Source organism: Geodermatophilus sp. SYSU D00698, from assembly GCF_054050335.1.
In genome coordinates this window covers 226,189-279,674 of record NZ_JBJGZD010000001.1, presented here as the reverse complement: position 1 = coordinate 279,674, position 53,486 = coordinate 226,189, and the positions used below count along the sequence as shown (strand labels likewise).

General features: G+C 76.3%; 63 protein-coding genes and 1 tRNA gene (1 of these 64 running past the window's edge). 41 read left to right on the top strand and 23 right to left on the bottom strand.

Translation table 11 applies throughout. The features are described 5' to 3' along the window. On the bottom strand, window positions 1-223 hold the beginning of the coding sequence (locus ACI8AB_RS01445; RefSeq protein ID WP_387985892.1) for a formate/nitrite transporter family protein. Its footprint begins 623 nt before the window's first position; only the first 223 of its 846 coding nucleotides appear in the window; it begins with the start codon at window positions 221-223; its stop codon lies beyond the left edge, outside the window. A gap of 126 nt (window positions 224-349) precedes the next feature. On the opposite strand from ACI8AB_RS01445, the gene ACI8AB_RS01440 reads away from it, so the two are divergent. Further along, window positions 350-730 carry a hypothetical protein gene (locus ACI8AB_RS01440; RefSeq protein ID WP_387985890.1) on the top strand — a complete coding sequence of 127 codons (381 nt, stop codon included), beginning with the start codon at window positions 350-352 and terminating at the stop codon, window positions 728-730. Further along, on the top strand, window positions 731-1,954 hold the full coding sequence (locus ACI8AB_RS01435; protein WP_456948668.1) for a glutathionylspermidine synthase family protein: 1,224 nt from the start codon (window positions 731-733) through the stop codon (window positions 1,952-1,954). Window positions 1,955-1,957: 3 nt separating this feature from the next. On the opposite strand, the gene ACI8AB_RS01430 is transcribed toward ACI8AB_RS01435, so the two are convergent. After that, window positions 1,958-2,512, bottom strand: coding sequence for a dihydrofolate reductase family protein (locus ACI8AB_RS01430; RefSeq protein WP_456948667.1), 555 nt, complete (start codon window positions 2,510-2,512; stop codon window positions 1,958-1,960). Window positions 2,513-2,589: 77 nt separating this feature from the next. Here ACI8AB_RS01430 and ACI8AB_RS01425 point away from each other — a divergent pair, with 77 nt between their 5' ends. Further along, window positions 2,590-3,036: a nitroreductase family deazaflavin-dependent oxidoreductase gene (locus ACI8AB_RS01425; protein WP_456948666.1), complete on the top strand. Its 447-nt coding sequence runs from the start codon at window positions 2,590-2,592 to the stop codon at window positions 3,034-3,036. Window positions 3,037-3,115: 79 nt separating this feature from the next. After that, entirely contained in the window at window positions 3,116-4,087 is a 972-nt protein-coding gene (locus ACI8AB_RS01420; protein ID WP_456948665.1) for an ABC transporter substrate-binding protein, read from the top strand. Here the strand turns inward: ACI8AB_RS01420 and ACI8AB_RS01415 are convergent. Beyond that, window positions 4,084-5,562, bottom strand: a complete 1,479-nt coding sequence (locus ACI8AB_RS01415; protein ID WP_456948664.1) for an FUSC family protein — start codon at window positions 5,560-5,562, stop codon at window positions 4,084-4,086. The genes ACI8AB_RS01420 and ACI8AB_RS01415 overlap by 4 nt on opposite strands. An 89-nt stretch (window positions 5,563-5,651) precedes the next feature. On the opposite strand from ACI8AB_RS01415, the gene ACI8AB_RS01410 reads away from it, so the two are divergent. Continuing rightward, entirely contained in the window at window positions 5,652-6,167 is a 516-nt protein-coding gene (locus ACI8AB_RS01410) for a DUF2127 domain-containing protein (protein WP_456948663.1), read from the top strand. On the opposite strand, the gene ACI8AB_RS01405 is transcribed toward ACI8AB_RS01410, so the two are convergent. From ACI8AB_RS01405 to ACI8AB_RS01390, 4 genes are read right to left on the bottom strand one after another with little or no spacing between them, the layout of a single operon-like run. Beyond that, window positions 6,103-7,074: an aldo/keto reductase gene (locus tag ACI8AB_RS01405; protein WP_456948662.1), complete on the bottom strand. Its 972-nt coding sequence runs from the start codon at window positions 7,072-7,074 to the stop codon at window positions 6,103-6,105. The two genes, ACI8AB_RS01410 and ACI8AB_RS01405, sit on opposite strands and share 65 nt — an antisense overlap. Before the next feature lie 42 nt (window positions 7,075-7,116). Beyond that, a complete protein-coding gene (locus ACI8AB_RS01400; RefSeq protein ID WP_456948661.1) occupies window positions 7,117-8,184 on the bottom strand; it encodes a winged helix DNA-binding domain-containing protein in 1,068 nt (355 codons plus the stop codon). Window positions 8,185-8,213: 29 nt separating this feature from the next. Continuing rightward, a complete protein-coding gene (locus tag ACI8AB_RS01395; RefSeq protein ID WP_456948660.1) occupies window positions 8,214-8,852 on the bottom strand; it encodes a hypothetical protein in 639 nt (212 codons plus the stop codon). A gap of 32 nt (window positions 8,853-8,884) precedes the next feature. After that, window positions 8,885-9,415, bottom strand: a complete 531-nt coding sequence (locus tag ACI8AB_RS01390) for a GNAT family N-acetyltransferase (RefSeq protein WP_456948659.1) — start codon at window positions 9,413-9,415, stop codon at window positions 8,885-8,887. Window positions 9,416-9,474: 59 nt separating this feature from the next. Between ACI8AB_RS01390 and ACI8AB_RS01385 the strand changes: the two genes are divergently transcribed. From ACI8AB_RS01385 to ACI8AB_RS01370, 4 genes are all read left to right on the top strand, one after another. Next, a complete protein-coding gene (locus tag ACI8AB_RS01385) occupies window positions 9,475-10,053 on the top strand; it encodes a class I SAM-dependent methyltransferase (RefSeq protein WP_456948658.1) in 579 nt (192 codons plus the stop codon). A gap of 83 nt (window positions 10,054-10,136) precedes the next feature. Further along, the gene (locus ACI8AB_RS01380) at window positions 10,137-10,562 is read left to right on the top strand and encodes a DUF1801 domain-containing protein (RefSeq protein WP_456948657.1); all 426 of its coding nucleotides are present in this window, start codon (window positions 10,137-10,139) and stop codon (window positions 10,560-10,562) included. Window positions 10,563-10,678: 116 nt separating this feature from the next. Next, window positions 10,679-10,885: a three-helix bundle dimerization domain-containing protein gene (locus tag ACI8AB_RS01375; protein WP_387985830.1), complete on the top strand. Its 207-nt coding sequence runs from the start codon at window positions 10,679-10,681 to the stop codon at window positions 10,883-10,885. A gap of 46 nt (window positions 10,886-10,931) precedes the next feature. Then, window positions 10,932-12,551: an ABC-F family ATP-binding cassette domain-containing protein gene (locus ACI8AB_RS01370; protein ID WP_456948656.1), complete on the top strand. Its 1,620-nt coding sequence runs from the start codon at window positions 10,932-10,934 to the stop codon at window positions 12,549-12,551. Between the two features lie 58 nt (window positions 12,552-12,609). Here ACI8AB_RS01370 and ACI8AB_RS01365 read toward each other — a convergent pair whose 3' ends face one another. After that, window positions 12,610-13,467 (bottom strand): DUF4190 domain-containing protein, encoded by an 858-nt coding sequence (locus ACI8AB_RS01365; RefSeq protein WP_456948655.1) that lies wholly within the window; start codon window positions 13,465-13,467, stop codon window positions 12,610-12,612. Between the two features lie 187 nt (window positions 13,468-13,654). Between ACI8AB_RS01365 and ACI8AB_RS01360 the strand changes: the two genes are divergently transcribed. Then, window positions 13,655-14,044: a hypothetical protein gene (locus tag ACI8AB_RS01360; RefSeq protein WP_456948654.1), complete on the top strand. Its 390-nt coding sequence runs from the start codon at window positions 13,655-13,657 to the stop codon at window positions 14,042-14,044. Window positions 14,045-14,151: 107 nt separating this feature from the next. Here ACI8AB_RS01360 and ACI8AB_RS01355 read toward each other — a convergent pair whose 3' ends face one another. After that, on the bottom strand, window positions 14,152-15,357 hold the full coding sequence (locus tag ACI8AB_RS01355) for an alanine racemase (RefSeq protein WP_456948653.1): 1,206 nt from the start codon (window positions 15,355-15,357) through the stop codon (window positions 14,152-14,154). Between the two features lie 104 nt (window positions 15,358-15,461). Between ACI8AB_RS01355 and ACI8AB_RS01350 the strand changes: the two genes are divergently transcribed. Further along, complete coding sequence (locus tag ACI8AB_RS01350; RefSeq protein WP_456948652.1) at window positions 15,462-16,781, top strand: D-arabinono-1,4-lactone oxidase; 1,320 nt, start codon at window positions 15,462-15,464, stop codon at window positions 16,779-16,781. Between the two features lies 1 nt (window position 16,782). Continuing rightward, window positions 16,783-17,373 (top strand): TetR/AcrR family transcriptional regulator, encoded by a 591-nt coding sequence (locus ACI8AB_RS01345; protein ID WP_387985814.1) that lies wholly within the window; start codon window positions 16,783-16,785, stop codon window positions 17,371-17,373. A gap of 1 nt (window position 17,374) precedes the next feature. Here ACI8AB_RS01345 and ACI8AB_RS01340 read toward each other — a convergent pair whose 3' ends face one another. The 3 genes from ACI8AB_RS01340 to ACI8AB_RS01330 form a co-directional block, all read right to left on the bottom strand. After that, complete coding sequence (locus tag ACI8AB_RS01340; protein WP_387985812.1) at window positions 17,375-18,265, bottom strand: aldo/keto reductase family oxidoreductase; 891 nt, start codon at window positions 18,263-18,265, stop codon at window positions 17,375-17,377. 35 nt (window positions 18,266-18,300) lie between these two features. Continuing rightward, a complete protein-coding gene (locus tag ACI8AB_RS01335; RefSeq protein WP_456948651.1) occupies window positions 18,301-19,509 on the bottom strand; it encodes an MFS transporter in 1,209 nt (402 codons plus the stop codon). 198 nt (window positions 19,510-19,707) lie between these two features. Beyond that, entirely contained in the window at window positions 19,708-20,889 is a 1,182-nt protein-coding gene (locus tag ACI8AB_RS01330) for an alcohol dehydrogenase catalytic domain-containing protein (protein ID WP_456948650.1), read from the bottom strand. Window positions 20,890-21,475: 586 nt separating this feature from the next. On the opposite strand from ACI8AB_RS01330, the gene ACI8AB_RS01325 reads away from it, so the two are divergent. The 6 genes from ACI8AB_RS01325 to ACI8AB_RS01300 all read left to right on the top strand — a co-directional run bounded on the left by ACI8AB_RS01325 (window position 21,476) and on the right by ACI8AB_RS01300 (window position 27,266). After that, window positions 21,476-22,489: a M23 family metallopeptidase gene (locus tag ACI8AB_RS01325; RefSeq protein ID WP_456948649.1), complete on the top strand. Its 1,014-nt coding sequence runs from the start codon at window positions 21,476-21,478 to the stop codon at window positions 22,487-22,489. Between the two features lie 138 nt (window positions 22,490-22,627). Beyond that, window positions 22,628-23,551: a cation diffusion facilitator family transporter gene (locus ACI8AB_RS01320; protein ID WP_456948648.1), complete on the top strand. Its 924-nt coding sequence runs from the start codon at window positions 22,628-22,630 to the stop codon at window positions 23,549-23,551. Between the two features lie 66 nt (window positions 23,552-23,617). Further along, a complete protein-coding gene (locus ACI8AB_RS01315) occupies window positions 23,618-24,580 on the top strand; it encodes a cytochrome c oxidase assembly protein (protein ID WP_456948647.1) in 963 nt (320 codons plus the stop codon). A gap of 78 nt (window positions 24,581-24,658) precedes the next feature. After that, complete coding sequence (locus ACI8AB_RS01310; protein ID WP_456948646.1) at window positions 24,659-25,162, top strand: metallophosphoesterase family protein; 504 nt, start codon at window positions 24,659-24,661, stop codon at window positions 25,160-25,162. Further along, window positions 25,159-26,385 (top strand): MFS transporter, encoded by a 1,227-nt coding sequence (locus ACI8AB_RS01305; protein ID WP_456948645.1) that lies wholly within the window; start codon window positions 25,159-25,161, stop codon window positions 26,383-26,385. The genes ACI8AB_RS01310 and ACI8AB_RS01305 overlap by 4 nt, the downstream gene beginning before the upstream one ends. Window positions 26,386-26,414: 29 nt before the next feature. After that, window positions 26,415-27,266 (top strand): putative RNA methyltransferase, encoded by an 852-nt coding sequence (locus ACI8AB_RS01300; protein WP_456902878.1) that lies wholly within the window; start codon window positions 26,415-26,417, stop codon window positions 27,264-27,266. 72 nt (window positions 27,267-27,338) lie between these two features. Here ACI8AB_RS01300 and ACI8AB_RS01295 read toward each other — a convergent pair whose 3' ends face one another. Continuing rightward, entirely contained in the window at window positions 27,339-27,617 is a 279-nt protein-coding gene (locus ACI8AB_RS01295) for a GlsB/YeaQ/YmgE family stress response membrane protein (protein ID WP_387985792.1), read from the bottom strand. 202 nt (window positions 27,618-27,819) lie between these two features. Between ACI8AB_RS01295 and ctaD the strand changes: the two genes are divergently transcribed. Then, window positions 27,820-29,577, top strand: coding sequence for an aa3-type cytochrome oxidase subunit I (gene ctaD, locus ACI8AB_RS01290; RefSeq protein WP_456948644.1), 1,758 nt, complete (start codon window positions 27,820-27,822; stop codon window positions 29,575-29,577). Between the two features lie 119 nt (window positions 29,578-29,696). Continuing rightward, on the top strand, window positions 29,697-30,965 hold the full coding sequence (gene serB / locus ACI8AB_RS01285; protein ID WP_456948643.1) for a phosphoserine phosphatase SerB: 1,269 nt from the start codon (window positions 29,697-29,699) through the stop codon (window positions 30,963-30,965). 187 nt (window positions 30,966-31,152) lie between these two features. Here serB and ACI8AB_RS01280 read toward each other — a convergent pair whose 3' ends face one another. Both ACI8AB_RS01280 and ACI8AB_RS01275 read right to left on the bottom strand, forming a co-directional pair. Next, window positions 31,153-31,719 (bottom strand): isochorismatase family protein, encoded by a 567-nt coding sequence (locus ACI8AB_RS01280; protein WP_456948642.1) that lies wholly within the window; start codon window positions 31,717-31,719, stop codon window positions 31,153-31,155. A 14-nt stretch (window positions 31,720-31,733) separates the two neighbouring features. Then, window positions 31,734-33,017, bottom strand: coding sequence for a nicotinate phosphoribosyltransferase (locus ACI8AB_RS01275; RefSeq protein WP_456902836.1), 1,284 nt, complete (start codon window positions 33,015-33,017; stop codon window positions 31,734-31,736). A 72-nt stretch (window positions 33,018-33,089) separates the two neighbouring features. Between ACI8AB_RS01275 and clpS the strand changes: the two genes are divergently transcribed. After that, window positions 33,090-33,386, top strand: coding sequence for an ATP-dependent Clp protease adapter ClpS (gene clpS, locus ACI8AB_RS01270; protein WP_387985781.1), 297 nt, complete (start codon window positions 33,090-33,092; stop codon window positions 33,384-33,386). Further along, window positions 33,383-33,880 (top strand): DUF2017 family protein, encoded by a 498-nt coding sequence (locus ACI8AB_RS01265; RefSeq protein ID WP_456902835.1) that lies wholly within the window; start codon window positions 33,383-33,385, stop codon window positions 33,878-33,880. Before clpS ends, ACI8AB_RS01265 begins: the two co-directional genes overlap by 4 nt. Here the strand turns inward: ACI8AB_RS01265 and ACI8AB_RS01260 are convergent. Beyond that, window positions 33,819-34,175, bottom strand: coding sequence for a hypothetical protein (locus ACI8AB_RS01260; protein ID WP_387985778.1), 357 nt, complete (start codon window positions 34,173-34,175; stop codon window positions 33,819-33,821). The genes ACI8AB_RS01265 and ACI8AB_RS01260 overlap by 62 nt on opposite strands. A 107-nt stretch (window positions 34,176-34,282) precedes the next feature. Here ACI8AB_RS01260 and ACI8AB_RS01255 point away from each other — a divergent pair, with 107 nt between their 5' ends. From ACI8AB_RS01255 to ACI8AB_RS01215, 9 genes are all read left to right on the top strand, one after another. Further along, complete coding sequence (locus ACI8AB_RS01255) at window positions 34,283-34,756, top strand: Mov34/MPN/PAD-1 family protein (protein ID WP_456948641.1); 474 nt, start codon at window positions 34,283-34,285, stop codon at window positions 34,754-34,756. 159 nt (window positions 34,757-34,915) lie between these two features. Further along, window positions 34,916-35,194 (top strand): ubiquitin-like small modifier protein 1, encoded by a 279-nt coding sequence (locus ACI8AB_RS01250; RefSeq protein WP_387985774.1) that lies wholly within the window; start codon window positions 34,916-34,918, stop codon window positions 35,192-35,194. A gap of 47 nt (window positions 35,195-35,241) precedes the next feature. After that, a complete protein-coding gene (locus ACI8AB_RS01245) occupies window positions 35,242-36,192 on the top strand; it encodes a PLP-dependent cysteine synthase family protein (protein ID WP_387985771.1) in 951 nt (316 codons plus the stop codon). Then, window positions 36,183-36,845 (top strand): HAD-IA family hydrolase, encoded by a 663-nt coding sequence (locus ACI8AB_RS01240; protein WP_456902833.1) that lies wholly within the window; start codon window positions 36,183-36,185, stop codon window positions 36,843-36,845. Before ACI8AB_RS01245 ends, ACI8AB_RS01240 begins: the two co-directional genes overlap by 10 nt. A gap of 54 nt (window positions 36,846-36,899) precedes the next feature. Further along, the gene (locus ACI8AB_RS01235; RefSeq protein ID WP_456902832.1) at window positions 36,900-37,637 is read left to right on the top strand and encodes an MBL fold metallo-hydrolase; all 738 of its coding nucleotides are present in this window, start codon (window positions 36,900-36,902) and stop codon (window positions 37,635-37,637) included. Window positions 37,638-37,746: 109 nt separating this feature from the next. After that, complete coding sequence (locus ACI8AB_RS01230; protein ID WP_456948640.1) at window positions 37,747-38,700, top strand: DNA polymerase domain-containing protein; 954 nt, start codon at window positions 37,747-37,749, stop codon at window positions 38,698-38,700. A 114-nt stretch (window positions 38,701-38,814) separates the two neighbouring features. After that, window positions 38,815-39,294 carry a DUF4262 domain-containing protein gene (locus tag ACI8AB_RS01225; RefSeq protein WP_456948639.1) on the top strand — a complete coding sequence of 160 codons (480 nt, stop codon included), beginning with the start codon at window positions 38,815-38,817 and terminating at the stop codon, window positions 39,292-39,294. A gap of 100 nt (window positions 39,295-39,394) precedes the next feature. Continuing rightward, the gene (locus tag ACI8AB_RS01220; RefSeq protein ID WP_456948638.1) at window positions 39,395-40,636 is read left to right on the top strand and encodes a low temperature requirement protein A; all 1,242 of its coding nucleotides are present in this window, start codon (window positions 39,395-39,397) and stop codon (window positions 40,634-40,636) included. A gap of 199 nt (window positions 40,637-40,835) precedes the next feature. Further along, the gene (locus ACI8AB_RS01215; protein ID WP_387985759.1) at window positions 40,836-41,426 is read left to right on the top strand and encodes a QsdR family transcriptional regulator; all 591 of its coding nucleotides are present in this window, start codon (window positions 40,836-40,838) and stop codon (window positions 41,424-41,426) included. A 4-nt stretch (window positions 41,427-41,430) separates the two neighbouring features. On the opposite strand, the gene bcp is transcribed toward ACI8AB_RS01215, so the two are convergent. Then, window positions 41,431-41,913 (bottom strand): thioredoxin-dependent thiol peroxidase, encoded by a 483-nt coding sequence (gene bcp / locus ACI8AB_RS01210; RefSeq protein WP_387985756.1) that lies wholly within the window; start codon window positions 41,911-41,913, stop codon window positions 41,431-41,433. Between the two features lie 48 nt (window positions 41,914-41,961). Beyond that, window positions 41,962-42,366 carry a YjbQ family protein gene (locus ACI8AB_RS01205; RefSeq protein WP_387985754.1) on the bottom strand — a complete coding sequence of 135 codons (405 nt, stop codon included), beginning with the start codon at window positions 42,364-42,366 and terminating at the stop codon, window positions 41,962-41,964. Window positions 42,367-42,441: 75 nt separating this feature from the next. On the opposite strand from ACI8AB_RS01205, the gene rph reads away from it, so the two are divergent. The 5 genes from rph (at window position 42,442) to ACI8AB_RS01180 (ending at window position 46,416) form a co-directional block, all read left to right on the top strand. Further along, window positions 42,442-43,164: a ribonuclease PH gene (gene rph, locus ACI8AB_RS01200; RefSeq protein ID WP_456948637.1), complete on the top strand. Its 723-nt coding sequence runs from the start codon at window positions 42,442-42,444 to the stop codon at window positions 43,162-43,164. Further along, a complete protein-coding gene (gene rdgB / locus ACI8AB_RS01195; RefSeq protein ID WP_387985749.1) occupies window positions 43,161-43,772 on the top strand; it encodes an RdgB/HAM1 family non-canonical purine NTP pyrophosphatase in 612 nt (203 codons plus the stop codon). Before rph ends, rdgB begins: the two co-directional genes overlap by 4 nt. An 88-nt stretch (window positions 43,773-43,860) precedes the next feature. Beyond that, a complete protein-coding gene (locus ACI8AB_RS01190; RefSeq protein WP_456948636.1) occupies window positions 43,861-44,946 on the top strand; it encodes an HPP family protein in 1,086 nt (361 codons plus the stop codon). Window positions 44,947-45,034: 88 nt separating this feature from the next. After that, window positions 45,035-46,234 carry a glycosyltransferase family 2 protein gene (locus ACI8AB_RS01185; RefSeq protein ID WP_456948635.1) on the top strand — a complete coding sequence of 400 codons (1,200 nt, stop codon included), beginning with the start codon at window positions 45,035-45,037 and terminating at the stop codon, window positions 46,232-46,234. Between the two features lie 20 nt (window positions 46,235-46,254). Next, on the top strand, window positions 46,255-46,416 hold the full coding sequence (locus tag ACI8AB_RS01180) for a hypothetical protein (RefSeq protein ID WP_387985743.1): 162 nt from the start codon (window positions 46,255-46,257) through the stop codon (window positions 46,414-46,416). Window positions 46,417-46,432: 16 nt separating this feature from the next. On the opposite strand, the gene ACI8AB_RS01175 is transcribed toward ACI8AB_RS01180, so the two are convergent. Further along, entirely contained in the window at window positions 46,433-47,401 is a 969-nt protein-coding gene (locus tag ACI8AB_RS01175) for a hypothetical protein (protein WP_456948634.1), read from the bottom strand. Window positions 47,402-47,581: 180 nt separating this feature from the next. On the opposite strand from ACI8AB_RS01175, the gene ACI8AB_RS01170 reads away from it, so the two are divergent. Further along, window positions 47,582-48,598 (top strand): DUF6910 family protein, encoded by a 1,017-nt coding sequence (locus tag ACI8AB_RS01170; protein ID WP_456948715.1) that lies wholly within the window; start codon window positions 47,582-47,584, stop codon window positions 48,596-48,598. Here the strand turns inward: ACI8AB_RS01170 and ACI8AB_RS01165 are convergent. Further along, window positions 48,550-48,630: transfer RNA gene (locus tag ACI8AB_RS01165), tRNA-Leu, on the bottom strand. The genes ACI8AB_RS01170 and ACI8AB_RS01165 overlap by 49 nt on opposite strands. Before the next feature lie 102 nt (window positions 48,631-48,732). Between ACI8AB_RS01165 and ACI8AB_RS01160 the strand changes: the two genes are divergently transcribed. Both ACI8AB_RS01160 and ACI8AB_RS01155 read left to right on the top strand, forming a co-directional pair. Beyond that, complete coding sequence (locus ACI8AB_RS01160; protein WP_387985736.1) at window positions 48,733-48,963, top strand: DUF3618 domain-containing protein; 231 nt, start codon at window positions 48,733-48,735, stop codon at window positions 48,961-48,963. Between the two features lie 53 nt (window positions 48,964-49,016). Continuing rightward, a complete protein-coding gene (locus ACI8AB_RS01155; RefSeq protein WP_456948633.1) occupies window positions 49,017-49,469 on the top strand; it encodes a DUF427 domain-containing protein in 453 nt (150 codons plus the stop codon). A gap of 3 nt (window positions 49,470-49,472) precedes the next feature. Here ACI8AB_RS01155 and ACI8AB_RS01150 read toward each other — a convergent pair whose 3' ends face one another. Further along, entirely contained in the window at window positions 49,473-50,084 is a 612-nt protein-coding gene (locus ACI8AB_RS01150) for a TetR/AcrR family transcriptional regulator (RefSeq protein ID WP_456948632.1), read from the bottom strand. A 121-nt stretch (window positions 50,085-50,205) separates the two neighbouring features. Between ACI8AB_RS01150 and ACI8AB_RS01145 the strand changes: the two genes are divergently transcribed. Further along, window positions 50,206-51,303: an EAL domain-containing protein gene (locus ACI8AB_RS01145; protein ID WP_456948631.1), complete on the top strand. Its 1,098-nt coding sequence runs from the start codon at window positions 50,206-50,208 to the stop codon at window positions 51,301-51,303. On the opposite strand, the gene ACI8AB_RS01140 is transcribed toward ACI8AB_RS01145, so the two are convergent. Further along, window positions 51,281-51,862, bottom strand: a complete 582-nt coding sequence (locus ACI8AB_RS01140) for a histidine phosphatase family protein (RefSeq protein WP_456948630.1) — start codon at window positions 51,860-51,862, stop codon at window positions 51,281-51,283. The genes ACI8AB_RS01145 and ACI8AB_RS01140 overlap by 23 nt on opposite strands. A gap of 129 nt (window positions 51,863-51,991) precedes the next feature. On the opposite strand from ACI8AB_RS01140, the gene ACI8AB_RS01135 reads away from it, so the two are divergent. Beyond that, window positions 51,992-52,846 carry an aldo/keto reductase gene (locus ACI8AB_RS01135; RefSeq protein WP_456948629.1) on the top strand — a complete coding sequence of 285 codons (855 nt, stop codon included), beginning with the start codon at window positions 51,992-51,994 and terminating at the stop codon, window positions 52,844-52,846. Between the two features lie 54 nt (window positions 52,847-52,900). On the opposite strand, the gene ACI8AB_RS01130 is transcribed toward ACI8AB_RS01135, so the two are convergent. Next, the gene (locus ACI8AB_RS01130; protein ID WP_387985723.1) at window positions 52,901-53,440 is read right to left on the bottom strand and encodes an STAS domain-containing protein; all 540 of its coding nucleotides are present in this window, start codon (window positions 53,438-53,440) and stop codon (window positions 52,901-52,903) included. Window positions 53,441-53,486: the final 46 nt, after the last annotated feature.

The following is a 53,486-nucleotide window of genomic DNA, read 5'->3' as shown; positions in this document are numbered from 1 at the left end:
CCAGGCCGAGGGTGAAGGCCGCGCCCATGAACAGCGTCGGCAGCGTGCCCCACGTCTCGGCGGACAGGCCCGAGGAGACGGTGATCGCCACGAGCGCGCCGAAGGAGATGTAGGCGCCGGCGAGGAAGGCGCTGACCAGCACCCGGTCCCAGCTGCGGTGCACCTTCTTGGCGCCGGTCGCGCTGGCGACCCTGGCGACCTCGGCGGGTTCCTTCGCGGTCATCGCGCCTCCCGGGACGGCGGGCTCGTCCCGGGACGCTAGTGGAACAGCTCCGTCCGCGCCGCCCGGGGACGCCGACGCCGCAGGTCGGGCCTAGGGTCGGGCCGACGATCTCACGGGGAGGAGCCCATGGCGTTCGGCAACCGGGTGCGCAGCGCCCTGACCACCACGGTGCTGGCCACCGCCGCCACCGGCTTCCTCGCCGGCTGCGGGTCCGACGACGAGCAGGAGCAGGTCGCCTACTGCACCAACGAGGACGGCGAGATCGTCGACGACGACTACTGCGACGACGACTACCGCGGGGGCGGCGGCCTGTTCTTCCTCTACCTGGGCGCCTTCCGCCCCGGCCTGCCGGTCGGCACGGTGCTGCCCGCCGGCGGCACCCGCGTCAACCCCACCGACACCGCGGCCCGCCAGCGCTACGGGCTGCCCGCCACCGGCAAGGTGTCCGCCGGCCAGCGGGTGACCGGCGGCATCGGCTCGGGCGTCGGCGGCGGGTCGGGCTCCTGAGTGCGGCGCGTCGAGGGCGGCGTCGTCCGGCCCGGCTGGGAGGCCGAGGTCGAGGCGCAGGGGCTGGTCTACAACCGGACGACGACGCCGGGCGGTGAGGTCCGCAGCTACTGGCGCGAGGGCCCGTTCTACGACTTCACCGCCGCGGAGGTCGAGCGGCTCGAGAGCGCCGTGGCGCAGCTGTTCGAGATGTGCGTCGCCGCCGGCGACCACGTCGTCGAGCACGACCTGTTCGACCGGATGGGCATCCCGCTGATCGCCCGGTCCGGCATCCGCGCCTCGTGGGAGGCCGAGCCGCCGAGCGTGTACGGCCGCTTCGACCTGCGCTACGACGGCGAGGGCCCGCCGAAGCTGCTGGAGTTCAACGCCGACACCCCGACCGGCCTGGTCGAGGCGGCGGTGACCCAGTGGAACTGGCACCTGTTCACCGGGCAGGGCCGCGACCAGTGGAACGCGCTGCACGAGAGGCTGGTCGCCGCCTGGCAGCGCAACCTCACCCGCTGGGAGCGGCGCACCGGGGTGCGGCCTCGGGTGCACCTGGCGTGGACCAGCGCGGAGGCCTCCGGCGAGGACCGGATGACCGTCGCCTACCTCATGGACACCGTCGTCCAGGCCGGCTACGAGGCGGTCGAGGTCCTGGTCGAGGACATCGCGCTGGACTCCGGCGACGGCCGCTTCTACGACCCCGCCGGCCGCCACCTCGACGTCGTCTTCAAGCTCTACCCCTGGGAGTGGCTGGTCGACGACGAGTTCGGCGCGGCCGTCCTCGCCGACGCCGCCCGGCCGGGCGGCACCACGTGGGTCGAGCCGGTCTACAAGATGCTGTGGAGCACCAAGGCGCTGCTGCCGGTGCTGTGGCAGCTGTTCGGCAGCGACCCGGTGCTCGGGCAGTACCTGCTGCCGGCCTACTTCGCCGACGAGATGCCCTCGTCGTGGCGGGACTACGTGCGCAAGCCGCTGTGGGGCCGCGAGGGCGCCAACGTGCAGGTCGTCCGCGGCGGGCAGGTGGTCACCGCGATGCCGGGCCGCTACGGCACCGAGGGGTTCGTCGTCCAGGAGTTCGCGCCGCTGCCGGACTTCGCCGGCGTCGACGGGCCGCACCACCCGGTGCTCGGCGCCTGGGTGGTCGACGGCGAGCCCGCGGGCCTGGGCATCCGCGAGAGCGACGGGCTGATCACCGACAACCTGAGCTTCTTCGTCCCGCACACCGTGGACGCCCGCTGACCGTCACGCCGGCCGGTAGGTGAGCAGCGTGACCCCGCCGGCGAAGGTGCGGGCGCCGGTCGCGGCGAGCCGGACGTCGGCGCCGTCGGGGAACAGCCGCCGGCCGCGGCCGAGGACGCGGGGGTGGACGAACAGCCGGTACTCGTCGGGCAGCCCGGCGCCGATCAGTGCGTGGCACAGCGTGATGCTGCCGGTCACCCCGACCTCGCCGTCCCGGTCGGCCACCAGCCGGCGGACCTCCTCGACCGGGTCCCCGGACAGCACCGTGGTGTTCGCCCAGCCCGGGTCGGTGAGGGTGCGCGAGACGACGGCCTTCTCCACCGCGTCGAGGTGGGCGGTGATGCCGGTGGTGTCGCCGGCCCGGTGCGGCCAGTACGACCGCATGTCCTCGAACGTGCGCCGGCCGAGCAGGAGCACCGACTCGCCGGCCATGTGCTCCCGGACGACGTCGAGCTGGTCGGAGGCGTCGACACCGTCGTCCTGCGGCGCGAACCAGTCGTCGACGGCCTCCACCACACCGTCGACGGTGACGTTCTGCGTGACCACCAGCCGTGCCATCCCGGTCTCCTCCCGTCGGGTCCCCACGAGGGACGACCGGCCGGGCGGCCCGGACTCGTCGGACCTACGGTCGGGACATGCCGCTGGAGGGTGAGTACGAGCCGAGCACGCAGCAGTGGGTCCGCGACCAGGTCGAGCGCTACGAGGCGACCGGCGGGCGCGAGGCCAACACGCTGCGCGACACCGGCCTGCCGGTCGTCGTCTTCTCGACCCGCGGGGCGACGACCGGGAAGGTCCGCAAGCAGCCGCTCATGCGGGTGGAGAAGGACGGCGTCTACGCGATGGTCGGCTCCCAGGGCGGGGCGCCGAAGGACCCGGCCTGGGTGGCCAACCTGCGCAAGCACCCCGACCAGGTGACCGTGCAGGACGGCCCGGAGCCCTGGGACGGCGTCGCCCGCGAGATCACCGGCGAGGAGAGGACCGAGTGGTGGGAGCGCGCGGTGGCCGCCTACCCGCCCTACGCCGACTACCAGCGGAAGACCGACCGCGAGATCCCCGTCTTCCTGGTCGAGCGGAAGGGCTGACCCGCCCGCTCGACTGAGGGAAGGCTGTCCTAAGTTCACTCCCGGCGCCGGGTGGTCCGGCGCCGGGAGGAGGGCGACGGTGCTCTTGGTGAGGACGGGCCGGCGGATCGCCGGGTCGACGGCGGGCGGGCTGCTGGCGGCGGCGCTGCTGACCGGGTGCGGGGACACCGGCCCCGTGGCCGAGGCGGCGCCCGCGGAGGAGACGCGCACGGTCGAGCACGCGATGGGGGAGACCGAGGTCGCCGGCACCCCGGAGCGGGTCGTCGTCCTCGACACCGGTGAGCTCGACGCCGCCCTCGCCCTCGGCGTGACCCCGGTGGGCGCGGTCCGCACCGACGTCAGCGACGAGCTGCCCGGGTTCGTGGCGGAGGCCGGCGTCGACCCCGCCGACATCGCCGCCGTCGGCACGATCGCCGAGCCCGACCTGGAGGCGATCGCGGCGCTGCAGCCGGATCTCATCCTGTCCAACTCCGTGCGGCACGCCGACGTCTACGAGCAGCTGGCGCAGATCGCCCCCACGGTGTTCGCCGAGGCCATCGGGGAGAGCTGGCAGGAGAACCTGCTGCTCGCCGGCGAGGCGCTCGGCCGCCAGGAGCGGGCGCAGGACCTGCTCGACGAGTTCGCGGCGCGGGCCGAGGAGGTCGGCGGCCTCTACGGCGACCCGGCGCAGACCGAGGTCAGCGTCGCCCGCTTCCTCGACGGCACGGTCATCCGCCTCTACGGCGAGGGCTCGTTCATCGGGTCGGTGCTGGCCGACGTCGGCTTCGCCCGGCCGGAGCTGCAGCGGACGGCGGAGACCTTCGTCGAGGTCTCGCCCGAGCAGGTGACCCAGGCCGACGGCGACCTGCTCTTCCACGGCGCCTACGGGGCCGACGGCGCGACGGCGGCCGACCAGGTCACCGCCGGGCCGCTGTGGCAGTCGATCCCCGCGGTCGCCGGGGGTCGCGCGGTCGCGGTGGACGACGACCGCTGGTTCCTCGGCCTCGGGCCGCTGGGCGCCGGGCTGGTGCTCGACGACCTCGAGGAGTTCGCGCCCCGGCTGGCCGGCTAGGACGCAGCGAGCCGGCGGCCGAGGTCGGCGGCCACGGCGTCGTCGCCGCGGGCGCGGGCGCCGAGCAGGCCCCAGCCCAGGTCGGCCACGACCCGCGCGGCGTGCACCCGGGCGGTGAGCGCCGGCGTGGGCAGCAGCTCGGCCCGGGCGGCGGCCGACACCTCGGCCAGGTGGTCGAGTGCGGCGTGCAGCCGCCGGTCGTCGCCCGCGGCCGCCGCGGCGGTCACCTCCCACACCGCCGCGGGCAGCCGCCGGCTCGACGCGCGCGGCAGCAGCGACAGCCCGACCGCCAGCGCGACGGCGACGCCGACGCCGGTCTCGGCCAGCCGCTCGACCACCAGGTGCCCGGCGGAGGGCGTCGGGTTGCCCAGGTGCACCAGCAGCAGCGCCAGCGGGGTGATGCAGGAGACCGCGAGCACGTACTGCGCGGCGACGAGCAGCTCGACGGCCAGCTGCAGCACCCCGGCCAGCGCGATCGCAACGCCGACCGGCGGGTCCAGCGCGACCAGCAGCCCCGCGACCAGCACGCCCAGGGCCGTGCCGACCGCGCGCTGCAGCCCCCGGGTGCGGGTGGCGCGGGCGTCGGTGCCCAGCTGCACCGCGACCGCCGTCGTCACCGCCCAGTAGGGGCTGGACAGCCCGAGCGCGACGGCGGCCAGGCCCGCGGCGGCCGACCCGACGCCGAGGCGCAGCGCGGTCGCCGCCGCGGGGGCGTGCCACCACCGCGGCGGTGCCGGGTCGAGGGGCGGGGCGGCTGCCGGCGGGGGCGCGGCGGGCAGCGCGGCGAGGAACCGCCGCTCGACGTCGTCGAGGCGGGCGCGCAGCCGGCGGTCGCCGCGGCCGCTGCCGCCGCGGACCGCGACGTCGGCCAGGCGCACCGCCCGGGCCGCGCCCGCCGGTGGGCCGCCCACCGCCGCCCTCCCCACCGCGGACTCGGCCGCCTCCAGGGCGCGGCGCTCGGGGCCGGCCGGGTCCCACACCCAGGGCAGCATGCAGCCGGCCCAGGCCAGCGCCGCGCCGGCCGCGGCGGCGAGGGCGTGCGCGCCGAGCCCGCCCGGCGTGGTGCCGAGCGCGCTGGAGCCGCCGGCCACCAGGACGACGCCCAGCGGGCCGGGCGGGCCGACCCGCCAGACGACGCTCGCCGCGGCGGCCGCGGCGGCCGGCGCCGTGCAGGCCAGCACCAGCGCGACCGGGTGCCCGCCGGCCAGCGCGCCCAGGGTGCTGCCGGCCACGAGCACCACCGCGACGACGGCGACCACGCCCGCGCGGCGGCGGTAGGGCAGCGCGTGCCCGTAGACCGCGGTGAACGACGCCAGGGCCGCCGCCGAGCCGAGGTCCGGGCGCCCCAGCACGACGCCGGCGGCCAGGGTCAGCACCAGGCAGGCCGCGGCGGTCACCCCGCGGCGCCCGCCGGCCCGCCACAGCGCCCGGAGCGGGGGGACCGGCGGGCCGAGCAGCGGGCGGACGGCGGTCACCCTCCCATCGTCGCCGTGCCCCGCGGGCCCGGCCGCGAGCCGCGGGCGTGATCCCGGTCCCTGGACGTGCCCCCTCCGGCTCCGGGACCATGCCCGGCACGACCACCGACCGGCTGCTGCGCGCCGCCCTGTTCCTCAAGGGACTCGACGGCGCGGTCGAGCTGCTCGCGGGCCTGGCGCTGCTCGCCGTCGGCCCGCGGGCGCTGGACGGGCTGACCCGCCGGGTCGTCGCACACCACCTGCTCGGCAGCCCGGACGGCGCGCTGGCCGAGCGCGTCACCGCCGGGGAGGCCGCGCTGAGCGGCGGCGCCCACACCTTCGCCGTCGTCTACCTGACCCTGCACGGCCTGGTGAAGCTGGGCCTCGTCGCCGCGCTGCTGCGCGAGGTGCTGCCCGCCTACCCGGTCGCCGCCGCCGTGCTCGGGGTGTTCGGCGGCTACGAGGTGTACCTGGCCGTGGACCGGGGCTCGTGGGGGATGTGGGCCGCGGGCGGCCTCGACCTGCTGCTGACCGCGCTCGTGCTCCGCGAGTACCGGCGGCTCAGAAGCCGACGACGGCGTGCGGGCGGTACGGCTCCTCCAGGCGGGCGACCTCCTCGTCGGTGAGCCGCAGGTCGACGGCGGCGACGGCGTCGTCGAGGTGCGCGGCCCTGGTGACGCCGACGATCGGCGCGGTGACCACCGGCTTGGCCAGCAGCCAGGCCAGCGCCACCCGCGCCCGCGGGACGCCGCGCTCGCGGGCCACCTCGGCCACCCGCTCGACGATCGCGCGGTCGCTGGCCTCGTCGTAGAGGCGGCCGCCGAACGCGTCGTTCTCCGACCGGTGCGTCGTCTCGTCCCAGTCGCGGGTCAGCCGGCCGCGGGCCAGCGGGCTCCACGGGATCACGCCGATGCCCTGGTCGGCGCACAGCGGGAGCATCTCCCGCTCCTCCTCGCGGTTGAGCAGGTTGTAGTGGTCCTGCATCGACACGAACCGGTGCCAGCCGCGCTCGCCGGCCAGGTGCAGCGCCTTGGCGAACTGCCAGGCCCACATGCTGCTCGCACCCAGGTACCGGACCTTGCCGCTGCGGACGGCCGAGTCCAGCGCCTCCAGCGTCTCCTCGACCGGCGTGGCCGGGTCCCAGCGGTGGATCTGGTACAGGTCGACGTGGTCCACCTGCAGCCGCCGCAGGCTCGCCTCCAGCTCGCGCAGGACGGCCACCCGCGACAGCCCGCCGCCGTTGGGGCCCGGGCGCATCCGGCCGTGCACCTTGGTGGCCAGGACGACGTCGTCGCGGGTGCTGAACTCGCGGATCGCCCTGCCGGTGATCTCCTCGCTGGAGCCGGCCGAGTAGACGTTGGCGGTGTCGAGGAAGGTGACGCCGGCCTCGAGCGCCTTCCGGATCAGCGGCATCGCCTCGTCCTCGGGCAGGCTCCACGGCGTCATCCCGCGGTCGGGCTCGCCGAAGCTCATCATCCCGAGGCAGATCCGCGAGACCTCCAGGCCGGTGGCACCCAGGCGCACGTACTCCATGCCCCCACCCTTCCCCGGCGGTGCGGTGGTCGCCTCCCGGCGTCAGGGGAGCGCGGCGGCCAGCTCCGGCACGCGCTCGGCGACGCCCGGGGGGAAGGCGGTGAACGGCTCGGCGGCGGCGATCCGCTTCGCGCCCCTGCCGGTCCACCGCCACGTGCCCACCACCTGCCCGCCGCAGACCACGGTGGACCGGAACACCCCGTTGCCGCCGGGCACGATCCGCTCGGCGAACTCCGGCGGCACCGTGCAGCTGCGGTCGGCGTAGCCGAGGACGACCTCGTCGAAGCCGGGCAGCAGGTGCAGCGCCTCGGCGTCGGCGCGGCAGGCAGCCAGCCGCTCCGGGGTCTCCGGGTCGAGGTAGGCCTCGGTGCCGCCGACGTCGACCGTCGCCAGCCGGTCCCGCACCGGCGCCAGGCCCGCGCGGGCGTCCCGGACCGTCGTGCCCGCCCAGCGCACCAGGTCCGCGACGGTGGCCGGCCCGTGCCCGGTGAAGAACCGCAGCGCGAGCTCGGCCAGCGCCTCCTCGCGCTCCAGGCGGCGCGGCGCGGACACCCACTCGTCGAGCAGCACGAACGCCTGGTCGCCGTCGTCGGTGGGGCCGAGGACCAGCGTCCCGGTCTGGGAGAGGTACCAGAGCGTGTGGTAGCCCCTCGGGCCCGCGACGTCGCAGCCGGCGTCGGCCAGGGTGGCGAGGAGCGCCTGCCGGCCCAGCCGCCGCCCGCCGGTCAGCGCGGCGACGGCGGCCTCCCGGGACCGCTCGAGGTCCTCCTCGGTCAGCCCGACGACCGCCCGCCGCTTCGCCGCGCCGGCCAGCACCCGCCCGCCGAGCAGCTCGAGCATCCAGGGCAGGTCCTCGGCGGCGACCAGGTGCAGCGTCCCGCGCATCGGCCAGGAGCGGACGACGTCGCCGGCGTCGAGGGCCGCGGTGACCCCCGCCCGGGAGCGGCCGGCGGTGCGCAGCGCCACCGACGTCAGCGCGCCGGGCAGGTCCTGGCCCTGCACCGCGCCGAGCGCCCGCACCGCCGCCGCGGCGTCGGGGAACGGCGGTCCGGCCACCCGCTGGGCCACCAGGCGCAGCAGCGCGACCTCCCGGGGCGTCACCGTGGTCATGCCGGGAGGGTGCCAGCACGGGGTGACCGTCAGGCGTCCTGCCCGCGCTCGATCCCCAGCGTGGCGAGCAGGTCCTCGTGCAGCTGGATCCACACCGTGTGGCAGGAGTCGACCTCGGGGGAGTCCACCCAGCGCCGCTCGCCGCGGTCGACCCGGGCGAGCGCGGCGGCGTAGCGGTCGGCGTAGCCGTCCAGGCGCTGCAGGCAGCGGGCCAGGGGATCGGTCACCGCGGCCAGGTCGCGGCCGAGCGTCCCCAGCGCCCGGAGCACGCGCTCGTCCCACCTCCAGTCGGTGTGGTCGTTGGCGGCCATCGGCTCGGTGCGGGTCGGCCGCAGCTGCCAGTCGGTGCACACCTTCCCGAACCGGCGGTTCAGCGGGACGAACCGGCCGTGGGCCTCGGTGACCAGGTCCCGTGCGCCGGTCAGCTCCAGCTCCGCGCCCATCCGCCGCTCGTCCTCGGCCCGGCCCGCCTCGGTCAGCGACCACCCGGCGCTGTCGGCGAAGCGGGTGTGGGTGACCCAGCCCCGGGTGGCGTGCTCGAGCAGGCGGTCCTCGACCTCGTCGCGGTCGAGCCCGTAGCGGTCGGCGATCCGCCCCGGGGAGGCGAAGCCCAGCACCCGGGGGCCGTGCAGCGCGAGGTCGTCGGGGTCGGAGACGTGTGCGGGCACGGGGCCATCCTCGGTCACGGCACCCGCGCCGGTCAGCGCTCCAGACGCAGGTGGACCACGTCCTCGGCGTCGGGCTCCGTGGTCAGCGGGGTGAACCCGGCTGCGGCGGCCACCCGCAGGCTCGCCGCGTTGTCCGGCTCGATGCCCAGGACGAACTGCTCGACGTCGGCGGTCTCCGGCGCGGCGACCAGCGCCCGCAGCGCGGCGCTGCCGTGGCCGCGCCCCCGGCGCGCCGGGTCGACAACGTAGGCCACGCCCATCGTGCGGCGCCCGTCGGTCGCGAGGACCCGCTCGGCCACCGGGTCCCACGTCGTCCACCGGTCGTAGACGTCCCCACCGATCTGGGCGACCGGGCGGCCGGTGTCGTCGAGCGCGACGAACGAGTGGCTGCGCAGCAGCCGGCGCCCGCGGAACTCCTCGGTCCACCGCGTGCCGCGCAGGGCCATCTCCCGCACCGGCCACTCGCGGCCGCCCAGCCGCCGCCGCGTCGCCTCGTCGTCGAACCAGGGCGTGACGGCGGGGAGGTGCTCCGGCTCGAAGGGGACCAGCCGGAGGGTGCTCACCCGCCCACCCTGACCCCGGCCCGAACGGCGCGCACGTCGTCGCTGCCACACTCCGGCCCGTGCAGGCCGAGGACTGGGACGCGCGCTACGCCGAGCGGCAGCAGTGGTCGGGGGAGCCCAACCCGCTGGTCGCGGCGCTCGTGGAGGACCTGCCGCCGGGCGACGCCGTCGACCTGGCCGCGGGGGAGGGGCGGCACGCGCTGGGGCTCGCCCGGCGGGGATGGCGGGCGACCGCCGTCGACTTCTCGGCCACCGGCCTGGCCCGCGGGCAGGCGCAGCCGGACGCCGACCGGGTCACCTGGGTGACCGCCGACGTCACCACCTGGACGGCGCCGCCCGCCTCCCTGGACCTGGTGCTGGTCGCCTACCTGCACCTGCCGGACCCGCCGATGACCGACCTGCTCCGCCGGGCCGTCGGCTGGCTGCGCCCCGGCGGGCGGTTCCTGCTGCTGGGGCACGACGCCGAGAACGTGACCGCGGGCGTCGGCGGGCCGCAGGACCCGGCGATCCTGCACAGCACCCGGCGGCTGGGCCCGGTCGCCGGCCTGCTCGACCTCGATCGGCTCGAGCAGGTCCGCCGGGAGACGCCCGCCGGCACCGCGCTGGACACCCTGCTCTGGGGACGGCGGCCCGCCTGAACCCGGGAGACCCCCTGCCCCCCGCCGCTCGCACGCTCGCGGCGGGACCCTGCAGGGGGGCCGGGGTCGATACCGTCCGGTCCGTGACCGACACCGTCGAGGAGTGGTTCGCCGCGGCCGGGCCGCGCGAGGCCGAGCTGCGGCGGGTGGACGCCCTGGTCCGCGAGGCCGCTCCCGGGCTGGACCGCGAGCTCGTACCGGCCGGGTCGGGGCACGTGCTCGGGTACGGCCTGCTGCCCTACCGGCCGCGCTCGGCCAGGGAGACCACCCGCTGGCCGCTGGTCGCCCTCGCCGCGCAGAAGCGGCACCTGTCGCTGTACGTGTGCGCCGTGGTCGACGGCGTGTACCTGCCCGAGGCGCGCGCCGCGCGGCTGGGGAGGGTGTCCTGCGGCAAGAGCTGCGTCCGGTTCACCTCCCTGGACCGGATCGACCGGGCGGAGCTCGCCGCGCTGGTGCGCGACGCCGCCGCCGTCACGTCCTCGGGCGGCAACGCCTTCTTCGTGTCCTGACCGACACGCCGCAGCGGTCCTCGGCGGGGGACGAAGGTCCCTGTTTAACACGCGTCCCACCCGCCACCGTGGACGCCGTACCCCCGCACGGACCGAACGAGGAGTCCCGCGCGCCCATGACGCCGATCGAGCAGCTCCCCGCCGACCCCAGTGTCGAGCAGGCCGTCACCCGGCTCGTGGACGAGTTCGGCGCGCGGTTGCGACCCCAGGTCGTCGGCAACGTCGTGCGCATGTGCCGGCAGGACCTCAGCGGCGTGCCCGTGACCGCCCTGCCGGAGATGGTGGAGCGGCTGGCCCGGACCCGCCTGCAGGCCGTCGGCTGAGGGAGGCCCTGCCGAATCCGGTTGCCCGGCCCCGGACGATGTCGGGGTGGGCTACGTCGACGTGAGCGGGGTCCGGCACACGCTGCCGGGCGGCCGGGTGCTGCTGGACGACGTCTCGTTCCGGATCGGCGAGGGCGCCCGCGCGGCGCTGGTCGGCGAGAACGGCGCGGGCAAGACGACGCTGCTGCGGATCGTCGCCGGTGACCTCGTGCCCGAGGCCGGCGCCGTCGCCCGCAGCGGCGGGCTCGGCGTCATGCGGCAGTTCATCGGCTCGGTGCGCGACGACACCACCGTCCAGCGCTTCCTCGTCGACCTCTCCGCGCCCGCGGTGCGCGCCGCCTGGGACGCCGTCGAGGCCGCCGAGCTGACCCTCATGGAGACCGACGACGAGCCCGCGCAGCTCGCCTACGCCGACGCGCTCGCGCAGTGGGGCGACGCCGGCGGCTACGACGCCGAGGTCACCTGGGACACGGTGACCGTCGCGGCGCTCGGCGTCCCCTACGACCGGTGCAAGTACCGCGAGCTGTCCACGCTGTCCGGCGGCGAGCAGAAGCGGCTCGCGCTCGAGGCGCTGCTGCGCGGGCCCGAGCAGGTGCTGCTGCTCGACGAGCCGGACAACTACCTCGACGTCCCCGGCAAGCGGTGGCTGGAGCAGCGGCTGCTCGAGACGCGCAAGACGGTGCTGTTCGTCAGCCACGACCGCGAGCTGCTCGCCACCGTCGCCGACCGGGTGGTCACCGTCGAGGGCGGGACGGCGTGGGTGCACGGCGGCGGGTGGTCGTCCTATCCCGAGGCCCGCGAGGCGCGGCACGAGCGGATGGCCGAGCTGCGCCGCCGCTGGGAGGAGGAGCACGAGCGCCTCGTCGACCTGGTCCGCACGCTGCAGCAGCAGGCGGCCAACTCCCCGGACATGGCCTCGCGGTACCGGGCGATGCAGACGCGGCTGGCGAGGTTCGAGGCGGCCGGGCCGCCGCCGGACCGGCCACCGCAGCAGCGGGTGACGATGCGGCTGCGCGGCGGGCGCACCGGCGTGCGGGCGGTCGTGGCCGAGCAGCTGGAGCTGACCGGGCTCATGCAGCCGTTCGACCTGGAGGTCTGGTACGGCGACCGGGTCGGCGTCCTCGGGGCCAACGGCGCGGGCAAGTCCCACTTCCTGCGGCTGCTGGCCGGCCAGGACGTCGCCCACACCGGGTCCTGGCGGCTCGGGGCGCGCGTCGTCCCCGGCTCCTTCGCCCAGACGCACGCGCACCCCGAGTGGCAGGACCGGACGCCGGTGGACCTGCTGTGGCACGGCGAGCCGGGCCGGCCGGGCGTCGACCGCGGGCGGGCGATGGCGGTGCTGCGCCGCTACGGGCTCACCGACTCCGCCGACCAGCCGTTCCGGACCATGTCCGGCGGGCAGCAGGCGCGGCTGCAGGTGCTGATGCTCGAGCTGTCCGGCGCCACGCTGCTGCTGCTCGACGAGCCCACCGACAACCTCGACGTCCTGTCCGCCGAGGCGCTGGAGGAGGCACTGGCCGCGTTCGACGGCACCGTGCTCGCGGTGACCCACGACCGCTGGTTCGCCCGCTCCTTCGACCGGTTCCTCGTCTTCGGCTCCGACGGCCGGGTGTACGAGTCGGACGAGCCGGTGTTCGACGAGACGCGGGTCGCCCGCGCCCGCTGAACGACACCGGCCGGACCCCCGTCGTGGGGGGGTCCGGCCGGTGGCGGGGGAGCGGGGACTACGGCAGGGCGTAGAAGACGCGGTCGTCGGAGTCGAAGCTCATGGTGGGCTCGACCGACAGCTGCCCGCCGGCGACGGCGGCCGGCGGCACGTCCATGCAGAACTGGAAGGTGTCCGACCCGCCCGGGTTGAGGGTCGGGGCGTCCATCGCGTCGTCGGCCAGGACCGCCGTGCACTCGGCGTCGCTGTACTGCCGGGCGTCGGACCCGTGGAAGACGGCGGTCAGGTCGAAGCCGGGCATGCCCTCCGTCTCGCCGGTGTAGGTCACGCTCAGCTGGGCGAGCACGTACTGGCCGGTGGCCGGCTCGTTGAAGTCGTTGGCGGCCTGCACGGACGCGTCGGCGTCGAGCTCGACCGCGTCCACGGTGACCTGGTAGTCGCCGACCTGGGCCGGGACGCCGAGCGGCACGACGTCGGCGGCCGGGGCCTCCTCGGGAGCGGGCTCGACCAGCCCCGCCGTCCCGCCGTCGGGCAGGGCGCCGTCCGACGGGACGGCGCTGCTGAGCTCCTCGTCGAGGCTGTCGGCGACCTCGTCGATGACGCTGGCGTAGAAGGCCTGCGTCGCGATCACCACGGCGATGGCCACCAGCGAGGTGACGAGGCCGGTGACGGCCAGCCCCTTGCCGCGGTGGGTGCCGCGCCGGGCGCGCAGCAGCGCGGGGATGCCCAGCGCCAGGCCGACGACGGCCACCACGGCGGCGACGTTGTTGATGATGGGCACCCAGCTCAGCAGCAGCGCGATGATCCCCAGGACCATCGACGCCACGGCCAGGCCGGCGCCCTTCTGCTGGGGGACGTACGGCGGCTGGACCGGAGCGTGGGGCTGCTGGTACGGCGCCTGCGGGGGGTGGGACACGGAACGGCTCCTCGCGGGGGCTGGGCGGAATCGGATCGAGACCGTGTCGTTCTTCGGCCGGACCACGCCCACGAGTGACCCGAACCGCCCGGAGGCACCCCGGCCGCCGCAGGAGCACCACCCGTCCCGAGGGCGCGGCCCGGGCATGGGCTCGTGCCTGTCAGGCCGTCCTGACAAAGGATGGGTCATGGACCTCGACGACCTCGAACGGCAGCACACCCTCGCCGGCGCCGTCCGCCGCTACGACGAGCTGCGCACGCGCGACTCGCTGGCCGACCCCGACGACCCGGCCGGCCCGCGGCCGCTGACCCGTGAGGAGGCGCTGGAGCTCCTGGCGCTGGGCGAGGTCGTCGCCCGGCGGGCGGCCCAGGGGCGCCAGCTCACCGTCCGGACGGCGCGGGCGACCGGTGCGTCGTGGGCGCAGATCGGCCGGGCGCTGGGCGCCACCCGGCAGTCGGCGTGGGAGGCGCACCGGCGCTGGATCGACGCCCAGGTCGACCACCCGGACGGCTCGGGCGGGCTCACCGAGGACGAGGCCGCCGAGGCCCGCGCCCTGCTCGCCAACGACGCCGACTGAACGGCTCGGCTCCGGCGACCACCGGAGGTGTGCACGGCCGGCCGGCGTGTCCCGCCGTGTCGCGTGCACGCACCCGGTGATCACGCCGAGCGAGCGAGTCGGGGGGCTCAGCCGAAGGACCGGCCCTCGCCGCGGTAGGTGGGGACGGCGCCGGCCAGCCGGTCCCCGGCCAGCGTGTGCAGGACCTCGACGTGCTCGCACACCTCGCCGGCCTTGGCGTGCCGGAACCAGACGCGGTCGCCGACGGCGAGCCCGTCGGCGTCCGGGCCGCGCAGCGGCGTCTGCACCTCCCCGGCGCCCTCGGTGCCGAGCACCCGCAGCCGCGGCGGGTGCACCGGGCGCGGCAGCCGGTCGGCGCCGGGCGGCCCGGAGGCGATCCACCCGCCGCCCGCGACGGTCACCGTCCCGCGCGCCGGGCGGCGGGTGACCGGCAGCGCGAACAGCAGCGCCGGCCGGCCGCGGAAGGCGCGGTACCCGTCGAACAGCGTCGGCTGGTACAGCCCCGAGCCCGCGGCGACCTCGGTGACCGACGGGTCGGCCGCGGTCCGTTCCAGGCTCCCGGTGCCGCCGCCGTTGACGAACGCCAGCGGCGCCACGGCGGAGACGGCGGCCACCGCGGCGGCGCGGCGTCCGGTCAGCTCCCGCACCGACAGCGCCTGCACCCCGCGCACCGCCAGGCCGCGCAGCGGGCGCCCGGGCGGCGCGTCCGGCACGCCCGCGACCTGGGCCTCGTAGGCCATGAGCCCGACCAGGGCGAAACCGGGCCGGTCGCACACCGCCCGGGCCAGCGCCGCGGCGGCCCCCGGGTCGTGCACCGGCGACCGGCGCGCCCCCACGTGCAGCCGCCCCGCCCGCAGCGACGCGTCGAGGTCGAGGCAGATCCGCACCGGCGGCCGCGACCCGGCCGGCGCCACCGCGTCGACGGCGTCGAGGTGGTCGGGGGAGTCGGCCATCAGCGTCACCCGCGCGGCGAGCGCGGGGTCGGCCACCAGTGCGCGCAGCGCCGCGCGGTCCACCGAGGGGTAGGCGACGACGACGTCGTCGGACACCGGGTCGTCACCGCCGGCCAGCCAGAGCGCCTCGGCCAGCGTGTACGCGAGCACGCCGGCGAAGCCCGGCCGGGCCTGCACCCGCCGCAGCACCGCCCGGCTGCGCACCGACTTGCTCGCCACCCGGACCGGACGCCCGGCGGCGCGGCGGACCAGGTCGGCGGCGTTGGCGTCCAGCGCGTCGAGGTCCAGGACGGCCAGCGGCGGGTCGAGGTCCGCGGTCGCCCGGTCCAGCCGGGCCCGGGCTGCGGCCGGGGAGGTCATGGCGGGGCAGCATCCTCGCGGTCCGCCGAGTGGGTCAAGCGTCCCAGTCGCTTGACCCGGTCCGGCGGCCACGGGACGCTGCCGCGCACGACGGAGGAGGCGGCGTGGGCACCTGGCGCAACTGGGCCGGCAACCAGCGGGCGGACGGCGTGACCGTCGTGCACCCGGCGGGCACCCGGGAGATCGCCGCCGCGGTCCGGAGCGCTGCCGACGCGGGCCGCCGGGTCACCGCCCTGGGCAGCGGCCACTCGTTCACCGGCATCGGCCGGCCGGAGGACGTCGCGCTGGCGCTGGACCGGCACGCCGCGCTGATCGGCGTCGACGACGCCGGGCTGGTCACCGTGCAGGCCGGCATGCCGCTGCACCGGCTCAACGCGGAGCTGGCCGCGCGCGGCTGGGCCCTGACCAACCTCGGCGACGTCGACCGGCAGACCGTCGCCGGCGCGATCTCCACCGGCACCCACGGCACCGGCGCCCGGTTCGGCGGGCTGGCCACGCAGGTCCGCGCGCTGGAACTGGTCACCGCCGACGGGACGGTGCTGCGCTGCGCGCCGGACGAGGACCCCGACGTCCTCTCCGCCGCGCGGGTCGGCCTGGGTGCCCTCGGCGTGCTGAGCACCGTGACCCTGCAGGCGGTGCCGGCGTTCGCGCTGCGCGCCGAGGAGGGCACCGCCGCGCTGCCGGACCTGCTGGCCGACTTCGCCGGCTTCACGTCCTCGACCGACCACGTCGAGTTCTACTGGTTCCCGCACACCGACCGGTGCCGGACCCTGCGCAACACCCGGGTGCCCCTCACCGAGCTCGCGCCGCGGGGCCGGGCGCGCGCGTTCTGGGACGACGAGGTGCTCGCCAACGCCGGCCTCGCCGCCGTCGTCGCCGCCGGTCGCCGGGTGCCCGCGCTGGTGCCGACCCTGGCGCGGTTCTCCGCCGGGGCGCTGGGCGCCCGCACGTACACCGACCTCGCGCACCGGGTCTTCGTCTCCCGCCGGCGGGTGCGGTTCCGGGAGACGGAGTACGCCCTCCCGCGGGAGGCGGCCCCGGCCGTGCTGGAGGAGCTGCGGCGGGTGGTCGACGCCGGGCCGCACCGGGTGCCGTTCCCGGTCGAGGTGCGCGTCGCCGCCGCCGACGACGTCCCACTGTCGACGGCGTACGGCCGCGACACCGCCTACGTCGCCGTCCACGTGCCCGCCCGCAGCGAGCCGGGCGGGTACTCCGCCGCGTTCGAGGCGATCGCGCTGGCCGCCGGCGGGCGCCCGCACTGGGGCAAGGAGCACGGCCTCGACGCCGCGGCGCTGGAGCCGCGCTACCCGCGGTTCGGCGAGTTCGCCGCGCTGCGCGCGCGGCTGGACCCCGCGGGGGTGTTCACCAACGCCCACCTCGCCCGGGTCCTCGGTCCGGCCGGGCAGCCCGCCGGGCAGGCCTGAGGTGCCCCGGCTGCCGGCCGGGCAGCGGCGCGCGGCCCTGGTGGAGGCGGCCCTGCGGGTGATGGCCCGGGACGGCCTGGCCGCCGGCACCACCCGCGCGGTCGTCGCCGAGGCCGGGATGCCGCTGGCCGCCTTCCACTACGCCTTCTCCTCGCGCGACGAGCTCCTGCGCGAGCTGGTCACCCGCGTGGTCGGCCGCGAGCTGGCCGCCGCCACCGCGGGGCTGGACCCGGCCGCGGGCCTGGCCGGCTGCCTGCGCGCGGCCGCCGCCGGCTACCTCGACCACCTCGAGCGCGAGCCCGGCGCCGAGGCGCTGATGCTCGAGCTCACGCTGCACGCGGTCCGCGACCCGGCGTTGCGGCCGGTGGCCGCCGAGCAGTACCGCGCCTACACCGCGGCGGCGACCCGCCTGCTGGAGGAGGCCGCCGCCGCGACGGGCGCCACCTGGCGGCGGCCGGTCCCGGAGCTGGCCCGGCTGCTGGTCACCGTCGTCGACGGCGCGACGACGACCTGGCTGGTCGACCGCGACACCGCCGCCACCCGCGCGGTGCTCGAGGCCGCGGTCGACCAGCTCGCGGCCTGGGGCAGGTGACTCAGAGGTCGACGTCGGGCTCGCCGGTGCCGCCGATGCGGTCGAGCTCCTCCATCTCCAGCGGCCCCAGGACCCGCGCGCCCGCCTGCAGGTTCTCCTCGAGGTGCGCCACCGACGACGTCCCCGGGATCAGCAGGACGTTGGGGGAGCGGGCCAGCAGCCACGCCAGCGCCACCTGCATCGGCGTGGTCTCCAGCCGCCGCGCCACCGTCTCCAGCGCCGCGGACTGCAGGGGCGTGAACCCGCCGAGCGGGAAGTAGGGCACGTAGGCGACGCCCTCGCGGGCCAGCGCGTCGAGCAGCGGGTCGTCGTCGCGGTGCACGAGGTTGTAGTGGTTCTGCACGCACACCACCGGCGCGATCGACCGCGCCTCGGCGAACTGCTGCGTCGTCACGTGGGAGACGCCGAGGTGCCGGATGAGCCCCTGCTGCTGGAGCTCGGCCAGCGTCTCGAACGGCTCGGCCAGCGAGCGCTCCGCCGGGGCGTGGCCGGGCATGCGCAGGTTCACCACGTCGAGCACGTCGACGCCGAGGTGGTCGAGGTTGTCGTGCACGGCCTGCGTCAGCTCGTCGGGGGAGAGGGCCTCGGGCCACGCGCCGTCCGGCGTCCGGCGGGCGCCGACCTTGGTGACGATCGTGAGCTGCTCGGGATAGGGGTGCAGCGCCTCGCGGATGAGCTCGTTGGTCACGTGCGGGCCGTAGTAGTCGCTGGTGTCGACGTGGTCCACGCCCAGCTCCACCGCCCGGCGCAGGACGGCGACGGCGGCCTCCCGGTCGGCCGGCGGGCCCATCACCTGCGGGCCGGCCAGCTGCATCGCGCCGTAGCCGATGCGGTTGACCGTGCGGTCCCCGAGCGGAAACTGTCCCGACCTCTCGGCCGTCGTGGTCGTCATGCCCGCCTCCTACCCGGGGAGTCCGGGGGAACCCGTCAGGCCGCCAGCCGGCTGCCGACCTCTGCGTGCCAGCGGCCGACGTCGGCGCTCACCCGCGCGGTCTCGCGCCGGTCGGCCCGCCGGGCGACCAGCGCCAGGCCGCTGCCCAGGAGCGCGAGGGCCGCGCCCACCCACATCGGCGCGGTGTAGCCCAGGCCCAGGGAGATGACCAGCGCGCCCAGGGCCGCGCCGACCGCGTTGGCCACGTTGAACGCCGCCTGGTTGGCCGCCGACACCAGGCTGCCGCCGGACACCCGCGCGGCCACGATCACGCCGTTCTGCACGACCGGACCCATCGCGAAGGCGACCGCGCCGAACAGGACCAGCAGGACGACGGCGGCCGCGGGGGTGCGGGCGAGGAAGGCGAAGGCGGCCAGCAGCAGCGCGGTGGCCAGCAGCCCGGCGACCACGAACGTCCAGCCGAACCGGTCGCCGAGGCGGCCGCCGGCCAGCGTCCCGACGGTGGTGCCGACGCCGAACAGCGCCAGCACCGGCGTCACCCAGCCCTCGGGCAGGCCGGCCAGGTCGGTGAGGATCGGGCTGACGTAGCTGTAGACGGAGAACAGCGCGGCGAAGCCCACCATCGTCAGCACGAGCACCAGCCACACCTGGGGGCGGCGGAAGGCGGCCAGCTCGGCCCGCAGGTCCCCGCGCTCCCCGGTGCCGGCGGGCAGCCAGGCCAGCAGCCCGGCGATCGTGACCAGCCCGATGACGGCGATCGCGGCGAGCACCAGCCGCCAGCTCAGCTGCTGGGCGACGAACGTGCCGAGCGGGACGCCGACGACGTTGGCCAGCGTCAGCCCGACCATCATGAGCGAGATCGCCTGCGTGGCCCGCTCCGGCGCGACCAGCCGCCGCGCGGCCACCGCACCCACGCCGAAGAACGACCCGTGCGCCAGCGCGGTCAGCACCCGTGCCGCGGCCAGGGTCTCGTAGGTGGGCGCCACCGCCGACAGCGCGTTGCCGACGACGAACACGACCATCAGCGCGACCAGCGTCTGGCGCGGGGAGAACCGCACGCCGAGCGCGGTGAGCGTCGGCGCGCCGAGGACGACGCCGACGGCGTAGGCGGAGATGAGCAGGCCGACGGCGGACACCGAGACGCCGAGGCCGTCCGCGATCTCGGGCAGCATGCCCATCACGACGAACTCGGTGGTGCCGATGCCGAAGGCGCCGATGGCGAGCGCGAGCAGACCGCGGGGCACGGGAGGACTCCAGGGGACGACGGCGGGAGGGGGAGCGTGCGGACGTCGTCGTCCGTGCTGGCCCTGCGGGGCGGGTACTACGGGGAGGCGGGTACTACGGAGAGGCGGGTACTACGGAGAGGCGGGTACTACGGAGAGGCAAGGCACCGGCCGCGCGGGACATGCCCCGCGCGGCCGGTGGGTGTCCTCACACCCGGGTCAGGGCTGCAGCAGCACCTTGACCGCGCCGTCCTTCTTCTCGCGGAAGTCGGCGTAGGCCTGCGGCGCCTGCTCCAGCGGCACCCGGTGGGTGGCGAAGTCGTCGACGCCGAGCGGGTCGCCGTCGACCAGCAGCGGCAGGATGTCGGGCACCCAGCGCCACACGTTGGCCTGGCCCATCCGCAGCTGGATCTGCTTGTCGAACATCCGCATCAGGGGCAGCGGGTCGGTGGCGCCGCCGTAGACGCCGGACAGCGAGATGGTGCCGCCGCGGCGGACCGCGTCGATGGCGGTGTTCAGCGCGGCCAGCCGGTCGATGCCGGCGACCTGCATGACCTTCTCCATGATCGCGTCCGGGACGACCGCGGTCGCCTTCTGCGCGATCTGCGCCAGCGGGGAACCGTGCGCCTCCATGCCCACGGCGTCGATCACCGCGTCGGCGCCGCGGCCGGCGGTCGCGTCCTGGATCTGCTGGACGACGTCGTCCTTCTTCGTGGAGCGGATCACGTGCGTGCCGCGGGCGGTGGCCCGCTCGAGCCGCTCGGGCACGACGTCGGAGGCGTACACGTCCTCGATGCCCAGGTGGTGGGCGATCCGGGTGCACATGTCGCCGATCGGCCCCAGGCCCAGCACCAGCAGCGTGCCGCCGGGCGGCGTCGCGGCGTACTGCACCGCCTGCCAGGCGGTGGGCAGGACGTCGGAGAGGTAGACGAACCGGTCGTCCGGCGGGCCGTCCGGGACCTTGATCGGCAGCGTGTTGCCGAACGGGACCCGCAGGTACTCGGCCTGGCCGCCGGGCACCTGCCCGTAGAGCTTGGTGTAGCCGAACAGCGAGGCGCCGAAGCCCTGGTCGCGGTTCTGGGTGGTCTCGCACTGCGACTGCAGGCCCTGCGAGCACATCCAGCAGGTCCCGCAGGAGATGTTGAACGGGACGACGACGCGGTCGCCGGGCTTCACCGCGGTCACCGCGGAGCCGACCTCGCGGACGACCCCCATCGGCTCGTGGCCCATGACGTCGCCCTTGGTCATGAACGGCGCCATCACCTCGATCAGGTGCAGGTCGGACCCGCAGATGCCGCTCGAGGTGATCTCGACGAGGACGTCGGTGTCCTCCTGCAGCGTGGGGTCGGGGACGGTGTCCACCTGTACGTCGGCACGTCCGTGCCAGGTCACTGCGCGCACGAGATCCTCTCCTCGGGTCGTCCGCAGGGAGCGCTGTCGATCACGCCTGTCCAGGGCCTTCTGCCCGGTGTGGGCCTGATCGCCCCTCGTTCAACGCTCAACCGGCGTGTTCATCACTGTCCGTCACATCGGTTCTACGCAGTGTCGAATGACAACGGTGCAGCTCCGTGGCCTGCGCCACACATCCGGCCCTGCGTACCCAGGTCCGCAGATCACGTAACGGTCACGGCGTGTTTACATGGGCCCCGCCCGCTCCCCCGGGCACGGCACGACGTCCCTGTCCCCGACGGAAGTCAGGTGCATGACCGAGCTCCACCCGGACCGCCTCCTCGACGGAGGGACGGCCGCGCAGCCCGCGGCCGGCACCCCCCTCCGGCAGGCAGCGGCAGCGTCGCCCGACCGGCGACCCGCCGACGCCGCGACGACGGCCCCGCGGCCCACCCCGTACCGACGTCAGGGGGAGACGTCGCCGGGCGGGGACCGCACCGAGTCCCGATCCGAGTCCCGCCCCGCCCGCCGTCCCACGCCGTCGCCGCGTACCTCGCCCGAGGAGACCGCCGCCGGGACGCCCGCCCCCACGACCACGGTGGCCGGCCTCGAGGTCCGCACCGTCGTCGCCGGGACCGGGCCCGCGCAGGCTCCCGCCGCCGAGCCCGCCGAGGTCCTCGCCGTCGCCGACGCCGCCGAGCTGGCCGAGGCCGCCGGCGCCCAGGCGCTGGCCGCCGTCGCGGCCGCCGGCGCCGACGACACCGCCGCCGACGACACCGCCGCCGACGGGCCCGAGGGCGCCGGCGCCGGTGGGGAGCGGGTCCCGGTCACCGTCGTCGCCGGCCACGGCCGGCACCGGGCGATGGCCCGGCTGCTGCGGCTGCCGCGCCGCCGGCCCGCCTTCTACCTCGCCGCCGCGCTGGTCGGCGCGGTCGGGGTCGGCTCCTTCTCCGTGGGCGACCGCGTCGCCCAGGCCGACGGCCCGGAGGCGGTCAGCCACTCGGTGAGCGTGGCCGAGGAGCTCGGCATCGCCGACCAGGACCTGCCCGCGGCCGCCGAGGCCGCGACCCTGCGCTCGGACGCCACCCTGCTCGGCGCGGTCACCGCCAGCCGCAACGCCCGCGAGGCCGAGGAGGCCGCCGCGGCGCAGGTCCAGGCCGACGCCGACCGCGCCGCCCAGGAGGCCGCCGCGGCCGCGGCCGCCGAGGCCGCCCGGCCCAGTACCGTGCTGCCGGTCGACGGTGCGCGGCTCACCAGCGGCTTCGGCGCGCGCTGGGGCACGCTGCACGCCGGCATCGACCTCGCCGCGCCCATCGGCACGCCGGAGTACGCGGCCGCCGACGGCGTCGTCCTCGAGGCGGGCCCCGCCAGCGGCTTCGGCCTGGCGGTGTACGTCCAGCACGAGAACGGCGACGTCACCGTCTACGGGCACATGGAGGAGATCCTCGTGCAGCCCGGCCAGGTGGTCCGCGCCGGCGACACCATCGCGCTGCTGGGCAACCGCGGCCAGTCGACCGGCCCGCACCTGCACTTCGAGGTGCACGTCGGCGGCATCGACGGCGAGCGGATCGACCCGATCCCGTGGCTGCGGGACCGCGGCGTCGCCATCTAGACGCGAGGACCCCGCCGCCCCGCCCCTCGCAGGCCCGGGGCGGGCCCCCGCAGCGGGGCCGGCACGACACGCGCCCCCCCGGCAGGTCCGGGCAGGGGGCGCGTGCCGTCGGAGGACACTGGAGGAGGAGGTGGGCCGATGGGAGCCGGGCACGGGCACGGGCACGGGCACGCCACCGTCGCGGCGGCCTCGCGCGGGCGGCTGGCCGTCGTCCTCGGGCTCACCCTCGCCGTCCTCGTCGCCGAGGTGGTCGGGGCCCTGGTCTCCGGCTCCCTGGCGCTGCTCGCCGACGCCGGGCACATGGCCACCGACGCGCTCGGCGTGGGCCTGGCCCTCGGGGCGGTGACGCTGGCCCAGCGCCCGGCCCGCGGGCGGCGCACCTTCGGCTGGCAGCGGGTGGAGATCCTCGCCGCGGTGGCCAACGGGCTGCTGCTCGCCGGCGTCGCGGTGTTCGTCCTCGTCGAGGCGGTGCGGCGGATCGGCGACCCGCCCGAGATCACCTCCGGCGTCGTCCTCGCCGTGGCCGCCGGGGGTCTGGCCGCCAACCTCGCCGGGCTGGCGCTGCTGCACCGCGGCCGGCGGGGGTCGCTCGCCGTCCGCGGTGCGCACCTGGAGGTGCTCGGCGACGCGCTGGGGTCGGTGGCCGTCCTCGTCGCGGCCGGCGTCGTCGCGCTCACCGGGTGGACGCCGGCCGACACCATCGCCGCGCTGCTCATCGGCTGCCTGGTGCTGCCGCGGGCGTGGGCGCTGCTGCGCGAGTCCCTCGACGTCCTGCTCGAGGCCGCGCCCCGCGACGTCGACCTCGACCGGGTCCGCGCGCACGTCCTCGGGGTGCCCGGCGTCATCGGCGTCCACGACCTGCACGCCTGGACGATCACCTCCGGCCTGCCGGTGCTGTCCGCGCACGTCGTCGTCACCGACGAGGCGCTGGCCGCCGGGCACGGCGGCCGGGTCCTCGACGCGCTGTGCGCCTGCCTCGGTGACCACTTCGACGTCCCGCACTGCACCTTCCAGATCGAGGCCGAGGCGCACGCCGGCCACGAGGCCCCCGTCCACGACTAGGAGGACGCCCCTGGCGGGGGCGCCGGTGGGACAGTGGAGGGCACGACGGACGGACCGGAGGTACAGGTGGAGCACGGGCACCACTCGGACATGTGGGTGCCCGACGAGCCACCCACGTGGGGACGGGTCTTCCTGCCCCACCTGGACGCGTGGTCGGTGCTGCCGGTCCTCGCCCTGCTCGGGGTGCTGGCCTACCTGGTCGGCCTGGTCCGGCTGCGCCGCTCGGGCGTGGCCTGGCCGTGGTGGCGCACGGCGTCCTGGGTGGCCGGCTGCCTGTCGCTGTTCGCCGTCACCGGGACCTGGCTGAACGGCTACGGCATGGTGCTGTTCAGCGTGCACATGGCCCAGCACATGGTGCTGTCGATGGTCGCGCCGCTGCTCCTGCTGCTCGGTCGGCCGGTGACGCTGGCGCTGCGGTCGCTGCCGCGGGGGAGGGGAGTGGCCGGCGTCCCGCGGGCGCTGCTGCTCGACGCCCTGCACAGCCGGGTCGCGCGCTTCCTCTCGCACCCGCTGTTCACGCTGCCGCTGTTCCTGGTCAGCCTCTACGGCGTCTACTTCACGCCCGTCTTCGACGCGCTGATGGGCGACCCGTTCGGGCACCAGTTCATGCTCGCCCACTTCACCGTGACCGGGCTGCTGTTCTTCGGGCCGATCCTCGCCCAGGACCCGTGGCCCCGGCAGGTGGGTCACGCCGGCCGGATGCTCGAGCTGCTGATCCCCATGCCGCTGCACGCCTTCTTCGGCGTCGCGATCATGATGTCGACGTCGCTGGTGGTGCGGACCTTCGCCGACCCGCCCGCCGGCTGGGGCGTCGACCCGCTCGCCGACCAGAACGCCGCGGGCAGCATTGCGTGGTCCTTCGGCGAGCTGCCGACGGTGCTCGTCCTCGTCGTCGTCCTGTTCAGCTGGATGGGCTCCGAGGAGCGCCGCGGCCGCCGGATCGACCGCACCGCCCGGCGCACCGACGACGCCGAGCTCGAGGCCTACAACGCCCGGCTCAGGCAGCTCGCCGCCCGCTCCGGGTCCTGAACGCGGCACCGCCCGCGGCCCCGGCGGGGAACGCGTCGGCCCCCGGGGCGGCGACCCGCGCCCTGCCACCATGGGGCCGTGTCCGTCTCGCTGGTGGTGACCGCCGACACGCACCTCCCGAAGCGGGCCCGTGACCTGCCCCGCTCCCTCTGGGCCGCGATCGAGGCCGCGGACCTCGTCGTGCACGCCGGCGACTGGGTCGACGTCGCCCTGCTCGACGCCCTCGAGTCCCGCGCCCGGGCCCTGCTCGCGGTGTACGGCAACAACGACCACGGGCCCCTGCGCGAGCGGCTGCCGGAGGTGGCGCACGCCGAGGTGGGCGGGCTGCGGGTCGCCGTCGTCCACGAGACCGGTGACGCCAAGGGCCGCGAGCGCCGCTGCGCCGCGCGCTTCCCCGACACCGACGTCCTGTTCTTCGGGCACAGCCACATCCCGTGGGACACCACCACCGACAGCGGACTGCGGCTGGTCAACCCCGGCTCGCCCACCGACCGGCGCCGGCAGCCGCACGGCACCTTCGTCACCGCGGTCGCCGACGGCGGGGCGCTCACCGAGGTGGTCTTCCACCCGGTCGCCCGGTGACGGTCTCCCCACCGGCGTCCCCTCCCGCCGCCCGCTGGCGTCACCTGGCCGTCGGCCTGACCGGGCTGGTCGCCGCCTGCGCGGCGCAGAACGGGATGCCCTTCCTCACGCTGACGCTGCGGGAGGAGGGGCTGACGCTGCCGCAGGCCGGCCTGCTGGTCGCCGCGCCCACCGCCGGCCTGGTGTGCGCGCTGCTGCTCTGGGGCGTGCTGGCCGACCGGTACGGCGAGCGGCTGGTGCTCTCCGCCGGGCTCGCGGTCGCCGCCGTCGCGCTGACCGGCGCCGCGCTGGCCGACGCCGCCGTGCCCACCGGCCTGTGGCTGCTGCTGGCCGGGGCGGGCAGCGCGTCGGTGCACGCGGCCAGCGGCCGGCTGGTGCTGGGCTGGTTCCCCGCGGAGCAGCGCGGGCTGGCGATGGGCGTCCGGCAGGCCGGGCAGCCGCTGGGCGTGGGCCTCGCCGCGCTGACGCTGCCGCGGCTGGCCGCCGACGGCCCCGGCGGCGCCTTCGCGTTCCTCGCCGCCGGCTGCGCGGTCACCGCCGTCCTCGTCGGCCTGCTCGTCCGCGACCCGGCCCGGCCGCCGCGCACCGCCGGCGCCCCGCGGCCGGCCTCGCCCTACCGCGGCCCGGTCCTGTGGCGGGTGCACGCGGCCAGCACCCTGCTCGTCGTGCCGCAGTTCGCCGTCGCCGGGCTGGCCTTCGACTGGCTGGTGCGCGACGCCGGCTGGAGCGCGCCCGGCGCCGGGACGCTGCTGGCGGTCGCGCAGGCCGGCGGGGTCGCCGCACGCCTCGGTGCGGGCACCTGGTCGGACCGGGTGGGCAGCCGGCTCGGGCCGCTGCGGCAGGTCGCGGGCGCGGTGGCCGTCGTCGTCGGGCTGCTCGCCGTCGTCGCGGCCCTGACGCCGGGCCTCCTCGGCCCGGGGGTCGCCGCGGCGGCGGTGGCGCTGGCGGCGGTCGCCACGGTGAGCCCGAACGGGGTGGCGTTCACCTCGGTGGCCGAGCAGGCCGGCAGCGCCTGGGCCGGGCGCGCGCTGGGCGCGCACAACACCGCGCAGAACCTGGCGGCCGCGCTGACCGTCCCGCTGGCGGCGCTGCTCGCCGACGGCGGACCCGGCTACCCGGCGGCGTTCGCGCTCGGTGCGGTCGCCGCCGCGGCCGCGGTCGCCGTCGTGCCCGCCCGGACGGCGGAGCCGGCGCCCCCGCCGGTCGCGGTCGGTGCGCCGTGAGCCGGTGGCGCCCCTGGCCGCCGCGGGCGGTGGCCGTGCTGGCCTGTCCCGTCTGCGGCGCGGAGCTGGCCGCGCTCCCCGGCGACGCCGGCCTGCGCTGCCCGGCCGGCCACTCCTTCGACCGGGCCCGGCAGGGCCACGTGACGCTGCTGCCACCGGGCCACGCGCCGCCGACCGGGGACACCGCCGCGATGGTCGCCGACCGGGCGGAGGTGCTCTCCGCCGGGACCTACGCCGGGCTCACCCGGGTCCTGGCCGGCGCGCTCGCCGCGGGGGAGGGGCCGGTGGACGCCGTCCTCGACCTCGGCGGGGGGACCGGGCACCACCTGGCGGGCGTGCTGGACGCGCTGCCCGGCGCGGTCGGCGTGGTGCTCGACGCCTCGCGGTACGCGGCCCGCCGCGCGGCCGGCGCCTCGCCGCGGGCGCTCGCCGTCGTCGCCGACACCTGGGCCCGGCTGCCGGTCCGCGACGCCGCCGTCGACCGGGTGATGGTGGTCTTCGCGCCGCGCAACGGGCCGGAGACCGCGCGGGTGCTGCGCCCGGGCGGCCGGCTGGTGGTCGCCACGCCGGCGCCGGAGCACCTGGCCGAGCTGGTCGGCCCGCTGGGGCTGCTGCGGGTGGACCCGGAGAAGGAGGCCCGGCTGTCCGCGGCCCTGGAACCGCACCTCGTGCCGGCCGGCCGCGTGCGGCACCGGGAGGAGCTGGAGCTCGACCACCGCACCGTGACCACCGTCGTGGGGATGGGGCCGCACGCCCGGCACCTGGCGCCGCAGCGGCTGGCCGCCGCGGTCGCCGCCCTGCCGCCGCGGGTGCGGGTCACCCTCGCCGTCGACGTCACGACCTGGGCGCTGCCCGCGGACGCAGGAGGGGCCCGGCCGTGACGGCCGGGCCCCTCCTGGGCGACCGGGCGCAGGGCTCTCGTGGCCCCCGGGGCGCCGGGAGCCCTGCGTCGGTCAGATGCGGGTGCGGCTGCGTCCGCGGGTGGCGAAGACGTAGACCAGCAGCACGATGATCGCGCCGATGATCGAGCCGATGATGCCGGCGGCGCCGATCTCGAAGCCGTTGCCGCTGATCAGGCTCCCGAGCAGGTTGCCGACGAAGGAACCGATGATGCCGAGGACGATCGTCATCCCGACGCTCATGGACTGCTTGCCGGGGACGACGGCCCGCGCGATGAAGCCGGCGATGGCGCCGACCACGATCAGCACGATGATGTTCCAGAGAAGCTCCACGGGGGACCTCCTGAGGGGATGGCCGGGTGGCCGAGGCGCTGGGATCTCCAGGCTCGGACGGTGCTGTTCCCCTGGTGAGCAGGGCGGAAACGCGTCTTGATCATGACGTGACCTGGTCGTCACCCGGGAGGGGGGCGCCGTCACCGGCGCGCCCGCCCGGACGGGCCCGACGGGCCCGTCGCCCTCGGTCTAAGCTGCGCTCGTGACGATCGCGCCTGCACCGATCGTGAGCCGGCCCAGCCCGGCTCGCGAGGTCCAGCGGGGTGCGCGGCTCTCGAACCTGCTGCGGACCACGGACCACAAGACCATCGGCCTGATGTACATGGCCGCCTCGTTCGCCTGGTTCATCGTGGGTGGCTTCATGGCCATGCTGATCCGCGGTGAGCTGGGCCAGCCCGGGCTGCAGTTCCTGTCGCCCGAGCAGTACAACCAGCTCGTCACGATGCACGGCACGATCATGCTGCTGATGTTCGCGACGCCGCTGTTCTTCGCGTTCTCGAACCTGATCATGCCGCTGCAGATCGGCTCGCCGGACGTCGCCTTCCCGCGACTGAACGCCTTCTCGTTCTGGCTGTTCTTCTTCGGCAGCCTCATCGCGGTCTCGGGCTTCTTCACGCCCAGCGGTGCGGCCGACTTCGGCTGGTACGCCTACGCCCCGCTGTCCGACGCCGTGCACTCCCCGGGCCCCGGCGCCAACCTGTGGTTCTCGGGCCTGGCGGTCAGCGGTCTGGGCACGATCCTCGGCGCGGTCAACTTCACCGCCACGATCGCCTGCCTGCGGGCGCCGGGCATGACGATGTTCCGGATGCCGATCTTCACCTGGAACACGCTGGTCACCAGCCTGCTGGTGCTGCTGGCCTTCCCGATCCTCACCGCGGCGATCTTCGGCATGCTGGCCGACCGCAACCTCGGCGCGCTCGTCTACTCGGACGAGAACGGCGGCCCGATGCTGTGGCAGCACCTGTTCTGGTTCTTCGGCCACCCCGAGGTCTACATCATCGCGCTGCCGTTCTTCGGCATCATCACCGAGATCATCCCGGTGTTCGCCCGCAAGCCGCTGTTCGGCTACAAGGGCATGGTCGGCGCGACGCTGCTCATCGGTGGCCTGTCGCTCACGGTGTGGGCGCACCACATGTACGCGACCGGCGCGGTCCTGCTGCCGTTCTTCGCGTTCCTGACCTACCTCATCGCCGTGCCGACCGGCATCAAGTTCTTCAACTGGATCGGCACCATGTGGCGCGGCCAGCTGACGTTCGAGACGCCGATGCTGTTCTCCATCGGCTTCCTGGTGACCTTCCTCCTGGGTGGCCTGACCGGCGTGCTGCTGGCCAGCCCGCCGCTGGACTGGCACGTCAACGACAGCTACTTCGTCGTCGCCCACTTCCACTACGTCGTCTTCGGCACCGTGGTGTTCGCCGCCTACGCCGGCATCTACTTCTGGTTCCCGAAGATGTCGGGCCGGATGATGGACGAGCGGCTGGGCAAGCTGCACTTCTGGCTGGTGTTCATCGGCTTCCACGCGACGTTCCTGGTCCAGCACTGGCTGGGCACCGAGGGCATGCCGCGCCGGTACGTCGACTACCTGCCCACCGACGGGTTCACCACCCTGCACGTCATCTCCACGATCGGGTCGTTCGTCCTGGGCGCCTCGACCATCCCGTGGCTGTACAACGTGGTGAAGTCGTGGAAGTACGGCCGCCTCGCGCTGCGCGACGACCCGTGGGGCCACGGCAACTCGCTCGAGTGGGCGACCTCCTCGCCGCCGCCGCGGCACAACTTCACCGAGATCCCGCGGATCCGGTCGGAGCGTCCGGCGTTCGAGGCGCACTACCCGCACCTGGTCGAGCGGCTGCACGCCGAGGCGCACGTCGGCAAGCGGCACCAGCCCTACGCCGGTGTCAGCGAGCTGGCCGAGGGCACCGGCCCGCGTCAGGGTCCCAACGACCCCGACCCGTTCTGACCCCCGGGGCCCGGCCCCACGCGATCGCACGTCACGACGACGCCCCGTCGGCTCCGGCCGGCGGGGCGTCGCCTCGTCCGCGGGGCCACCGCCCGGAGCCGCCGGGGGAGTGCGGCACCATGGCCGCCGTGCCGCTCGACCCCGCACCCCGCACGCGTCCGCAGGCCGCCCCCGACGGGCCCCGCGCGGTCCTGACGGTCACCGGCGCCGACCGGCCCGGCGTGACCGCCCGGCTGTTCGGGGCCCTCGCCTCCGGCGACGAGGGGCTCCCGCCGGTCGAGGTCGTCGACGTCGAGCAGGTCGTCGTGCACGGCCAGCTGGTCCTCGGGGTGGTCATCGGCGCCCGGCCGGCCGACGGCGCGGTGGACGAGGCCGGCTTCCTCGCCTGCCTGGGCCGGCTGGCCACCGAGGTCGCCCGCGCCACCGGCGTCCGGGTCGAGGTGGAGACCGCCTCCGGTCGCGGTGGCGGCACCACACCCACCGGGCGGCCGCACCACGTGATCCTGCTCGGCCGGCCCGTGCCGCCGTCCGCGGTCGCCGGCGCGGCCACCGCCATCGCGGGCGTCGGCGGCAACATCGACGCGATCCGGCGGCTGTCGGACCACCCGGTCACGTCCCTGGAGCTCACCGTCTCCGGGGCCGGGGCCACCGAGCTGCGCACCGCGCTGGCCGCCGTCGCCGCCGCCACCGGCGCCGACATCGCCGTCGAGCAGGTCGGGCTCGCCCGGCGCAGCAAGCGGCTGATCGTCCTCGACGTCGACTCCACGCTGGTGCGCGGCGAGGTCATCGACGAGCTGGCCGCCCGCGCCGGGCGGGCGGCCGAGGTCGCCCGGATCACCGCGGCGGCCATGAACGGGGAGCTGGACTTCGCCGAGTCGCTGCGGGCCCGGGTGGCCACGCTGGCGGGCCTGCCGGTCGAGGTCCTCGACGAGGTGCGCGAGCACCTGGAGCTCACCCCCGGCGCCCGCACGCTCATCCGCACGCTGCAGCGGCTCGGGTTCCGCTGCGGCATCGTCAGCGGCGGCTTCAGCCAGATCACCGACCCGCTGGCCGCCGCGCTCGGCCTCGACTTCGCCGCGGCCAACACCCTCGAGGTCGCCGACGGGAGGCTCACCGGCGGCCTGGTGGGCGAGATCGTCGACCGGGCGGGCAAGGCCCGCGCGCTGGCCCGCTTCGCCGCCGAGCACGGCATCCCGCTGGAGCAGACGGTCGCGGTCGGCGACGGCGCCAACGACCTCGACATGCTCAACGCCGCCGGGCTCGGCATCGCGTTCAACGCCAAGCCCGTGGTGCGCGAGCAGGCGCACACCGCGCTCAACCAGCCCTACCTCGACGCCGTGCTGCAGGTCCTCGGCTTCACGAGGGACGAGGTGATGGACGCGCTGTGACACCGTGTGACTGTGACACCGTGTGACTGTGACACCGTGTGACTGTGACACCGTGTGATCTGCCGTCCTGCCGGACGGCACCGCGGCCACGAGCCGTACCCCTGCTGCGCTGAGCCCTGCCACGACGTCCCGCCCGGGAGCCTCCGGCCCCGCGGTCGGTCCGCCGTCCTACGCACGGCGGCTCGCTTCAGGGGCGGGTGACCGTGCCCTCCAGCTCCACGCCGGCGGTGCGCAGCTGGTCCAGCGCCGCCTCGGTCGAGGCCTCGGACACCCCCGCGGTGAGGTCGAGCAGCACGCGGGTCCCGAAGCCCGCCGCGACGGCGTCGAGCGCGGTGGCCCGCACGCAGTGGTCGGTCGCGATGCCGACGACGTCGACGGCGTCCACGCCCCGCTCGCGCAGCCAGTCCGCCAGCGGCACGCCGTCGGCCCGCCCCTCGAAGCCGGAGTAGGCCGCCGCGTAGTGGCCCTTGTCGAAGACGGCGTCGAGCGGCCCGCGGTCCAGCGACGGGTGCAGCTCGAGCCCGCTCGTGCCGGCGACGCAGTGCGCCGGCCAGGTCTCCAGGTAGTCGGGCTCCTCGCGGAAGTGGTCGCCCGGGTCGACGTGGTGGTCGCGCGTGGCGACCACGTACGCGTAGTCGGCGGACCGCACGTGCTCGGTGATCGCCGCCGCCACCGCCGCACCCCCGGCCACCGCCAGGCTGCCGCCCTCGCAGAAGTCGTTCTGCACGTCCACCACCAGCAGTGCGCGCGTCACCGCGGGACCTCCGTTCACGCCGTCACCGTCTCCAGTGCGGGTTCCCCGCGGGAGAGCGCCCATGCCTCCTGCGGCAGGGCCTCGCGCGCCCGGCGGTGGTGCGCGGCCGCCGCCTCGAGCGCGTCGGCCGGGGACGACGGCGTCACCACCTCGCCGCCGCGGACCAGCTCCACCAGCAGCCGCCGGTCGCCGTCGCGCGGCTCGACCCGCCCGCTGCTGACCACCTCGGCGGTCGCCGTCCCGTCGGCGTCGTGCCGGCGGACGGCGGTCTTGCGGCCCCCGGTGGAGTTCTTGCCCTCCGAGCGCTTGGCCACCGGCACGCCGTCGCGCTCGACCAGCTTGTAGACCATCCCGGCGGTCGGCGCGCCCGACCCGGTGACCAGCGAGGTGCCGACGCCGTAGCCGTCGACCGGCGCGGCCATGAGCCCGGCGATCGCGTACTCGTCGAGGTCGCTGGTGACGATGATCCGCGTCTTCGTGGCGCCCAGGTCGTCGAGCTGGCGGCGGGCGGCGGTGGCCAGCGTCGGCAGGTCGCCGGAGTCCAGCCGGATGGCGCCGAGCTCTGGCCCGGCCACCTCGACCGCCGTCCTGATGCCCTGGACGACGTCGTAGGTGTCCACCAGCAGCGTGGTGCCGACGCCGAGCGTGTCGACCTGCGCGCGGAAGGCGGCGGCCTCGTCGTCGTGCAGGAGGGTGAACGCGTGCGCGCTGGTGCCCGTCGTCGGCACCCCGTACCGGCGGCCGGCCTCCAGGTTGGAGCTGGCGGTGAAGCCGACCAGGTACGCCGCCCGCGCCGCGGCGACCGCGGCCTGCTCGTGGGTGCGACGCGAGCCCATCTCGATGCACGGCCGCTCGCAGGCCGCCCCGACCATGCGGGCCGCGGCCGAGGCGATCGCGCTGTCGTGGTTGAGCACCGAGAGGACCAGGGTCTCCAGCAGCACGCCCTCGGCGAAGGGCGCGCGCACGGTGAGCACCGGGGAGCCGGGGAAGAACAGCTCGCCCTCGGCGTAGCCGTCGACGTCGCCGGAGAAGCGGAAGTCGGCCAGCCAGTCCAGCAGCCGCGCGTCGGTCAGGCCCTGCTCGCGGAGGGTGGCCAGCTCCTCGTCGCCGAAGCGGAAGGCGGGCAGCAGTTCCAGGAGCCGGCCGGTGCCGGCGACCACGCCGTAGCGGCGGCCGTGCGGGAGGCGCCGGGCGAAGACCTCGAAGACGCAGTCGCGGTCGGCGGTGCCGTCCGCCAGGGCGGCGGCGACCATCGTCAGCTCGTACCGGTCGGTGAGCAGGGCGGTACCCGTCGGCATGATCCCGACCCTAGGTCGACCGCCGCGACCGCACCCGGGGGACCGGGGGAGCGACCGTCCTAGAGTGGTCGGGTGGCCGGACCACTCGCGCCGACACGGACGCCCGAACCCACGGTCGAGGAGACCGCCGACCTCGACCGGCCCTGGGTCACCATCGTCTGGAACGACCCGGTGAACCTCATGACCTACGTGACCCACGTGCTGCGGGAGCTGTTCGGCTACGACGAGCCGACGGCGACGACGCTCATGCTGCAGGTGCACAACGACGGCAAGGCGGTGGTCAGCTCCGGCCCGCGCGAGCGGATGGAGCACGACACCAGCCGGCTGCACGCCTACGGCCTGTGGGCCACCTACCAGCAGGACGCATGAGGCCGTTCCGCCGCAAGGGGGCCGACGTCGTCGCGCGGCTCGAGCCGGCCGAGGCCGGCGTCCTCGGGCTGCTGCTCGACCAGCTCGAGCAGCTGCTGGGCGCCGACCCCGAGGACGTCGACGGCGACCCGGTGGTCGCGCGGCTGCTGCCGGCCGGGCACCGCACCGACCCGGAGCTCGCCGCCGACTACCGCGAGCTGACCGAGTCGGCGCTGCGCGCGGGCAAGACCGACGACCTGGCCGCCGTCCGGGCCACCCTCCCCGCCGACGGCGGCGAGGTGCGGCTGGACCGGGACCAGGCCGGCGCGTGGCTGCGCACCACCAACGACCTGCGGCTGGCCCTGGGCGAGCGGATCGGGGTCACCGAGGAGACCGAGCCGCCCGAGGACCCGGCCGGCGAGGAGGGCCAGCAGCTGGCCGTCTACTACTGGCTCACCGGGCTGCAGGGGTCGCTCGTCGACGCGGTCGCCGCCGGGCGCGACGCCCGAAGGTGAGCAGCACCAGCGCCGCCAGCAGCAGGTCCAGCACGAAGAAGACCAGCACCAGGCTGGGCAGCTCCAGCTCGCGGACGGCCGCCCCGACGGTGGAGACGAGCGTGACCACCGACAGGGCCAGCACCAGCAGGAGCACCAGCACCCGCAGCGCGACGAGCAGCGCCAGCGACAGGCGGTCGGCGGCGACGTCGCTGCTGTAGTGCCCGCTGCGCAGGGTCAGCCCCCGGATGCCGAGCCACAGCGACGGCAGCGCGACGACGACCACGCCGGCCGCCATGATCAGGTCGAGCACCACGGGTCCGCACCGTATCCGGTCGGTGACGAGCGGGTGACCTGCCCCGGTCGGGCGAGCGTCGCCCGGTGCCCGCGGTGCCGCTCCCGGGCGCCGCCTAGACTGGCGGTGTGCTGCGCATCGACCGCGCGACCTACGACGCCATCGTGGCCCACGCCCGGGAGGACCACCCGGACGAGGCCTGTGGCGTCGTCGCCGGGCCCGAGGGCAGCGACCGTCCCGAGCGGTTCATCCCGATGCTCAACGCCGCCCGGTCGCCGACGTTCTACGAGTTCGACTCGGCCGACCTGCTGCGCCTGTACCGGGAGATGGACGACCGGGACGAGGAGCCGGTGGTGATCTACCACTCCCACACCGCCACCGGGGCGTACCCCTCGCGCACCGACGTCAGCTACGCGTCCGAGCCCAACGCGCACTACGTGCTCGTCTCCACCCGCCACCACGGCCGGGAGACCGGCCTGGCCGGGGACGACGTCGAGTTCCGCAGCTTCCGGATCGTCGACGGCGAGGTGAGCGAGGAGGACGTCGAGGTCGTCGAGTCCTACCTGTTCGGCCACTCGCCGACCACCGTCGTCTACGACTGACCGAGGACCCCGTCCTCCCCACCCCTCGCGAGCCCGGGGCGGGGCCCTGGACGGGCCGGCCGCGGAATGACCCGCGGCGAGCGGGCGTTGCCCGCACCGACACGCGCTCACGCCGAGCGCTCCCGCACGTCCCCACCCTCCCGAGGAGAACCGCACGCCATGGCCATCGAGGTCCGGATCCCGACCATCCTGCGCACCCACACCGGCGGCAACAAGACCGTCGAGGGCAGCGGGGACACCCTCGGCGCGCTCGTCGACGACCTCGACGCCAAGCACCCCGGCCTCAAGGGCCGCCTGGTGACCGAGGAGGGCAAGCTGCACCGCTTCGTCAACGTCTACGTCAACGACGAGGACGTGCGCTTCACCGGCGCGCTCGACACCGCGGTCAAGGACGGCGACTCGGTCACCATCCTCCCGGCGGTCGCCGGCGGCTGCTGAGGCCTCCCGCCCCGCCGTCCCGTCCCCTCACCCGGAAGAGCTCCCGCATGGCCCGCTTCAACTCCCTCGTCGACTCCCTCGGCGGCACCCCGCTGGTGGGGCTGCCGAACCTGTCGCCGACGCCGGACGTGCGGCTGTGGGCCAAGCTCGAGGACCACAACCCGACCGGGTCGATCAAGGACCGTGCCGCGATCTCGATGATCGAGGCGGCGGAGAAGGACGGGACGCTGCAGCCGGGCGCCACCATCCTCGAGCCGACCAGCGGCAACACCGGCATCTCGCTGGCGATGGTGGCCCGGCAGCGCGGTTACCGGCTGATCTGCGTCATGCCGGAGAACACCTCCGTCGAGCGGCGCCAGCTGCTGGAGATGTACGGCGCGCAGATCGTCAGCTCGCCGGCGGCCGGCGGGTCCAACCAGGCGGTCGCGATGGCCAAGGAGATGGCCGCCGAGCACGACGACTGGGTGATGCTCTACCAGTACGGCAACCCGGCCAACGCCGAGGCGCACTACACCGGCACCGCCCCGGAGATCCTCGCGGACCTGCCGTCGATCACCCACTTCGTCGCGGGCCTGGGCACCACCGGCACGCTCATGGGCTGCTCGCGCTACTTCCGCGAGCACAAGCCCGGCGTCCAGGTGATCGCCGCCGAGCCGCGCTACGGCGAGCTGGTCTACGGCCTGCGCAACATCGACGAGGGGTTCATCCCCGAGCTCTACGACCCGTCGCTGCTGGACTCGCGGTTCTCCGTGGGCCCCGAGGACGCCGTCCACCGCACCCGGCAGCTGGTCGAGCGCGAGGGCATCTTCGCCGGCATCTCGACCGGGGCGATCCTGCACGCGGCACTCGGCGTCGCCGACCGCGAGGTCGCCGCCGGCCGCCGCGCCGACATCGTGTTCATCGTCTGCGACGGCGGCTGGAAGTACCTGTCCACCGGCGCCTACGCCGGCACCCTCGAGGAGGCCACCTCGGCCCTCGAGGGCCAGCTGTGGGCCTGAGCCCGGAGCTGCCCGCCCGGGCCCTGCTGTTCGACAACGACGGCGTCCTGGTCGACTCCGACGCCGCCGTCACCTCCTCCTGGTCGCGCTGGGCCAGCGAGCACGGCCTGGTGCCCGCCGACGTGCTCGCCGTCGTACACGGCCGGCGGTCGGCCGACACCGTCGCCGACCTGGTGCCCGGGCCCGGGCGGGCCGCCGCGACGGCGCTCATCGACCGGTACGAGCTCGAGGACGCCGCCACCGTGGCCGCCGTCCCCGGCGCCGCCGACCTCCTGGCCGGCCTGCCCGCGGACGTGTGGGGCGTGGTCACCTCCGGCACCGCCGACCTCGCCACCGCCCGGCTGACCGCCGCGGGGCTGCCGCTGCCCCGCACCCTGGTCACCGCCCGCGACGTGCGCACCGGCAAGCCCGACCCCGAGGGCTACCGCCTCGGCGCCCGCCTGCTCGGCGTGCCCCCGGAGGACACCGTGGTGTTCGAGGACAGCCCCGCCGGCATCGCCGCCGGCCGGGCGGCCGGCGCGCGGGTCGTCGGCGTGGGGGAGCGGGCCCTCGGCACCGGGGCCGACGTCGTCGTCCGCGACCTGCGCGGCCTGTCCTGGGCCGGTGGCGTCCTGTCCGTCCCGGCCGCCGCCCTGCTCCCGACCGGCGGCTAGCCTGGCGCCCGCGATGGACAGCGGATGGACGTGCGACCGGCCGGGGGTCGCGGCATGAGGCTCACGGTCGTGGGCTGCTCGGGCAGCGGGCCCGGCCCCGCGTCGGCGGCCTCCTGCTACCTCGTCGAGCACGACGGCTTCCGGGTGCTGCTCGACCTGGGCAGCGGCGCGTTCGGGGCGCTGCAGGCGCTGGCCGACCCCGACTCGATCGACGCCGTCTACCTCTCCCACCTGCACGCCGACCACTGCCTCGACGTCGTCCCGTTCGTGGTCTGGCACCGCTACTCCGGCCGCTCGTCGCGGCGCCGGGTCCCGCTGATCGCCCCGGCCGGGGCCGAGCGGCGGCTGGGCCTGGTCTACGACGAGGGCGGCGCGCCGCTGACCGACGTCTTCGACTTCGCGGCCACCCCGGTGTCGGCGGTCCTCGGCCCGTTCACCGTGCAGACCGCGCGGACCGCGCACCCGGTCGAGTGCCACGCCGTCCGGCTGACCGCCCACGGCAGCTCGCTGGTCTACACCGGTGACACCGGGCCGTCGCGGGCCGTCGTCGACCTGGCGCACGGTGCCGACGTGCTGCTGGCCGAGGCCGCCCACCCCGACCGGGACGGGCTGCCGCCGGACCTGCACCTCACCGGCCGGCAGGCGGGGGAGGCCGCGGCCGCGGCCGGGGTGCGGCGCCTGCTGGTCACCCACGTGCCCGCGTGGGTGGACCCCGTCGCGCAGCTGGCCGCGGCGCGGACGGCGTTCCCCGGCGCGGAGCTGGTCGCCCCGGGCGCCACCTACGACGTGTGAGCGGACCCCTCGCGCCCCGCGTGCTCGGCGCGGGCCCGCGGAGGGTGGCCGGCGGGGACCAGCGGTGGACTCACTTGCCGCGCCCGTGCCGGGCGGGCACGGTGGGCCGGTGGTCGACGACGAACGGGACGGCGTCCGGCTGACCAGCCTCGACGCGCCGCTGGGGGACGGGCTGGGCGTCACCAAGGGCGACCTGGTCGACCACCTCGACGCGTTCGCGGACCGGCTGGTGCCGCAGCTGGCGGGCCGGCCGCTGTCGGTGAAGCGCGTGCGGCCGGGCCAGGAGCCGTTCATGCAGCGCAACGTGGCCAAGGGCGCGCCGGACTGGGTGCGCACCGTGCCGGTGTGGTCGTTCGGCGCCCACCGCCAGGTGCACCAGGTGCTGTGCGACGACCGCCGGACGCTCCTGTGGCTGGCCAACCAGCGCGCCGTGGAGTTCCACGTCCCGTTCTTCCGCGCGGGCGCCGAGACCGAGCCGACCGGCGTCGTGCTCGACCTCGACCCGCCGGAGGGCGCCGACTTCGCGGTGGTCGTGCGGGCCGCGGAGCTGGTGCGGCGGGCGCTGGCCGACGCCGGGCTGGCCGGGGCGGTGAAGACCAGCGGGTCCAAGGGCGTGCACGTCGTCGTCCCGGTGCGCGGGGCCGGGCCCGAGGACGCCGCCGCCGCGACCCGCGCGCTCGCCGCCCGCGCCGCGGCCCTCGACCCGGACCTGGCCACGACCGCCTACATCAAGGAGGACCGGCACGGCCGGGTCTTCCTCGACTCCACCCGCTCGGGGTCCTCGACGATCGTGGCCGCCTACAGCCCGCGCATCCGGCCGGGCCTGCCCGTGTCGGCGCCGGTGGCGTGGGAGGACCTGCCCTCGGCCCGGCCGGGCGACGTCACCGTGACGACCGCGCCGGACCGGCTGGGGGACGGCGACCCCTGGGCGCGGCTGCTGCCCCCGCCGCAGGCGCTCCCGGCCGACCTCGTCGCCGAGGGCCACACCATCCCGGTCGCGCGGGTGGCCGCGATGCACGAGGGCAAGCGGCGGGCGCGGGCCAAGCGGTCCGCGGAGGGCTGAGCGGGCGACCCGGGGGCCGACGCTCCGGCCGCCGTCGTCCCCAGGGGGGACCCGCGTCCACCACCGGGTGTGCGCGGGCGCGTCCTGTCGGTGCCGACCCGCAGGCTCCCGGGCATGACGCACGACCCGCAGACCACCGCCTGGCTCGACCAGGAGGACGCCCACCTCGCCGCCGTCGTCCGCCGCGCCCGCTTCGCCGTCCAGTACGTCGGGCCGGGGGACCGTCCCGACGAGCCGGCGTTCGGCTACACCATCGGCCTGTTCGGCCTCGGCCACCCCGAGCTGGTGGTCGTCGGGCGCGGGACCTCCGCCACGCACTCCATGCTCGACGCGGTGGCCCGCGAGGTCGTGGCCGGCCGGTCGCTGGTGCCCGGGGAGCTGCTCGAGGCCGGCCGGGAGGAGCTGGTCGTGGAGGAGTGCCCGAACCCGGGCGAGGTGCTGCTCGGCGCCAACCGCTGGTACCGGCGGCCGGCCGAGTACTCGGTGCCGGCGCACGTGCTCACCTGGGCCTCGCCCGCCGGGTGCTTCCCGTGGGACCCGGGCTGGGACGCCGGCCGGTGCGGGCAGCCCCGACCGGGCACGTGGACGGCCTGAGTCCGCCCTGGGAGAACGCCTCTCGTCCCGGGCGCCGGGAGGGGCCAGGATGGCCCGCGTCGCGGGATGCCGGGACGCGCCCGGCGGGCGGGAGGTGCACGTGACCGCGCGAGCCGATCGACCGTCCGGGGTGCGCGCCCACGCCCGGGTGATGCCGACGACGGAGCACCACACGGTCACCACGCTGGAGCTCTTCTTCGACCTGGTCTTCGTCTTCGCGATCACCCAGGTCACCGCCTTCATGGCCGAGGACATCGGCTGGCGCAGCGCGGTGCGCGGCCTGCTCGTCCTCGCGCTGCTGTGGTGGGCCTGGAGCAGCTACGCGTGGCTCGGGAACCAGGCCCGGGCCGACGAGGGCGTCGTCCGCGGTGCGCTGATCACGGTGATGGGGGCGCTGTTCCTCGTCGCGCTGTCGATCCCGGAGGCGTGGCGCGACGAGGGCGACGGGTTCAGCGCCCCGCTGGTGCTGGCCGCGTGCATCGCCGTGGTGCGTCTGGGTCACCTCGCGGTCTACCTCGTCGCGGCGGGGGACGACGCCGGGTTGCGCCGGCAGCTGCTGCGGACCGCGGTCCCGGTCGTCCTGGCCGCCGGGCTCCTGGTGGCCGGGGCGCTGGCCGGCGGGACCACCCAGACGCTGCTGTGGGTCCTGGCGCTGCTGGTCGACTACACCGGGATCTACGTCTCCGGCACCGACTGGCGGTTGCCGGCGCCGCGGCACTACGCCGAGCGGCACGGCCTCATCGTGATCATCGCCCTCGGCGAGTCGATCATCGCGGTCGGCGTGGGGGTCACCGACCTGCCGCTGACCCTGCCGATCGCGGCCGTCGCGCTCCTCGGACTCACGGTGAGCGTGTGCCTGTGGTGGTCCTACTTCGACGTGGTCGCCCCGGTGGCGGAGCGGGTGCTGGCCGGCAGGCAGGGCGTGGACCGGGTCCGGCTGGCCCGCGACTCCTACACCTACCTGCACTTCCCGATGATCGCCGGGATCATCTTCCTCGCCCTCGGGCTGAAGAAGGTCGCCGAGTACGTCGGCGACGTCGAGCACCACGACCTGACCGACCCGCTGAAGGGGACGGGCCTGTGGTCGCTCTACGCCGGCGTCGCGGTGTACCTGCTGGCGCACCTGGCCTTCCGGCTGCGCAACGTCGGGTCGGTCAACCGGCCGCGGGCCGTCGTCGCGGTGGTGCTGCTGCTCGCGCCCCTGGCCGTGGCGCCCCTGCCGGCGCTGGCGCAGCTCGCGGTGCTCGCCGCGGTCCTGGTGGCGCTGCTGAGCTTCGAGGTGGTCCGCTACGCCGACGCGCGGGCGCGGGTGCGGGCGGAGGCGGCCGCCGAGCACGGGTGACCGCCTCCACCCGTGCCCGGCCGCCGCGCCAGGAGCGGTGCGTGGACACCGGCACCCGGCACTCGCGGTGCACCGGCCCGGCCCGTGTCCTGACGACGGGGACGGCCGCCGTGCACGTGCGGTGGCCACCCTCCCGCCGGCGGGTGAGGCCGGTGCCGGGGCCGTGTCGACGCCGGACGCCCGCGCCTACGCTGCTGCCGTGATCGCGCCGCGTGAGGAGGTCGTCCGCCGGGCGGCGCGGACCCTCCTCGACGGCGAGCGGCTCGACACCACGACCCTCTCCGCCCAGCTGGGCATCTCGCGGGTGACGCTGTTCCGCCGGGTGGGCAACCGGGACGCCATCCTCGGCGAGGCGATGTGGTGGCTGGCCGAGCGCACGCTGCGTCGAGCCGCGGAGGCGCACGACGCCCGGCCCGAGGGCGCGGAGCCCGCGGCCCGGCTGCGCAGCCTGGCGATCATCGAGGACTACCGCCACGTCCTGGGCACCGCGTCGTCGCTGCGCCGCTTCATCGACGACGAGCCGACCACCGCGATGCGCGTCCTCACCGACCCGCGCGGCCGGGTGCAGCCGCGGCTGGTCGAGGCCTACACCGCGCTGTTCGAGCGCGACGTCGAGGAGCGCGGGCTGACGCCGGAGGTGCCCCTGCCGGTGCTGGCCTACGCCGTCGTCCGGCTGGGGGAGTCGTTCCTCTACTCCGACGTCATGGTCGCCCGCGACCCCGACCTCAAGGCCGCGACGACGGTCGTCGACGCATTGGTGACCGGCGTGCTCGGCGTCCGCGGGGACTGAGCGCTCAGCCCAGGCCGAGGTCGCGGCGCAGCTTCGCCACGTGCCCGGTGGCCTTGACGTTGTAGGCGGCCCGCTCGATGCGGCCCTCGGCGTCGACGACGAAGGTCGAGCGGATGACGCCCTGCACCTCCTTGCCGTAGAGCTTCTTGGTGCCGAAGGCGCCGTAGGCGGTGAGCACGCGCTTGTCCGGGTCGGACAGCAGCGTGATGCCCAGGCCCTCCTGCTCGCGGAAGCGCTGCAGCTTCTCCGGCGGGTCGGGGGAGATGCCGATGATGTCCAGCCCGGCCTCGGCCAGCTCGCCGGCGGCGGCGGTGAAGTCGACGGCCTGGGTGGTGCAGCCCGGGGTGAGGGCGGCGGGGTAGCAGTAGACGATCACCCGGCGGCCGCGGCGGTCGGCGAGGGAGACCGGGGTGCCGTCGGCGTCGGGCAGCGTGAAGTCCGGCGCCGGGTCACCGGGCGCGAGGCGGACGGAAGCGGTCTCGGTCATGCCCGGCATGATGCCGTGCCCGCCCGGCGGGGTCGGGGAGCAGGGGCGTCAGCCGCGGAGGAACGACAGCCGCACCTGCCGCTCGGGGTTGTCGCCGTTGGGGTCGACCAGGCAGATCCGCTGCCAGGTGCCCAGCTGCAGCCGGCCGCCGAGCACCGGCACGCTCAGGTGCGGTGGCACGAACGCCGGCAGCACGTGGTCGCGCCCGTGGCCGGGGCTGCCGTGCCGGTGGCGCCAGCGGCCGTCGCGGGGCAGCAGCTCGTCGAGCTGGGCGAGCAGGTCGTCGTCGCTGCCCGCGCCGGTCTCGATGACCGCGAGCCCGGCCGTGGCGTGCGGGACGAACACGGACAGCAGGCCGTCGTCCTCCTGCCGGACGAAGTCCTCGCACTCGCCGGTCAGGTCGACCACCACCGGCTCGCCGCCGGTCCGCACCGTCCGCAGCTCCGATCGCACGTCGTCGATCGTGGCACGCCGATCGCGGCATCTCGCCGCGAGGACGGCGTGCCGGCGTCGATAGGCTCGGTGCCCGTGACCCGCCCCGACGGCCGCGCGGCCGACCAGCTCCGCCCGGTGACCATCACCCGCAACTGGCTCGACCACGCCGAGGGCTCGGTGCTCGTCGAGTTCGGCCGCACCCGCGTGCTGTGCGCGGCCAGCGTCACCGAGGGCGTGCCGCGCTGGCGGAAGGGCTCGGGCCTGGGCTGGGTCACCGCCGAGTACGCGATGCTGCCGCGCGCCACGCACACCCGGGGCGACCGCGAGTCGGTCAAGGGCCGCATCGGCGGGCGCACCCACGAGATCAGCCGGCTCATCGGCCGCTCGCTGCGCGCCTCGATCGACCTCGCGGCGCTGGGGGAGAACAGCGTCGCCATCGACTGCGACGTCCTGCAGGCCGACGGCGGCACCCGCACGGCGGCCATCACCGGCGCCTACGTCGCCCTCGCCGACGCCGTCGCGTGGCTGGCCGACCGCCGGAAGCCGGCGAAGAAGAACGCGATCGTGCAGTCGGTGGCGGCGGTCAGCGTCGGCGTGGTCGACGGCGAGCCGCGGCTGGACCTCGCCTACGAGGAGGACGTGCGCGCCGGCACCGACATGAACGTCGTCTGCACCGGCGAGGGCGGGTTCGTCGAGGTGCAGGGCACCGCCGAGGGCGCGGTGTTCGACCGGCCCACCCTCGACCGGCTGCTCGACCTCGCCGTCGCCGGGTGCGCCGAGCTCACCCGTGTCCAGCAGGAGGTGCTGCAGCGATGACCACCCGCCTGCTGCTGGCCACCCGCAACGCCGGCAAGCTCGCCGAGCTGCAGCGGCTGCTGACCGACGCCGTCCCGGGCATCGAGGTGGTCGGCCTGCGCGACGTCCCCGAGTACCCGGAGGCCCCCGAGACCGGCGCGACGTTCGCGGAGAACGCGCTGCTCAAGGCGCGCGAGGCGGTCCGGTACACGGGCCTGCCCGCGGTGGCCGACGACTCCGGTCTCGCCGTCGACGCGCTCAACGGGATGCCCGGAGTGCTCTCCGCGCGCTGGTCGGGCCGGCACGGCGACGACGCCGCCAACACCGCGCTGCTGCTCGGCCAGATCCGCGACGTCCCCGACGAGCGGCGCGGCGGGGCGTTCGTGTGCGCCGCCGCCCTGGTCACCCCGGACGGCGCGGAGTCGGTCGTCGAGCGGCAGTGGCGCGGCCGGGTGGTCCGCGAGCCGCGCGGCAGCAACGGCTTCGGCTACGACCCGGTGTTCGTCGCCGACGGCCTGGACCGCACCGCCGCCGAGCTCGAGCCCGCGGAGAAGGACGCCCGCAGCCACCGCGGGCAGGCCTTCGCCGCGCTGGTCCCGGTGATCGCGCAGACGCTCGGCGCGGCCTGACCGCCGCGCCGCGGCGGCACCTCGGCACCGCCCCGACGACGTAGGGTCCACGCCCGCGGCGGGCGGGGGCCCGCGGGAGGGGAGCCGGGTGCGCGCGGACGTCGGGGCGTGGAGGACCGGGCTGCGGCCCTCGCCGGTGGGCTACCGCCGCTCGGAGGTGCTGCGCGGCGGGCTGGGCGCACTGGCTGGCATCGCGCTGGCCGCCCTGACCGCCTCCGCGGTCCCGGGCGGGCCGGCCGGGCTGCCGTGGATCGTCGCGCCGATGGGCGCCACCGCGGTGCTGCTGTTCGCCGCGCCGGCCAGCCCGCTGGCCCAGCCCTATCCCGTGCTCGCCGGCAACACGGTGTCCACGCTGGTCGGCGTCGCGGCGGGCAAGCTGCTCGACGACGTCACGCTGGCCGCGGCGGTCGCCGTCGGCGTGGCGGTCCCGCTGATGATGGTGCTGCGCTGCGTGCACCCGCCAGGCGGCGCCTGCGCGCTGTTCACCGCGGTCGGCGGGGCGGCGGTCGCCGACCACGGCTGGGCGTTCGCGCTGTGGCCGGTCGGCGTCGACACCCTCGTGCTGCTGCTCGTGGCCGCGCTGGTGAACAACCTGACCGGCCGGCCCTACCCGCACGTGCCCGAGCCGCCGCACACCGGGCCCGGGGCGCCGCCCACCGAGCGGGTCGGGCTGCAGGCCGAGGACGTCGCGGCGGCGATGCAGCGGCTGGACCGCGGCCTGGACGTGCTGCCCGGCGACGTGCTGGCGCTGGTCCGCGACGCCGAGGCGCACGCCCTGGACCGCCGGCTCGGGCAGCTGCGCGTGGGCGCGCTGATGGAGCGCGACGTGCGGACCGTGCAGCCCGACGAGACGCTCTACCGCGCCCGGATGCTCATGAACCAGCACGCGGTGAAGGCCCTGCCGGTGGTCACGCCCGACCGCCGGGTCGTCGGGATCGTCACCGTCCACGACCTGTTCAACCTCGACGTCGTGGACTTCGACCCGGTCGCGAAGGTCATGACCAGCCCGGTCACCACCGTCGGCGCCGACACCCCGGTCTCCGAGCTGGTCGGGCTGATGGCCGACCGCGGGCTGCGGCACCTGCCGGTGGTCGACGCCGACGACCGGCTCGCCGGGATCGTCACCCGCGCGGAGCTCGTCGCCGTCCTGCACCGGGCGCTGGTCGGCTCCTGACCCGTACGGGTGGTCCCGTCGGCGCCGGCTGCGGGATCCGCCTCGGGCTGCCGTTGACCTCCTGACGGGCCGACGGCAGGGGGCGGGCATGGCAGGGGACGACGGGCGTCCGGCGGCGCGGCTGGTCGTGCTGATCCCGGCGCACGACGAGGCCGCGAACATCGGGGACACCCTCGACGCGCTGCAGCGGCAGACGCGCCGTCCCGACCGCGTGGTCGTCGTCGCCGACAACTGCACCGACGACACCGCCCGGATCGCGCGCGAGCGCGGGGCCGAGGTCTACGAGACCGTCGGCAACACCGACAAGAAGGCCGGCGCCCTCAACCAGGCGATCGTGCAGCGGTTCCGCCGCACCGCCACCGCCGACCGGCGGGGCGCCTCCGACGACCCGCGGCGAGGCCCCGACCGGCGCAGGGGCGCGGCGGAGGACGGCCCCGCCGGCCCCACGCCCGACCTGCGCGACGACGACCTCGTCCTCGTGATGGACGCCGACACCGAGCTCGCGCCCGGCTTCCTCGAGGCCGCCGCGGCCAGCCTCGAGTCCTCGCCGCGGATCGGCGCTGCCGGGGGTCTGTTCTACGGGCACCCCGGGGCGGGGTTGCTCGGGCAGCTGCAGCGCAACGAGTACCTCCGGTACAGCCGCGACGTCTCGCGGACCGGCCGCGTGATGGTGCTGACCGGCACGGGCACGCTGTTCCGCGTCCGGGCGCTGCGGGAGGTCGCCGCCGCCCGTGGCACCACGCTGCCCGGCCGGGAGGGGCAGGTCTACGACACCCTCGCGCTGACCGAGGACAACGAGCTGACCCTCGCACTCAAGACCCTGGGCTGGCGCATGACCAGCCCGGCGGCGTGCTCGGTGGTCACCGAGATCATGCCGACCTGGCGTGACCTGTGGAAGCAGCGCATGCGGTGGCAGCGCGGTGCCCTGGAGAACCTCCGGCACTACGGGCTCACCCGGGTCACCCTGCGCTACTGGGGCCAGCAGCTCGGCATCGGTCTCGGCGTCCTCGCCTTCCAGGCCTACCTGCTGCTCACCGTGCTGGTCCTCGCGCGCGACGGCGGCCTGCACCTGGACCCGTTCTGGGCCTCGGTCGGCCTGGTCTTCCTGGCCGAGCGGCTGGTGACCGTCCGCCGGGGCGGCCCGCGGGCGCTGCTGCTGGCGCTGCCCCTGGTCGTCGAACTGGTCTACGACCTGTTCATCCAGGCCGTCTTCGTCCGCTCCCTGGTGGACGTCGTCCGCCGCCGGGAGGCCACCTGGCACCACGTCGCGGCCCCCGCGGCGGGCTGACCCACCGAGAGGAGGTGCACGTGTACAGCAAGGCGGGTTACGTGACGGCCAGCGGCGTGGGCGGGTCGACCGCCCTCGCCTCCACCGGCTTCGACGCGCTGGCGGTCGTGGTCGCCGGCGTCACCCTGCTGTTCGCCGGGCTGGCGCTGCTCAAGCTGGTCCCCCGGCGGGCGAAGGACTGACGGCGGGGCGGCCGGCTCAGGCGGCCGGCTGCGCCCCGCTGTCCGCCTCGGCCTGCGGCTCGGTGCCCGACCCGGAGCCCGAGCCGCCGCCGGAGCCGCTGCCGGAGCCGCTGCCGGAGCCGCTGCCGCTGCCGCTGTCCGGGTCGGTCCCCGGTGCCTGCGTCGACGGCTCGGCGGGCGCGGACTCCTCCGTGCCGCCGTCCGTGCCGCCGTCCGTGTCGCCGCCGCTGCCGCCCTCGGTGTCCTCGCCGGTGCCGCTGTCGGTGCCGTCGTCGCTGCCGCTCTCACCGGCGGGCGCGGACTCCTCGGGCGGGGTCGCGCTCTCCCCGGCGTCCCCGGGCGTCCCCGTGGCCGGCGCCCCGGTCGTCGGCGTGGTCGGGTCGGAGTCCGACGGCGCCAGGTCCCGCGAGGACGAGGCGTTGGACAGCTCGCCGATCGTGGTGGACGACGACGAGGTGTCGGACCCGCCGACCAGCGCCGACACCGGCTTCTGACCGACCAGCTCGATCGCCGTGACGATCCCCATGGCCAGCACGAAGACCGCGGCCGCGTACGCCGCCACCCGCGGCCAGCGGATCCGCCTGCGCGGTGCCGGGGCCCGGCGCGGGTCCAGGTGCGCGGGCAGCTCGCGGGTCGCCGCCTCACCGGCCGCCGGCCCGGCCGCGGGCATCGCCCGGGTCGGCGCCTCGCCGGCCGCGGAGGCGGGCCGGGTCGCCAGCTGCTCGCGGGCCTTCCGCAGCTTCTCGCCGGTGCGGTTCAGGGAGGCGCTGTAGAGCGCGGAGCCGACGGTGCTGACCACGCTGACCAGCGCCGCGCCGATCACCGTGCCGGCGACTCCGAAGAACGAGGCGAGGACCGCCGCGGACACCGCGGCCAGGGCGCCGGCCGCCACCTGGGTGACGGTGAGCGAGGCGCGGGGCTTGTCGGGGACCGGCTCGGGGTCCGTACCGGGGGAGGTGCTGGTATCGGTGCGCGGGGAGGTCATGGGCTCCGACGGGTCGTGTCCGGAGGACGGTGTGCGGGGAAGAGGACCGGTCCCGGGCACCCCGTCGTGCGGCCGGCCGATCCGAGGCTACGTCGGATGCGGCGCCCGTGCAGCGGCCCCGGACCGGCTTCAGCGTGCTGAGCTGCGGAAAGACAGTTGTGTGATCCGGTCCCAGCGGTCGTGCGCGTGGGGCTGCAGGGGAGCGGGCACCCCGTGCCCGTGCGCGTCGACCTCACCGCTGTCCGCGAGCTCCGCTTCGACGACGGGACGCCGGTGACCGCGGCCTCGGGCCTCGCGCCGCTGGGCGACGGCTGGCTCGTCGTCCAGGACGACGCCACGTCCGCGGCCTGGCAGCGCCCGGGCGGCGTGGTCCCGGTGCGGCTGCTGCCGCCGGTCGAGGGGCACGACCGCTTCTCCGAGGCGGCCGGGACCAAGTCCCTCAAGCCCGACCTGGAGACGGCCTGCCCGGTGGAGGCCGACGGGCGGCCCGCGGTGCTGCTGCTCGGGTCGGGGTCCACGCGGCGGCGCACCCGCGGGGTGCTGGCCGCCGTCGACGGCGACCGGCCCTCCGCCCGGGCGGCCGACCTCGGGCCGCTGTACGCCGCGGTCGGCGACCGCCTCGGGGTGCCGGACGGGCAGCGGAACCTGGAGGGCGCCGCCCGCGTGGGCGACGTCCTCCGCTGGTACCAGCGCGGCAACCGCGCCGCCGGGGTGCCGAACGCCTGCGTCGAGGTCCCGCTGGCGCCGCTGGTGGCGGCCGTGCTCGGGCGCGCGGACCCCGGCTCGGTGCCGCTGGGGCCGGTGCACGCCCTCGACCTCGGCGAGGTCGCCGGCGTCGGGCTCGCCGTCACCGACGCCGTCGCCCTGCCCGACGGCCGGGAGCTGCTGTCCGCGGCCGCGGAGGACACGCCGAACGCCGTCGACGACGGCCCGGTGGTGGCCGCGGCGCTGGTCCTGGCCGAGCACGGGCGGGTGCTCGACGTCGCGCCGGTGCCGGAGGTGGACGGCCGGGTCGCGAAGGTCGAGGGCCTGGCGCTGCGCGGCGTGGACGGCGACCGGGTGCGCCTGCTGGCGGTGGTCGACGCCGACGACCCGGGGCTCGCCTCGCCGCAGGTCGAGCTCACCGTGAGCCTGGGCCGACCCCTGGGTGCGGGAGGCGGGAGTCGAACCCGCACGCCCGAGGGCACCAGATCCTAAGTCTGGCGTGGCTGCCGTTACACCACTCCCGCGTGGCCGCCGAGTCTAGGTCGCATCCGGGGGCGCATCGCCCGCGCGGGTGCCGCTGATCGCCGGAACGGGCCGGTCGGCGCGGTGTCTGGCAGGCTGTCGCCGTGCCTCGCGACCCTCGAGAGATCCAGCTGGAGATCGACGCCGCCCGTGAGTCGCTGGCGGCCACCCTGGACCAGTTGGCGTACCGGAGCAGCCCGACGCGGCTGCGCGCCCAGGGGCAGGCCGCCGTCGTGCGCTTCCTGCAGTCGACGGCGGGGCGCGCCACCGTCGGCGCGCTCGGCCTGCTGGTGACGCTGGTCGTCGTGCAGAAGGCCCGGCACCGCAACGACTGAGCCGCACCGTGCGCCCGCCGCGCCGCGACCCGGTCGGCCCGGGTCAGGAGTCCGTGTGGGACTACCCGCGCCCGCCGTCGGCGGAGGTGACGCCGCGCCGCGTCGTCGTCGAGCTGGGCGGGCGGGTGGTCGCGGGGACCGGCCGCGCGGTGCGGGTCTGCGAGACCAGCCACCCGCCGGTCTACTACGTGCCCCGCGAGGACGTCGCCCCCGGCGTGCTCGAGCGGGCCGCCGGGTCGTCGTGGTGCGAGTGGAAGGGGCGGGCCACCTACTGGGACGCCGTCGTCGACGGGCGGCGGTACCCGGCCGTGGGCTGGTCCTACGAGGACCCGGCCCCGGGCTACGAGCACCTGCGCGGCGCGGTGGCGTTCTACCCGAGTCGGGTGGACCGGGCGCTGGTCGACGGCGAGCAGGTGCGCGCGCAGGCGGGGGACTTCTACGGCGGCTGGATCACCGCGGACGTCGTCGGCCCGTTCAAGGGCGAGCCGGGCACGCTCGGCTGGTGAGCGTCAGCCCCGGCGGACCAGCGGGAGCACCACGGTCTCGAGCACGGCGTCGGCGTAGGCCGCGTCCACCGGCTCGCGGGTGACCAACCAGCGCTGCACGAGCAGCGCGGTGGTGGCCTCGGCGGGGATTGACTGCGGCAGCCCGGGCCCCACCTCGCCGCGCGCCTGGGCGCGGTTCCACACCTCGTCGTAGGCCCGCCGCCAGACGGCCAGCGGGCCCTCGCGGAACGCCTCGATCAGCGCCGGCTCGTGCTGCATCGCCGCGAGCAGCGAGCGGGTGGCCGCCCCGACCGGGCTGGCCATCATCTCCACCATGCGGTGCACGAGCTGGCGCAGGTCGCCCTCGAGCGACCCGGTGTCGGCGGTGACCGTCCACGCCCGGTTTAGGTCGGAGACGGTGTCGACGACGAGGTCCTGCTTGGTTCGCCAGCGGCGGTAGATGGTCGCCTTCCCGACGCCGGCCTCCGCGGCCACGGCGTCCATGGTCAGCGCGCCGTACCCGACCTCCCCGAGCAGCCGGAGGATGGCCGCGCGGATGACGTCGTCGCGGCTGGGGTCCCGTGGTCGGCCGCCGCGGCCTGTGCGCGTCGGCGGCTCGGTGATCACAGCAGCCATGCAGCGACAGTAGGGCCTCCGCGCCGCGTGCAGGCAGGTCCGCGGCGCGGCATCCTGAACGGTCGGACCTCGTCCGCGCGCCTGCCCGCCCCGGCCGGGCGGGTCGGTCATCCTGCTGCGCGTGGGGAGTCCGATCGGCGCGGCGCGGCGGCGCGAGCAATGGCCCCTGCCCGAGGCCGCGACCCGCGTGCTGCTGGCGACCGCGGAGGAGAACGTGCTGCCCGCCGTGGCCGCCGTCGCCCGGTCGGCCGGGCTGTCTGTCTTCGCCGCCCCCGGTCTGCTCGACCTGTCCGACGAGCGCGACGGCGTCGGGGTGGAGGTCTTCTTCGACCGGCTCTCCCGCGCGCTGACCGGCGCCGAGGCCGAGGCCGTGCGGGTGGCCACCGACCCGGCCAACGAGTACACCGCGCTGACCCTCGGCCTGCTCACCGCGCCGACCCTGGCGCAGGAGCTGGCCCGCCGCGGGGTGACCGCCGAGGTCGGCGTGCTCGCCGAGGCCGAGCTGTGGTCGGCGTACCAGCCGATCGTGGCGCTGGCCGACCGCGCCGTCGTCGCGCACGAGGCGCTGCTGCGCGGCGACTCCGACGGCCGCACCGTCGACGGCGGGGACCTGTTCTTCGTCGCCGACTCCGCGGGCTGGCTGACCCGGCTGGACCGGGTCGGCCGCGAGTGCGCCATCGCCGGCGCCGCGGGCTGGCTGGGGAGCGCCGACCTGTTCGTCAACACCCGGCCCACCTCGGTGCTGCACCCCGACGCCGACCTCGCCAGCACCGTCGAGGCGCTGGAGGCCGCGGGGCTGGAGCCGGGGCAGCTGGTGCTGGAGGTGGGGGAGCGGGCCGCCGTCGCCGACCGCGGGCACCTGCTCGCCGTCCTCGAGTCCTACCGCGAGCGCGGCTGGCGGGTGGCCCTCGACGAGGTGGCCGCCGGGTGGTCCAGCCGCTCGCTGCTCGACGTCGTCCGGCCCGACGTCGTCAAGCTCGGCCGGGCGCTGGTGTCCGCGCTGCCCGACGACGGCGCCCGCGCGGTGGTGCGCACGGTGACCGAGCACGCGCACCGGCTCGGGGCGGTCGTGGTCGCGGAGGGGGTGGAGACCGAGCAGGTGGCCGCGGAGGTGGCGGCGCTGGGCGCCGACCTCGCGCAGGGCTGGTTGTTCGGCCGGCCCGCCGCGCCCGCCGGCGCCGTCGAGCCGGCGGACCTCAGCCCAGTCCCCATCCCGTGAGCACCGGGCGCGCGTGCTCGTGCCCGAGCACGCCGTAGGCGCCGGCCGGCAGCGCGAACAGCGCTCCCGCGGCGGGCTCGAGGCCCAGCCAGCGCGCGGTGAGGACCCGCAGCACGTGCCCGTGCGCGACGAGGGCGACGTCGCCGTCGTCGAGCCGGGCCCGCGCCCGGGCCAGCACCCGGTCCACCCGCTCGCCGACCTGCTCGAGGGTCTCGCCGGAGGTCTCGCCCGCCACCACCGGGTCGCGCCAGACCGACCACTCGCGGCCGAGCTCCTCGCTGATCTCGGCGGTGGTGCGGCCCTCGTAGCCGCCGTAGTCGAGCTCGACGAGGTCCTCGTCGACGGCGGTGGCGGTCAGCCCGGCCAGCTCGGCGGTGCGCCGGGCGCGCTGCCGGGGACTCGTCCACACCTCGACGACGTGCCGCTCGGCCAGCGCCGGGGCCAGGGAGCGGGCCCGCTCCTCGCCCTCGGGCAGCAGCGGCAGGTCGGTCACGCCGGTGTGCTGGCCGCTCTTGCTCCACTCGGTCGCGCCGTGCCGCAGCACCAGGATCTCGCCCATCGCCGTCCTCTCGCTCGCCGTGTCGCCGGTCACACCGCCGGCGCGCCGGGAAGACCGGCGCGGACCGCCGTGCTGGCGGGGTGCGGGACCCCGGGCAGTCGGCCCGGGGCACACGCACCGGGAGGGTCCATGACCGCCACCGCACCTGCCGACACCTTCGCCATCGGCGGCGACCTCACCGTCCACCGGCTCGGCTACGGCGCCATGCAGCTGCCCGGCCCGGGCGTCTGGGGCGAGCCGGCCGACCGCGACGCCGCTCTCCGGGTGGTCCGCGCCGCCGTCGAGCAGGGCGTCGACCTCATCGACACCGCCGACTCCTACGGGCCGTTCGTCAGCGAGCAGGTCATCGCCGAGGCGCTGCACCCGTACCCGGAGGGCCTGGTCATCGCCACCAAGGCCGGCCTGACCCGCCAGGGCCCGGGCATCTGGACGCCGGTCGGGCGCCCGGCCTACCTCAAGCAGCAGGTCGAGCTGTCGCTGCGCCACCTGCGGGTGGAGCGCATCGACCTCATCCAGCTGCACCGCATCGACGCCGAGGTGCCGCTGGCCGACCAGCTCGGCGCGTTCAGGGAGCTGCAGGACGAGGGCAAGGTCCGCCACATCGGCGTCTCCGAGGTCTCGGTCGAGGAGCTGCAGGCGGCGCGCGAGATCGTCGACGTCGTCAGCGTCCAGAACCTCTACAACCTGACCAACCGGCAGTCGCAGGACGTCCTGGACCACGCCACCGCCCACGGGATCGCGTTCATCCCGTGGTTCCCGATCGCGACCGGCGACCTCGCCGCCCCGCACAGCCCGGTGGCCGACATCGCCCGCGAGCTGGACGCCACCCCGGCGCAGGTCGCGCTGGCCTGGCTGCTGCAGAAGTCGCCGGTGGTGCTGCCCATCCCGGGCACGAAGTCGGTAGACCACCTCACCGAGAACATGGGCGCGGCGCGGCTGACCCTCTCCGACGAGGACATGGCCCGCCTGGACGCCCTGGCGTAGGCGCTGCCCGGTCGTGCCCCGGTCCGCCGCGTGCGGGCCGGGGCGCGTGCGCGGTCAGCGCCAGCGGTCCAGCGGGACGGGGACACGGCGGCGGGACGCCCCGGCCGGTCCCCGCACCGGGTGCGCCGCGGCCCGCGGCCGGGGGGCCTCCTCGGGCGCCGGGGCCGGCAGGCCCGCCGCCGCGAGCAGCGACCCGACGGGGAGGGGCTGCGTGGGGCGCGGGTCGGTTCCGGACTCCGGGGCCGGCCGCGGCAGGGGGCGTACCGGGTCGGCGCCGGTGAGCGGGCCGTCGAGCTCGAGGACGCCGGCGAGGCCGGCCTCGGCCACCTGGCGCCGGGTGGCCGCGGGCGCGCCGACCACCCGGCACCGCCGGCCGGCGGCGCTGAGGGTGTCGCTGAAGCCGGCGAGGGTCCGCAGCGCTGCGCGGTCGTGGAAGCGGGCGCCGGCCACGTCGACGACGACGCTGGGGGTGCCGTGCTCGGCGGCGCGGGTCAGGCCCGCGGCCAGGCGGGGGAGGGTCGGGCGGCCGGCGTCGCCGGTCAGGCGGACGACGACCTGGCCCGGTGCGGGCACGACGGCGACGGAGAGGTGCACGAGGGCTCCCGGGGGGAGGACACGGCGCCGCTGGTTCGGGTGCCGT

What these genes read in the sequence shown, in the direction of transcription:
- ACI8AB_RS01235 (WP_456902832.1), top strand. Translation starts at nt 36,900, where the DNA reads ATGAGGCTCACGGTCGTGGGCTGCTCGGGCAGCGGGCCCGGCCCCGCG.
- ACI8AB_RS01135 (WP_456948629.1), top strand. Translation starts at nt 51,992, where the DNA reads ATGACCGCCACCGCACCTGCCGACACCTTCGCCATCGGCGGCGACCTC.
- rdgB (WP_387985749.1), top strand. Translation starts at nt 43,161, where the DNA reads ATGACCACCCGCCTGCTGCTGGCCACCCGCAACGCCGGCAAGCTCGCC.
- ACI8AB_RS01430 (WP_456948667.1), bottom strand. Translation starts at nt 2,512, where the DNA reads ATGGCACGGCTGGTGGTCACGCAGAACGTCACCGTCGACGGTGTGGTG.
- ACI8AB_RS01150 (WP_456948632.1), bottom strand. Translation starts at nt 50,084, where the DNA reads ATGGCTGCTGTGATCACCGAGCCGCCGACGCGCACAGGCCGCGGCGGC.
- ACI8AB_RS01410 (WP_456948663.1), top strand. Translation starts at nt 5,652, where the DNA reads ATGCCCGGCACGACCACCGACCGGCTGCTGCGCGCCGCCCTGTTCCTC.
- ACI8AB_RS01425 (WP_456948666.1), top strand. Translation starts at nt 2,590, where the DNA reads ATGCCGCTGGAGGGTGAGTACGAGCCGAGCACGCAGCAGTGGGTCCGC.
- ACI8AB_RS01400 (WP_456948661.1), bottom strand. Translation starts at nt 8,184, where the DNA reads ATGACCACGGTGACGCCCCGGGAGGTCGCGCTGCTGCGCCTGGTGGCC.
- ACI8AB_RS01355 (WP_456948653.1), bottom strand. Translation starts at nt 15,357, where the DNA reads ATGACCTCCCCGGCCGCAGCCCGGGCCCGGCTGGACCGGGCGACCGCG.
- ACI8AB_RS01175 (WP_456948634.1), bottom strand. Translation starts at nt 47,401, where the DNA reads ATGACCTCCCCGCGCACCGATACCAGCACCTCCCCCGGTACGGACCCC.
- ACI8AB_RS01405 (WP_456948662.1), bottom strand. Translation starts at nt 7,074, where the DNA reads ATGGAGTACGTGCGCCTGGGTGCCACCGGCCTGGAGGTCTCGCGGATC.
- ACI8AB_RS01185 (WP_456948635.1), top strand. Translation starts at nt 45,035, where the DNA reads ATGGCAGGGGACGACGGGCGTCCGGCGGCGCGGCTGGTCGTGCTGATC.
- ACI8AB_RS01320 (WP_456948648.1), top strand. Translation starts at nt 22,628, where the DNA reads ATGGGAGCCGGGCACGGGCACGGGCACGGGCACGCCACCGTCGCGGCG.
- ACI8AB_RS01250 (WP_387985774.1), top strand. Translation starts at nt 34,916, where the DNA reads ATGGCCATCGAGGTCCGGATCCCGACCATCCTGCGCACCCACACCGGC.
- ACI8AB_RS01275 (WP_456902836.1), bottom strand. Translation starts at nt 33,017, where the DNA reads ATGCCGACGGGTACCGCCCTGCTCACCGACCGGTACGAGCTGACGATG.
- ACI8AB_RS01440 (WP_387985890.1), top strand. Translation starts at nt 350, where the DNA reads ATGGCGTTCGGCAACCGGGTGCGCAGCGCCCTGACCACCACGGTGCTG.
- ACI8AB_RS01225 (WP_456948639.1), top strand. Translation starts at nt 38,815, where the DNA reads ATGACGCACGACCCGCAGACCACCGCCTGGCTCGACCAGGAGGACGCC.
- ACI8AB_RS01265 (WP_456902835.1), top strand. Translation starts at nt 33,383, where the DNA reads ATGAGGCCGTTCCGCCGCAAGGGGGCCGACGTCGTCGCGCGGCTCGAG.
- bcp (WP_387985756.1), bottom strand. Translation starts at nt 41,913, where the DNA reads ATGACCGAGACCGCTTCCGTCCGCCTCGCGCCCGGTGACCCGGCGCCG.
- serB (WP_456948643.1), top strand. Translation starts at nt 29,697, where the DNA reads ATGGCCGCCGTGCCGCTCGACCCCGCACCCCGCACGCGTCCGCAGGCC.
- ACI8AB_RS01140 (WP_456948630.1), bottom strand. Translation starts at nt 51,862, where the DNA reads ATGGGCGAGATCCTGGTGCTGCGGCACGGCGCGACCGAGTGGAGCAAG.
- ACI8AB_RS01340 (WP_387985812.1), bottom strand. Translation starts at nt 18,265, where the DNA reads ATGACGACCACGACGGCCGAGAGGTCGGGACAGTTTCCGCTCGGGGAC.
- ACI8AB_RS01245 (WP_387985771.1), top strand. Translation starts at nt 35,242, where the DNA reads ATGGCCCGCTTCAACTCCCTCGTCGACTCCCTCGGCGGCACCCCGCTG.
- ACI8AB_RS01375 (WP_387985830.1), top strand. Translation starts at nt 10,679, where the DNA reads ATGACGCCGATCGAGCAGCTCCCCGCCGACCCCAGTGTCGAGCAGGCC.
- ACI8AB_RS01360 (WP_456948654.1), top strand. Translation starts at nt 13,655, where the DNA reads ATGGACCTCGACGACCTCGAACGGCAGCACACCCTCGCCGGCGCCGTC.